Raw genomic sequence first — 54,029 nt, forward strand, 5'->3', positions numbered from 1 at the left:
ACAGATACCGCCAGCACCAGCCCCAAATCCTCAATCGGCATGGGGACATAGACGAAGGGCAACAGGCAGAGCATCACCACGAAATTCGCCAACAGTGGATACAGCAGCAGCACCTCGCGACGTTCCTGACCTCCGATCTTGCGCATCACAACCGATGTCAGCGCGGTGCCAAAGGCTGAGATGAAGGCGGCCAGATGGCCAATGCCCAGATCCGCAGTGCCGGGGCGCAGTACGACCAGCACGCCCAGCATCCCTACGACCACGGCGACCCAACGGTGTGCACGCACGACCTCACCCAGTATCGGGACGGACAGGATCGTGATCAGGATCGGGGCGGCGAACAGGATCGCATAGGTTTCGGCCAAGGGCAGGACGGAAAAGGCGTAAAATGCGCTGAACCCGCCGACAACAACGGCAATTGTGCGCACCAGCGTCAGAAAAGGTGATTTGGGCCGCAAATTCGCGGCGGTCTTGTCACTGATCAGCATCAGCGTCACGACAGGAAAGCTGAGCAGAACGACAAAGAAAACGATTTGCACCGGAGAGTATGTTTCCCCCAGCTGTTTGATCGCGGCATCATGGGTTGCATAGACACCAAAGGCGACCAGCCCCAAAATCATCCCGCGCAAGGTAGAACCAAGGGCGGCAGACGGTTCAGCAATGTTGTTTGTCTGGCTCATGCTGTCTGCCTGATCTTTGGGGTATCGATGCCCCCGACCTGTTTTCGGGGTCGGGGGCAATCAAGGCTTAGAGGCTGGCGTCGAGTGCGGCCAAAATCGCGTCACCCATTTGAGTGGTCGAAATCGGCGTGCCCCCTTCGGGGCCCATCAGATCAGCCGTGCGTGCGCCATCGGCCAGAACTCTTTCAATCGCTTTTTCAAGGCGCGTCGCCTCGTCGCCTTGGTCAAAGGAATAGCGCAGCGCCATGGCAAAGCTGAGGATACAGGCGATCGGGTTTGCCTTGCCTTGGCCCGCAATATCAGGCGCAGAGCCGTGTACGGGTTCGTACATCGCCTTGGGGCGACCGTTGGCATTGGGCGCACCCAAAGACGCGGATGGCAGCATGCCCAGCGAACCGGTCAGCATTGCGGCGCAGTCAGACAAGATATCGCCGAACAGGTTGTCGGTGACGATCACGTCAAACTGCTTGGGCGCGCGGACCAACTGCATTGCGCCGTTGTCAGCGTACATGTGGGTCAGTTCGACATCTGGGTAATCCTCGTCGTGGACTTTTTGCACGACTTCGCGCCACAGGATGCCTGATTCCATCACGTTGGCTTTCTCCATCGAACAGACCTTGTTGCCGCGGCGGCGGGCCAGTTCGAAGGCCGACCGCGCAACGCGGTCGATCTCGGATTCAGTATAGCGTTGGGTGTTGATGCCAACACGTTCGTTGCCTTCTTCGAAAATCCCACGCGGTTCGCCGAAATAGACGCCGGACGTCAGTTCGCGCACGATCATAATGTCTAGACCGGCAACCAGTTCCTTTTTGAGCGACGAGAAATCAGCCAATGCGTCAAAGCATTGTGCGGGGCGCAGGTTGGAAAACAGGTCCATTTCCTTGCGCAACCGCAGCAGACCGCGTTCGGGCTTTACGCTGAAATCCAGCACGTCATATTTGGGGCCACCGACGGCACCCAACAGAACCGCATCCGCTTCCAGCGCCTTGGCCATCGTATCGTCATGCAGGGGCGTGCCGTGCTTGTCATAGGCGGCACCGCCGACCAGATCATGTTCGACGTCGAACGCCATGTCACGCTTGTCACCGTACCAATCAATGATGCGGACAACCTGGTCCATGACCTCGGGGCCGATGCCGTCACCGGCGAGGATAAGCAAACTTGGATTGGTCATGCGAAAACTCCTGAAAAATATGTTGCAAGCGGCGTAGCGCGGGCAGGTGGGGCCGTCAAGAACGGCTAGCGGTCCAGATCGACCCAGATCAGGCTGTGACGGCTGGCTGCTGGGTCTTGCGCGCGGCCTGTTGCCACAACGTGCCAGTCGGTTGAGGGCAGCAGATAATCGACGCGCAGCGGGTCGATATTGTCAAAAACTGCGGTCGTCTGGTCCGGCGTCGGATCTTGAAGGCGCGGGTGGCTGAGTATCGTTTTGATCGCAGATCGCAAGCCATCACCCCGGTTTGGATCCAGATTGGCACCCCCCAAAAGGATAAATCCGTTCTCTGGCGGTATCGCCATCTTGCCAGCAAGGTAGTGGTCCCAAAACATGATCTCATCATGGTTCCGTTTGCCATTGCGATCCTCGGGGCCGTCAAAAACCGGCGGGGTCGCATGAAAGGTCAGCAGCGTTGCGGTGCCCAAATCGGGCACAGCGATGGGCACAACCCAATGGCCATTGGACGACAACCGCTGCACCTGCTGCGCGGCAAGCGACGGAAACGGGCCATCCTTGGTTACCGGTAACGCAGCATCCGGCAGGTCGCGCCACAGCATTGCGGTATAATTCTGAACGCCGTCGGTCAGGACTGGATGGCGCGACAAGATCGCCATGGCACCGGCACCGAAGAAGCGGCCATAGCCTTGGGCATCGCGGGCCTCTCCGGTTTTGCCGTTCCCGTCCAGATCAAGGCTGGTTTGACGGCCCGCGTTGGGTGGCAGGGCAAAGCGGTGCGGGTAATCAGGGCCGGTCTGGTTGATCGCATATGCAAGGGCATGCAGCGCGGCCGCTTGCAGGTCATAGTCAATGCCTTGCAGCACCAGAATGTCAGGGGCGGCCTCTGTAATCAGGGCAATAACCGCATCAATCTGGGCGTCGCCGCCTTTGAGTATATCGCGCAGCAACAGGCCGGGGCCTTTGCGCGATAATTCGGTGTTGAAGGTGGCAATGCGCACAGGATCGGCCAACGCCGCGCCTGTGCAAAGCAAAGCCCACAGGATCAGGCCGGCTGAAACGCCTGCTCGTCGGTGTCGGCGGCATAGGCCCTGCGACGTTTTTCTTCGATCATGTCTGCGATCTTGCCCATGGCAATGCCGCGCATGATGATGCTTGCCGGAAGAAAGGCCCATGCGGCAACTGTCCAAATCTGGGTTTGCGGGTTCTGCAATGTAATCGGGTCTATCAGATCAGCAGCGGCTTTGACCACCGCAGGGATCAGGAAGGGCAGTAAAAACCCAAGGGCGATGTTGATACGCGCGTCGCGCTGCAAACGATAGATCACGTCGCCGCCCGCGGTGGGGTCAAACAATGGCAGGTTGACCCAGACGTTAAAAGCGCCCTTGCGGGCGGGCCAGTTCATTGCGCGCACAAGGATCAGGAAGGCCGCCATCGACACAAGCGAGATCAGATAGGCCATCCCGGCCGAGGTCCGCACCGAAGCGATCAAACCCTGGTCTGAATTCTCGGGCAGCATTAGCACGATCATCCGGACCGGCGAATAAGGGAAATCCATCGCGTTGCCGATGATTGTGCCAATTGATGTCAGCGCGCCCGTCATCGCGGTCGGGTCGGTCTTGCCTTGCAAGATCATCGTCAGCACCAAAACCGTTGCCGCAAGCGAGGTAAAGCGCAGCCGGTTGAAGGGGGCAGCCTCGCGGAATTCGATGATGCTGGGAAAGTTGGAGTTATATTCGATGAAGGTCAGAAAACACGCGAGCAGTGCAACAAGCATCGTGATCTGGCTGGAATCGGTAATGACATCAGGCAACATCAGTGCCGGAGTAGCCACCAACAACGCCACCAAAATGCCGCGCGCAAGCGCGCCGGAGATACGTGCAATCACAAAACTACCCTTCCAAACTGGCCAGCCACGGTTCGATGCCGCGGTCTTGTTCCAACTTGTTGCCTCCGTGTAACGGGGGCCTGCCTCATTGTTGCCCAATTTGTGCCTTCTTTCGTCTTAATTCTCAAGTCTCTTAGTTAATATGACTTAAGGGCTAGGGCATTTTGAGGGCAGCGGTGGTGCGTTCTTGCATCAATCATCGGGCGAAAAAGAGGCAAACCGCAAGATGTTGTGGGCAGGGGCGTGCCGCCCACAACAGAAGCAATATTTAACTTACCAGCGGTTAAATTAAATAACTGCTGGTAGAATCTGTGCTAGACCCAAGGGCGCGCCTGTGATGCCGTCGTTTCGAAGCTGTCGATGGACGCCGCTTTTTCCATGGTCAGGCCGATGTCGTCCAAGCCGTTCATCAGGCAATGCTTTTTAAAGCTGTCGACGTCAAAGCTGATCACGTCGCCATCCGAGCTGGTGATTGTCTGCGCTTCCAGATCAACCTCGATCCGCGCGTTTGACCCTTTTTCAGCGTCTTTCATCAAAACATCGACTTGTTCTTGCGGCAGGGCAATCGGCAGAATGCCGTTCTTGAAGCAGTTGTTGTAAAAGATATCGGCAAAGCTGGGCGCGATCACGCAGCGGATGCCAAAGTCCTTGATCGCCCAAGGCGCATGTTCGCGCGACGATCCGCAGCCAAAGTTTTCGCCTGCGACAAGAATTTCGGCAGCGCGGTACTGTGGTTTGTTCAGCACGAAATCAGGTACTTCGTTGCCATCGCGGTCAAAGCGCATTTCGTCGAACAGGTTCACGCCAAGGCCGGACCGTTTGATGGTTTTCAGAAACTGCTTGGGGATGATCATATCCGTGTCGATGTTCACCATCGGCATGGGGGCGGCAACGCCCGAAAGTTTATCGAATTTATCCATGGTATCCTCGTTCTGTGGTCTGTGGTGCGTCTGGCACCGAATAAGTTGAGGGGCCTATGCCTTGGCTTGCGCCTTACGGAAGGCTTGAACCTTTTCCTGAATGCTGTGCAGGAATGATCCGGGCTGTGGCCCCTTGTTGATATGGCGTTTGCGCAGTTGCGACAGGGCAATATGGGCACCGACGGTATCGTCAGTGAACCAGTTATAGCAGCCCCCCTTGGGATCAAAGAACAGATCTGTCAGGTCCCACGGCACCGCGTCCAGCGTTTCTTTGGGGCGGGCCATGGCGAATTCATCAGTGGCGACAAGCCGCGAGGTCACATAGCTGGGGCCATAAACCTGACGGCTGATTTTCGATGCCCCGATAAAGCGGTCCTTTTGGGGAAGCTCAAGGATCTGCTTGCGCATCCGGTGCCGCATCCAGCTGTAATCAAGGTCTTTCTTGGCGACCTCGTCGACCATCTGGATCAACGCCGGAGATGTCTTGGGCAGGCAGAGGAACGCGTTGGTGATGTGGTCGTAATCTATCTCACCATCGCGGACCATCAGATAGCCATTCCAAAGTTCAAGCGGCTTGGTCGACACCACATCAGTATCCACCCACGTCAGTGCGGTTCTGGCGATCATATTCAAACGGAACAGATCTACAAAAGCGGCGGGTGGCATGTGTTTGCGTTCGTTTTCCGAATAATCGAAAACTTCGCGCATGTGTGTGACCGTGACGCCGTCCAGCTTTGGCATGGCCTCTGGCTGGTCCGAGAACAACGTGACCTCGTGCCCGGTGGCCACAAAGGATTCCAGCATCAAAACCTCAAGCCAAGACAGTTCGCGCCCGATCCAGGCGGTTCCGATCTTGGCCCGTGTTTTTGTGACTGTGTCCATCGTGACCCCCTATGCGCTTATGCGTCGAACGTGCGGATGTCGGTCAGACGCCCGGTGATCGCGGCGGCAGCGGCCATTGCGGGTGACATCAGATGCGTGCGCCCCTTAAAGCCCTGACGGCCTTCAAAGTTGCGGTTCGATGTCGATGCGCAACGTTCGCCCGGTGCCAGTTGGTCGGGGTTCATCGCCAGACACATGGAACAACCCGCAAGACGCCATTCGAAACCGGCCTCCTTAAAGATATCGGCAAGGCCTTCTTCTTCGGCCTGTGCGCGGACAAGCCCCGAGCCGGGTACGATCATGGCGCGCAAGCCGTCTTTGACCTTCTTGCCCTTCAGGATTGCGGCTGCGGCGCGCAAGTCTTCGATGCGGCCGTTGGTGCAGGACCCGATAAAGACGGTGTCGATTTCGATGTCAGTCAGCGCCATGCCTTCGGTAAGGCCCATGTATTCGATGGACCGCGTTACCGCATCAACCTTGCCGCCTTTGTAATCGGACGCCGCAGGCACTTTTGCATCAATCGGCAGAACATCCTCGGGCGAGGTGCCCCATGTTACGACCGGAGCGATGTCTTCACCTTTGATCGTGATCACATGATCCCAATGGGCATCATCGTCAGAGAACAGCGTTTTCCACCATGCAAGCGCTGCTTCCCATTGGGCACCTTTCGGTGCGTGGGGCCGGCCCATGCAATATTCAAAGGTCTTCTCGTCTGGTGCGATCAGACCTGCGCGTGCGCCGCCTTCGATCGCCATGTTGCAGACGGTCATGCGCCCTTCCATGGACAGATCGCGGATCGCTTCGCCGCAATATTCGATGACATAGCCGGTGCCGCCAGCCGTGCCTGTCACGCCAATGACGGACATGGTGATGTCTTTGGCGGTCACACCGGGGGCAAGTTTACCGGTGATTTCGACCTTCATGTTCTTGGATTTCTTCTGGATCAGCGTTTGCGTCGCCAGAACATGTTCAACCTCGGACGTGCCGATGCCGTGGGCAAGCGACCCAAAGGCACCGTGGGTCGCGGTGTGGCTGTCGCCGCAAACGACTGTCATGCCGGGCAATGTCCAACCCTGTTCTGGGCCGACAATGTGCACGATGCCCTGACGCACGTCGGACACGGGGTAATAGTGCAGACCGAATTCCTTGGCGTTGGTGTCCAGCGCTTCGACCTGAATACGGCTGTCTTCGGTCATGGTTTTGGCATTTGCGCGGTCCAGCGTGGTAGGCACGTTGTGATCCGGCACGGCGATGGTTTTTTCAGGTGCGCGCACTTTGCGGCCCGTCATGCGCAGACCTTCAAAGGCCTGCGGGCTGGTCACTTCGTGGACCAGATGGCGGTCGATATACAGCAAGCAGGTGCCGTCATCGGCTTCATGCGCGACATGCGCATCCCAGATTTTATCATAGAGCGTTTTGGGGGACATGAGGTCCTCTCCCGTCTGTTAGGTATGGGGTGTGGTGTTCAGAAACGTCAGCAGTTCGGGGCGCTTATAGCTGCGCCAGCACCGTACGGGTTGCCCCAAAGAAGCGTTCGCGCAAACGCGCGCGGTCACCGATGTTGAACAAGACGTCTGAAACATGTGTCATGCCGTGCTAATTAGACGCTTTGCGCCCTATGTTCAAGGATTCTGACAGGGGCGCATTTGGCCCCTGCCGATCCCGTGGTCGCCGTTGGGATCACGGGCGCGGATTGGTTCTGGCAGATCGCTGCTTGCTCAATCGGTTGTATTGTCCCAACATCGCCGAGCGTATTTTAACTATCTGCGAGAATATTATCATGGATTCTGATCCCTTTTCCGACTTTCTCGCAAGCTTGGAGGCATTGATTGTCGGGGGCGCAAACCTTGCCCAAAGCATGTTGCAACCGGGGTGGCGGCAGTATCAGATCATTATCCTGATCGTCGTGGCGCTGCTGTCTTGGGGTTTGCACCGCATGTCGGGCAACTGGGTGCAGGCGTGGGTCCGCAGCCAAGAGGGTTGGGCCAAATGGCAGCTGCGCATGATCGTCCAGATCAAGCGGCGTCTGGGTCTGATCTGGTTCGTTCTGATTTCGGGGGCGATCTATCTGGTGATGCAAAACATCACCTGGCCGTCGCGGTCCTATCTGATCGGGATATTTTCGACCTTGGCAGCGATTTGGGTCTGTATCGCCTTTGCCACCAGATTGGTGCGTAACCGGCCAATGCGGCGGTTGGTGACTTGGGGTCTTTGGATTTATGCGACGCTGAATTCACTGAACCTTGTGGATGACGTGTCGATCTTTCTGGATTCGCTGGCGCTGACGATCGGTGAATTCAGGCTGTCGGTTCTGACAGTATTGACCGCGATTGTGGCCATCGGCCTGTTGTTCGCCGTGGCCCGCATCGTCAGCCAGACGACAGCCGCGACCATTCGCAAGAACGAGGACATCAGCCCCTCGATGCAGGTGCTGGCGGTCAAGGGGGTCCAGATAACCCTGTACGGCATCGCGTTCTTTGTGGGGGTCAAATCTGTCGGGATTGATCTGACCGGGCTTGCGGTTTTGTCGGGTGCCATTGGCGTGGGTCTTGGTTTTGGTCTGCAAAAAGTGGTGTCCAACCTTGTATCGGGCGTGATCATTTTGCTGGATAAATCGATCAAACCCGGTGACGTCATCAGCCTGGGAGAGACCTTCGGCTGGATTCAGACGTTGGGCGCGCGCTATGCGTCGGTGGTGACGCGGGACGGCAAGGAATATCTGATCCCGAACGAGGACCTGATTACTGGACAAGTGGTCAACTGGTCCCACTCCGATGATTTTGTCCGGCTCGATATCTATTTTGGCACGGCCTATGATGACGATCCGCATCAGGTGCGTAAACTGGCGATCGACGCTTGCCGAAGCGTGAACCGCGTGCTGCAGGACCGCGCGCCAGTGTGCCACATCGTCGGCTTTGGCGACAGCAGTGTGGATTATATCCTGCGCTTCTGGATCAGGGATCCAACCGGCGGTCTGACCAATATCCGTGGCAATGTGTACCTCGCACTTTGGGACATCTTCAAAGAAAACAACATTTCGATTCCTTTCCCGCAACGCGAGGTCAAAATGCTGCCCGACAGCCAGCTTGCGCTGCACCGGACCATGCGCGAGGACAGTTAACTTGCCGAGGCGACCCGTTGTTCTATCTCTCATGACAACTTGTGATCTCGGAGGGGGTTCCCATGACAGACAAGCAGACAGTGGTCCTGATTCTGGGGAGCGGCCCGAATGTACTGGCCAGTCAGGACTGGCCTTCTGAGTGGTTCGACCACATCGTGGTGATGAACAACGCGTGGCAGGTGCGCCCTGACTGGAATGCGCTGGTCTATCCCGAGGATTTTCCGGCAGACCGCATGCCCGGTGCCGTTTCCCGCGACCAAAAGTTGGTGGATGCCAGCGCCTTTGTGCCCACGCAAAACCGCTTTGGTGGCTTTGTCTATGCGGGCGGGACCATGGCCTATACAACTGCCTATTGGGCTTTGTCGGCACTGCGGCCCACGATCATGGCCTTTATGGGGTGTGACATGGTTTACCCCGCATCTGGCAAGACGCATTTCTATGGCACAGGCACCGCAGACCCGTTGCGCGACGACATTACCCTACGCGATCTGGGTGCCAAATCTGCGCGGCTTGCATTGGTGGCCGCGGAACAGGGCTGCGCTTGCGTGAATTTGTCCTCTGACCCCTCTGCGTTGCTGTTTCCACGTGCCAAGCCCGATGCGCTGCGCAAACGCTGCTTTAGTCTTGATCTGGACCGTGCCCGCTATGCTGCCCTGCGCGAGAAAGAAGACGCCTTGGGATATCACACCCCGACGGGGCGTTATTGGGAGGACGTTGAGAAGGTTGACCCCAATGCCGTGGCCGCCCTTGATCAGGGGTGGCGCGACCTGTTTGGCCGCCATGCGGGGGCTGCAAAAGCGGTTTAATGGAACCGGGCAAAGGCCGTTCGCGTTGTGTTCTCAAAGGAGACCCTAAATGCCCGATAAATCTGTACTGAAAGCAAAATCCGCCCTGACCCATGATACGAACCACTATGTGTTCAGCCGCCCTGATGGGATGCAATTCGAACCGGGACAGGCTGCCGAACTTGCGATCCAAAAAGACGGTTGGAAAGACGCAGGCCGTCCCTTTACCTTTGTATCAATGCCGTCTGATCCGGATCTTGAGTTCGTGATCAAATCCTATCCCGACCATGATGGCGTGACCGAACAACTTGCCCTGCTTGAGCCGGGTGCAGAGGTCACGATCGACGGTCCATTCGGCGCAATCGAGGATCAGGGCCAAGAACAGGGGCCGGGGGTATTTCTGGCTGCAGGGGCGGGAATCACGCCCTTCATACCGATTCTCAAGAAACGTGATCTGGACGGAACACTGGACGGCACAACCCTCATCTTTTCCAACAAAACCGCAAAAGACATTATTCTGCGCGGGCAGTGGGAAGCGATGCAGGGGCTGCGCACAGTTTTCGCCGTGAGCGATGAAAAAGCGGATGGTTTGCACTTTGGAAGGGTTGATAAAGCGCTCTTGGCCAAAGAAATCAGCAGTTTTGACCAGAAGTTCTATCTTTGCGGCCCCGAAGGCTTTGTGGATGCAATGCGTGATACGTTGAAAGAGCTGGGGGTTAAGCACGGCGATATCATCACAGAAGACGGCTGGTAGGCGCTTGTGGCCCTTGCTTGTTGTTGAAATTTAACCTAGGCGCGCCTATTCTAAGGTATCCCCAGCGCCGGGGGCCGGTCGGCGCGCCTAAAGGAGGACAATGTCCTGTCAACACTTTCAAACGCAGCTCCCACTGCGCAGTCGCAGGCCGTTTTGATGAACGCCAGTGATGACACCGCCACAAGCGACGCGCTGCTGGCTTCTATTTTGACCCAACTCAACGACGACAAAGCCGAAGATATCGTGCAGATTGATCTGCGCGGGAAAACGGCGATCGGCGATTACATGGTCGTATGTACTGGTCGCTCGACGCGTCAGGTATCTTCGATTGCCGAGAAGTTGGCCCAGATGGTCAAAGATGACTATGGCCGCACTCCAAAGGTCGAAGGCAAGGATACGGGCGATTGGGTCCTGATCGACACCGGCGATGTGATCGTCCATGTCTTCCGTCCCGAAGTGCGCGAATTCTATCAGCTGGAAAAGATGTGGATGACCACAGAAGCCCCAGCCGTGATGCCGCACTAAGCCCTTAGGGATTTCGCGGTGCGCGTTCATATCTGTGCGGTCGGGCGTTTGCGCGCCGGACCCGAAAAAGATCTGATCGACGATTATCTTACCCGGTTTGACCGGACGGGCCGTGCCCTTGGGCTGGGGCCGATCCAGATTGTCGAAGTCGAAGACAAAAAGAACGGTGGTATGCCTGCCGAGGCTGCTCTTTTGCGCCGTGCCATCCCTGATGGCGCGGTTATTTGCGTTTTGGATGAACGTGGTCGGGTCGAAACGTCACCTGATTTTGCCAACCGGCTTGGGGCGTGGCGCGATCAGGGACGGGGCGATGTGGCCTTTGTCATCGGCGGCGCGGACGGGATCGCCAAAGAAATGCGGCAGGATGCCGATCATGCGCTCTCATTTGGAAAGATGGTCTGGCCACATATGCTGGTGCGGGTGATGGTGGCTGAACAGCTTTACCGTGCTGCCTCAATTCTCGCAGGTGGGCCGTACCACCGCGTCTGATGCTTATTTCAGCGGCACGCGCTTCAGCTCGGGGTTCCAGCCACCGACGGTGTCGCGCACTTGGATGCCAACTTCTGTCAAGTCGTCAGGCAAGTCGATGCCGGACAATGATCGTGTCAAAGGCTGTTCATCGACATGCGGGTGGATCAGCTCGCGAATGGCAATCTGCTTGCCGGACTGATCGACAATCCGCCAGGCATCTGAAAAATGTTCCCAGCCTGTGTCCTTGTGACTGATGGTAACTGTAAATGACCACAATCCATCTTTCTGGATTGCACGGACCGAGTTGATCGTTGCGTAATCGGCTACTGCGGCTTGCGCGATCAGGACAAAGAGGGCCGATAGGAACATTTTAAACATTAGGACACCAAAGTTTCAAATAAGAGCGATTACACTACAACGCGTCATTTTCCAATAGGATCCGCCTTGACTGCGAAGTAAATTCGCGCCGCCATACGATGACAACCGTCAAAACCACCGTAAAGCCCAGTAAAATAGGGCCAATCACCCATCCCAAGCTTGCCAGTGCAAAATAAAGTGATCGTAGCCCACGGTTAAAACTGCGCGCAGCCGTGATGTTGATTTCGGCCGCCTTGTTCGCCAGCATAGGCGCACGCGGGTCGTCGGGTTCATTGGGCACCGCCGCCATCAGTACCGAACAATAGCCGAACAAGCGGTTCGACCAGACAAATTTCAGAAACCCGTCAGTCAGAAAGACAAGCGGCAGCAGCATTTTGAATTCCCACGCCACTGTTGGCAGATCGGTCAGCGCCAGATCTGCGACCACTGTCGACAGCCGTTCGGAATTTCCCAGCAGCGCAAGCGTCCCGCCCAGTGCGATGACGCTTGTCGATGCGAAAAAGGCCGTGCTTTGCCGCAATGTGCTGATCATTTGGGCGTCAAATACGCGGGGCTGGCGGGTGATCATTTGCGCCATCCATTCACGGCGGTATTGCGCCATCAGATGAGACACCGACGGGCGTTTAGGATTGGCGTGTTCTATTACCCACGTCAGCCCGAACCACGCCGCAAAAATGCCAGCCAAAGCCACATAATCCAACGGCTCAAAGAGTGAGATACGGTCCATCCAAGTCATACAAAGCTGAATAGGCAGCGTGTTCAGACTTGCCAATGGTATAAATTGGTCATATTATTTTACCAAATTGGAGGTTCGCCATGGAAATGCCTGTTCCCAACCCTGCCATTATGGCCCGCAAGGCGCGGGTTGTTGAGCGTCTGCAAGGGGTCCTGCCCGCAGATGCAGTCATTTTCGATGAACGCGAGACGCGTGCCTATGAGTGCGACGCGCTGACAGCATATCGCTGCCCGCCCATGGTCGCGGTGCTGCCCTCTTCGACCCAAGAGGTGTCAGACGTGCTGCGTATTTGCCATGAGGAAGGTGTGCCGGTGGTGCCGCGCGGGTCTGGCACATCGCTTGCGGGTGGTGCGCTGCCGACAGCCGATTGTGTCATCCTTGGTGTGGCGCGAATGAACGACGTGATCGAGACTGATTATGAAAACCGCATCATTCGCGTGCAGACCGGACGCACCAACCTAAGCGTAACGGGCGCGGTCGAGGAAAACGGGTTTTTCTATGCGCCTGATCCGTCCAGCCAGTTGGCTTGCGCGATTGCAGGTAACATCGCGATGAATTCCGGCGGTGCGCATTGCCTGAAATACGGCGTGACCACGAACAATCTGATGGGCGTGAAAATGGTGCTGATGGACGGTGAAATCATCGACGTCGGCGGCGGGCATCTGGATGCTGGCGGGTTGGATTTGCTGGGCCTGATCTGCGGATCAGAGGGCCAATTGGGGGTCGTGACCGAAGCAACCTTGCGCATCCTGCACAAACCCGAAGGTGCGCGGCCAGTCTTGATCGGCTTTGATGATAACGAGGTTGCTGGGGCCTGCGTATCCGACATTATCAAGGCGGGCGTTCTGCCTGTGGCGATCGAATTCATGGACCGGCCCTGCATCGAGGCGACTGAGGCTTTTGCCAAGGCTGGCTATCCGATGTGCGAAGCCTTGCTGATCGTCGAGGTTGAAGGGTCTGACGCAGAGATTGATCACCAGCTTGAACTGATTTCCAACATCGCCCAGCAGCATAATCCTGTTGAGCTGCGCCAATCCAAATCAGCCGAGGAAAGCGCCAAGATTTGGCTGGGCCGTAAATCGGCCTTTGGGGCGATGGGGCAAATCAACGATTACATGTGTCTGGACGGCACGATCCCGGTGTCTTCCTTGCCGCATGTCTTGAAGCGCATCGGCGAGATGAGTGATCACTACGGGTTGAAGGTGGGCAATGTCTTTCACGCAGGCGACGGCAACATGCACCCGCTGATTCTGTTTGATGCCAACAAGCCCGGCGATCTTGAGCTGTGCGAAGAATTCGGGGCCGAGGTCCTGAAGCTGTGTGTTGAGGTTGGCGGATGTCTTACCGGTGAACACGGCGTCGGGATCGAAAAGCGTGATTTGATGCATGTGCAATACGCCCACGACGATCTTGACGCGCAGATGGCGGTGAAGGATGTGTTTGACCCTTTGTGGCTGCTAAACCCCGCCAAGGTTTTCCCACTGGATGCGTCTGAAAGCCGTCGCGCTGTGAAGCTGGCCGCGGAGTAGGGCAATCGCTGGCCCCTGCGATTTTGGCAGGCGGCCGGATTTGGATATTTAGGAGCCAGAGAAGATATGGACATCACCTCAGAAGATGCGTTGGTTGATGCGGTTAAGGGTGCAAGCGGTCCTTTGGCTGTCCGTGGTGGCGGGACGCGGGGCGTTCCGGTTGTTGGTGATGTCTTGTCGGTGGCAGGTCTGAACGGGATTTCGTTATATGAACCCGGCGCTTTGACCTTGGTTGCAAAACCCGGAACGCCGGTTGCCGATATTGAGGCTGCTTTGGCCAAGGAAAACCAGCGGCTTGCGTTCGAACCGATGGATCATCGCGGGCTGCTGGGGACAACGGGCACACCGACCATTGGCGGGGTAATGGCAGCAAACGTTAGTGGCCCGCGACGCATTTCAGTCGGAGCTGCGCGCGACTTCTTGTTGGGTGTGCGTTTTGTAGACGGGCGTGGGGCTGTGGTCAAAAACGGTGGGCGCGTGATGAAGAATGTCACCGGCTATGATCTGGTCAAGTTGATGGCGGGGTCATTTGGTACCCTTGGCGTGTTGAGCGAAATTTCGATGAAAGTGCTGCCACGACCCGAAACGCAGGCGACGTTGGTATTGCACGGGTTGGACGATCAGGGCGGTGTGTCGGCTTTGGCCCACGCGCTTGGCAGCCCATTCGAAGTGACGGGCGCTGCACATGATCCTGCCGGTAAAAAAACACTGTTGCGGATTGAGGGTTTTGAAACTTCCGTCGCGTATCGGTTGGGTCAGCTTCGGGCGCTGTTGACGACAACTGGGGCGGAAATGGACGTTCTAGACGCGAAGGCTTCGGAAAGCATGTGGATGACGGTCAGAGATGTGGCGATATTTCAGGGGCAAGGTGGCGATGTCTGGCGGGTGTCGTGCAAGCCTTCTGACGGGCCTGAGATTGCGAAGCGATCAGGTGCCGAGGCATGGTTTTACGACTGGGCGGGTGGGTTGATCTGGTTGCTGGCCTCGCCGGGGCATGATCTGCGTGCGCAGATCGGGGCGTTTGACGGTCATGCGACGCTGGTGCGTGCCGACGCGGAGACGGTTGCGCGGCTTGGCATGTTTCAACCTGAAACCGCAGGTGTTGCGCGCTTGACCGCAGGATTGCGGGCGCAATTTGACCCTAAAGGGATCTATAACGCCGGATTGATGGAGCACGCGGCATGACATTGATCGCGATCTTTTTGATCGTTTTTGTGGGCGGGCCGTTGATGTTCCGGGTGCAAACGATGTCTGCACCTTCGCCCATGGGATCGCGGATGTTGGTGTTTTTCGCTCTTGCCTGTGCAGTGGGTGCCATTTGGTTACGCTATGGCACGATGCCGGATTGGGGGGAGGAACCGCTGGTGACGGTGGCGGGCATCGTCCTGATCTGGTGGGGTTGGATCACGGTGCTGGCATTCGGGACCCAAGCCTTGCGGCGCGCTGATCCGGGCCGCTCGATGCGTCGTCTTACGGCGGTTATCGGGACGGCAGGAACAACCATCCCTTGGTTCGGACTGGCATTGGCCAGCTATATGATCGCCTAAACCCTTAAGATGTTCAGGGTCAAAGACCCGAAATCGCCGGAGAATCCATGCAAACGACCTTTACGCCTGAGCAACTGAAAAGCCCTGCCATCCAACGCAGCAACGAAATCTTGCGCGCCTGTGTGCATTGTGGATTTTGCACCGCAACATGCCCGACGTATCAAGTGCTTGGCGATGAATTGGACAGTCCGCGCGGGCGTATTTATCTGATCAAGGACATGTTGGAAAACGACCGTGACCCCGACGCAAAGACGGTCAAGCATATCGACCGCTGCCTGTCCTGTCTTGCGTGCATGACGACCTGCCCGTCGGGCGTGCATTACATGCATCTGGTCGATCACGCGCGCGACTATATCGAACAACGCTACAAGCGGCCTTTCAGCGATCGCGCATTGCGTTGGGTGTTGGCGCGTATCTTGCCTTATCCGATGCGGTTTCGGGTTGCGCTGCTGGGTGCCAAGATCGGGCGGCCTTTTGCACGTTTCATGCCAGATGCGCGGTTGCGCGCAATGCTTGAAATGGCCCCCAAGACGATCCCGCCTGTCAGCCGCAATGATGACCCACAAAGCTTTGCCCCCCAAGGCACCCGTAAAAAACGTGTGGCGCTGATGACTGGCTGTGCGCAGAAGGCGCTGAATACCGACATCAATGATGCTACGATACGCCTGTTGACCCGGATGGGCTGCGAGGTTGTTGTAGCCGAAGGCGCGGGCTGTTGTGGTGCGCTGACCCATCACATGGGCAAAACCACCGAAAGCCACGCGACGGCGGCCAGGAACATCAAGGCATGGTGCGCCGAGATGGATGGGAAGGGGTTGGATGCCATCGTGATTAACACTTCCGGCTGCGGCACCACAGTAAAGGACTACGGCCATATGTTCCGGAACGATCCGTTGGCGGCGGATGCGGCACGGGTTTCCGCGATTGCACGCGATGTGTCCGAGGTGTTGATGGACCTTGGCGATCCGCACGAGGGTGGTGAGGCGCGGCAGCCTGCCAAGGACGATATCGCCGGTATAGATGCGCGTGAACCGTCCAAGCCGGCGCATCACGGGATGGTTGTTGCCTATCATGCAGCCTGTTCGTTGCAGCACGGCCAGCAGATTAAAACCTTTCCCAAGGATCTGCTGAAACGTGCCGGTTTTACGGTGGTAGAGCCGGCGGATTCACACCTGTGTTGCGGCTCTGCGGGGACATATAATTTGATGCAGCCCGAGATTTCCAAGCAGTTGAAAGATCGCAAGATCAAGACCTTGCAAGCCAAGAATCCTGATGTGATTGCGGCGGGGAACATTGGCTGCATGATGCAAATCGGATCAGCAGCGGGCATTCCGGTGGTACATACTGTTGAGCTGCTTGATTGGGCCTCGGGTGGGCCCAAGCCCCCGAGCCTGAACGCTGAAATTGGGTCAAAACCGCCGATTCCCATGTTGCGTTAGGCTTCGCCCCATTTTCGCCTTATAGACGGATTAGTCTTAGTAAAATCGAACTCAAATCTCAGGCGAGGGAACTTTATCCATGCGGCGTTGGGTGGCCCTTTCCATTATGGCGCTGACCGTGGCCACGGCCGGCTTGGCGCAGGACGCGCGTTTGCGGCGTCTTGATTCCGGGATTGAGGCTGGCGCATGGGAAGCGGTGGGCAGGCTAGATATCGCAGGCACCGGCTTTTGCACGGGTGCATTGATCGCGCCGCGTCTGGTGCTGACGGCGGCGCATTGCCTGTATGATCGCACCAGCAAGGAACGCATAGATCACGGCAAGGTTGAATTTCTGGCGGGCTGGCGCAATGGCCGGGCCGGGGCATACCGTATGGTCCGGCGTGCTGTTGTGCATCCCGATTATATCTATGACGGAGAGGTCTCCTCGGAAAGGGTGCGCAATGATCTGGCTTTGCTAGAACTGGATCGCGCCATACAAAACACCACGATCACACCGTTTGAAACGGCCCGTCGCCCGCGGCGAGGCGAGAAATTGGGCGTTGTCAGCTATGCCAAGGACCGATCCGAGGCTCCGTCATTGCAAGAAGTATGCAGTGTGCTTGCCCGTCAGGAAGGTGTGCTGGTCACCACCTGTTCGGTTGATTTTGGCTCTAGTGGTGCACCGATCTTTACCTTTGAAAATGGCGCACCGCAAATCGTGTCGGTGGTGTCAGCCAAGGCGATGGTCGACGGCAAGGCGGTATCGCTTGGTACTGCCCTAGGCGCACCGCTTGCCCTTTTACAGGCTGAGTTGGTCGCCGGAAAAGGTGTTTACCAAGAACCGGGACCCGCCAGCAGACGTATCAATGCGCAGGATCGCAAACGCGAAACCGGCGCGAAATTCGTAAAGCCAAAAGGCTGATCGGTAGGTTTCAAGCGCTGCAAAAATGGCCTCTTGAAACGGCATTTAACCATCCCCACATCATTGTAACCGGAACGCCTAGATAGGGTTTCGGGATTGAAAACAGGGTCTGTCCCGTAGGGAAGGCCCGAAACTTGAAATCGCTCGAATGAGGATGAACACCATGCGTAATTTTGATTTTGCACCGCTTTACCGATCGACTGTCGGCTTTGACCAGATTGCCAATCTGATGGACCGGGTTTTGACAAATGACGTCGCCCAGCCCAGCTATCCACCCTATAACATTGAGAAAATGGGGGATGATGCGTACCGGATTACCATCGCGGTAGCAGGATTTTCCGAGGCTGATCTAAGCGTCGAGGTCCGTGAGAAATCGCTGATCGTGGCCGCGCGTAAAGCGGACGAGGACAGCCAGAAAACCTATCTGCACCGTGGCATTGCCACCCGCGCCTTTGAACGTCGCTTTCATCTGGCGGACCATGTTCAGGTGACCGGGGCGTTCCATGCCGACGGAATGTTGCACATCGATCTTGAACGTCAGGTGCCAGAGGCCCTGAAACCGCGTCAGATCCAGATCGCGAACACCGCGCGTTCGACGAAAAAGGATGTCGTAGACGCCAAAGCCGTAAACTAAACGCTATCACGGTTTAGACCCGAAGGCCCAAGGCATATGCTTTGGGCCTTTTTTGTAATTGCGGCACTAGGTCATATTTGTTGACATAAAATACCGGCCGCGCCAAGGTGCCGCGAATACAACAGAAGGGAATGTCTGATGTCCTTGCAGGAAATCTTTGCCACACGCGCGACGCGCATGAAAGCGTCCGAAATCCGCGAGCTGCTAAAGCTGCTGGATCAGCCCGATATCATCTCTTTCGCGGGGGGCATTCCGGACCCGGCCTTGTTTCCAAAGGCGGCGTTTCAGGATGCCTTTGCCGCAGCTTTGTCAGGTCCGATGGCCGCGCAGGGCCTGCAATATTCCACCAGCGAAGGGCACGCGCCTCTGCGCAAATCGATCGCAGGGCAGATGAAGAAGCTTGGGATTCCCGCAAAACCTGAAAATGTCCTGATCACATCAGGGTCACAGCAGGCGTTGGATTATCTGGGAAAGCTGTTCCTGTCGCCCGGTGACACCGCCTTGGTGGGGTGGCCGACATATTTGGGCGCGTTAGGGGCGTTTAATGCCTATGAGCCGCGCTATGACAAGCTGGACCCGCTGAGCAACCGTTCAGGTGCCGATTACGCAGCAGAGGCCGAGGCCGCCGGTGGCAAAGCCAAGTTTGCCTATCTGTCGGTTGATTTCGCCAACCCCACCGGTGCCACCGTCAGCCGCGCGGCGCGCGAGCGGGTGATTGATCTGGCCGACGAGATGGAGATCGCGGTGATCGAAGACGCCGCCTATCAATCGCTGCGCTTTGACGGCGAGGCGATCCCGCCGATCCTTGCGCTTGAGGCCGCGCGCAAAGGGGGTGACCTTGAGGCGTGTCGCACAATCTATTGTGGCAGCTTTTCCAAGACGCTTTCGCCGGGTCTGCGCGTCGGTTGGGTCTGTGCCGCGATGCCGGTGATCAGCCAGCTTGTGTTGATGAAACAGGCGGCGGATTTACACAGCGCCACGTTGAACCAGATCGCGATTACCCAAGTCGCCGAACATCATTTTGACAGCCATGTTGCCACCATTCGCAGCGCCTATAGTGCGCGGCGTGATGTGATGCTGAAGGCATTGGGAGAGCACATGCCAGAGGCCGTCAGTTGGACCAAACCCGAGGGCGGGATGTTCATTTGGGTGACATTGCCAGAAGCGCTGGATGGGGCTGATCTGTTGGCGGAATCGCTGAAAACTGAACGGGTCGCCTTTGTGCCCGGTCATGCGTTCTTTGCCGATGGGTCGGGGCGCAACACGCTGCGGCTAAGCTATGCGACCTCGGACGAGGCCAAGATCGCCGAAGGGATCAAACGGTTGGGCAATCTAATCACCAAAGCGCTGGAAGCCTAACGAAATCGGGCGGCAGTCGAAACCTCCGCCCGCAAGTGCCTATCAGACCGACATGCAGATGTATTTCATCTCGAGGTAATCCTCGATCCCGTGATGGCTGCCTTCGCGGCCCAGACCGGATTGCTTGACGCCACCGAATGGTGCGACCTCGGTCGAGATGATGCCAGTGTTCACGCCAACGATGCCATATTCCAGCGCCTCTGCGACCTTGTAAACGCGGCTGAGGTCTTTGGCATAGAAGTAGGACGCCAGACCAAAGATCGTGTCGTTGGCCATTGCGATCACATCATCGACAGTGTCGAATTTGAACAGCGGTGCCAGCGGGCCAAAGGTCTCTTCGGTCGCGACCATCATGTCCTGGGTCACGCCGGTCATGATTGTGGGCGGCAGGAAGTTGCCGTTCATATCGCCGCCCTCGCCCAGAATTACTTGGGCACCTTTGGATTTGGCATCTTCGATATGCTCTTTGACCTTTTCGCCAGCGGCCGGGTTGATGAGCGGCCCAAGGGTCACACCATCTTCAAACCCGTCTCCGACCTTTAGTTTCTCGACCGCTGCTTTCAGCTTGTCTGCGAAAGCGTCATAGACGCCGGCCTGCACATAGATGCGGTTGGCGCACACGCAAGTCTGACCGTTGTTGCGGAATTTGCACAGGATCGCGCCTTCGACGGCGGCATCCAGATCGGCGTCATCAAACACGATGAATGGTGCGTTGCCGCCCAGTTCCATCGAACATTTCATAACCTGATCGGCGGCTTGCTTCATCAGGATACGGCCCACTTCGGTCGATCCGGTGAACGTCAGCTTGCGCACGGCGGGGTTCTCGCAGAATTCCTTGCCGATGGCGGAGGAAGACGACGAAGGTACCACGTTGAACACGCCCGCAGGGATGCCAGCGCGTTCGGCCAGCACGCCCATGACAATCGCTGACAATGGCGTTTCCGCAGCAGGGCGCGCAACGAAGGCACAGCCAGCGGCCAGCGCCGGGGCGGCCTTGCGGGTGATCATCGCGTTGGGGAAATTCCACGGCGTGATGGATGCTGCAACACCGATGGGCTGTTTGATCACGGTGATGCGCTTGTCGCGCTGGTGGCCGGGGATTGTTTCGCCGTACACACGCTTGGCCTGTTCGCCCATGAATTCGATGAATGACGCGCCATAGGCGATTTCACCTTTGGCCTCGGCCAAGGGCTTGCCTTGCTCGGCAGTCAGAATGGCACCTAGATCGTCCTGATTCTCCATCATCAGGTCGAACCATTTGCGCATCACGCCTGCGCGTTCTTTGCCGGTCCAGGATGCCCATTCTTTCTGGGCTTTCTCGGCTTGGGCGATTGCGCCAGCCACTTGGGCGCGGCTTAGGTTGGCCACTTTGGCGATGACATCGCCGCGCGCGGGGTTCGTCACGTCAAAGGTGCCATCGTCACCGTCGACCCATTCGCCGCCAACATAGGCGCGGGTTTCCAGCAGGCTGGGGTCTTTGAGCATGGATTTCAGGTCAGTCTTTGCGTCAGTCATTTTGATCTCTCCGCTTTTGTTTGTGGAACCCAAAGCAACATTCGCTATGATTGTCTAGTTCCACTTTGTTATGGAACCCTAAGGGAGACCCAAATGCAATTAGATGACGCCTATGCCAATGCCGCCTATATCGAAGGTTCAGAAGACTATCCGCCCCGCTGGCAAAAGGCCGCTGCTGCGTTTCGCAAAAAACTGGGATTTCGCGCGCAAAAGGGAATTTCCTACGGTCCGTCCGACCGGCAGGTCTATGATTTTTTCGAACCCGAAGGTGTTTCGCGCGGCACGGTCGTCTATGTGCATGGCGGGTATTGGAAGGCATTCGCGCCTTCTGACTGGTCGCATCTGGCCGCAGGTGCCTTGTCGCGCGGCTATGCGGTGGCGATGATCGGCTATGATCTGTGCCCCGATGTCCGGATCAGCCAGATCACGGGGCAGGTTGCCCGCGGGTTGATGGATATCGCCAAACGCACCCAAGGCCCGATTTCACTGGTCGGCCATTCTGCCGGGGGGCAGTTGGTTGCCCGCATGACCGACCCGTTGGTCCTGTCCGGCGATGTGCGCGAACGTATCGCAAATATCGTATCAATCTCGCCGGTGGCTGACCTGACACCGCTTTTGCAGACCTCGATGAACGAGATCTTGCAGCTGGACGAGGCCGAGGCGGTCGCCGAAAGCCCCGTCAATATGACCCCGCCACATGGTGTGAACGTGACGATCTGGGTTGGTGCCGATGAACGGCCTGCGTTTATCGAACAGGCTGAACAGTTTTCCCGTGTTTGGGGTGCCAAGCTGACGGTGGTCGAGGGGCGTCACCACTTTGATATCATCGACCTGCTTGAGGATACCGAAAGCGATATGGTCAAAGCGTTGCTGGGCATCAAGTGACCCCTTGATCGGTGCGCCGAAATAGGCGAAAGGTTGCAAGGGCTGGGACGATGGCGTCGTCCTGAATTTTGGCCCTTGCGTCCTGAACGCCGGGACCTTTCTGAGAGGGAGGGTCTGATATGACCAACACATCCAAAATTATACGTCCCGATATGTACCGCTTTCACAATGGTGAAAAATCCCCGCTGCCGTTCGAGGCCGCGGAATACGAGGCGCGTCTGGAAGAATTGCGCGAACGGATGGACAGCGCTGGCGTGACCGCTGCCGTGTTCACGTCGATGCACAACATCGCGTATTATTCGGGGTTTCTGTATTGCGCTTTTGGCCGGCCCTACGGTCTGGTGGTAACGGAAACCGACTGCGTGACCATTTCGGCAGGCATTGATGCAGGCCAACCGTGGCGGCGCAGTTTTGCCGACAATATCACCTATACCGACTGGCAGCGCGACAACTATTGGCGGGCCGTCGCGTCCGTGACGGGCAAAGGGGTCGTGATCGGCTATGAGGGTGACCACCTGACCCTGATGCAACGCGACAAGCTGGAGGATTTTCTTGAGCCGGTTGTCATGGTCGATCTGTTCGAGACAACGATGCGCCAGCGGATGCACAAGTCAGAGGCCGAAATCGCCCTGATCCGCCAAGCGGCACAGGTTGCTGATGTGGGCGGTTATGCCATTCGCGACGCGGTCAAGGTCGGCGCACGCGAGATTGACATCGCCATGGCGGGCCGTGACGCGATGGAGCTTGAGATTGCCAAACGCTTTCCCGATGCTGAATACCGCGACACGTGGGTCTGGTTCCAGTCTGGCCTGAACACCGACGGCGCGCATAACCCTGTGACCGCGCGCCAGTTGGAACATGGCGATATCCTGTCGCTGAACACATTCCCGATGATCTCGGCCTATTATACCGCGCTTGAACGCACGATGTTTGCAGGCGAAGTGGACGCCGCCAGCCTCAAGATTTGGGAGGCCAACGTCGCCGCCCATGAATACGGGATGAGCCTGCTCAAGCCGGGCTCAAGCTGTGCGGATATCACCCACAAGATCAACGCGTTCTTCGAAGAACGCGACCTGCTGCAATACCGCACCTTTGGCTATGGCCATTCGTTTGGCGTGCTGTCGCATTACTATGGCCGCGAGGCCGGGCTGGAACTGCGCGAAGATATCGACACGGTGCTTGAACCCGGCATGGTCATCTCGATGGAGCCGATGTTGACCGTGGGAGAGGACCAGGCCGGTGCGGGGGGATACCGCGAGCATGATATTCTGGTCATCACAGAAGACGGAAACGATAACATTACCGGTTATCCGTTCGGCCCGGAATTCAACGTCGTCGGGTAATCTGGCGTAATACGACATCTACTCGGGCCGCTGGGACGGCCCGGGTTGGTTCCATTCACATATAATTTTGTTTTACCATACTGCGCGATCCACAGTTTCCGCCTAGTCAACCTTGCTCGGCCTTGCATATTGCTCGTTTTCAAATACTCAATGATACTGATAGACTGCCAGAATTATTTTTTTGCTGCTTATGCATTGGCGATTTTCAATATTACGAGCGAAAGTTGAGATCATTCCATGAAAGCTTCCTTGATCGAACAAGAGGAAATGCGCCTTGCGTTGTTGCGCGGCTATAACATCTTGGACACCGCACCCGAAGACGGCTTTGAAGAGATTACAAAGCTTGCGGCCGAAATCTGTGACGTCCCGATTTCGTTGATTTCCCTCGTTGACGAGGACCGGCAATGGTTCAAAGCCAAAGTCGGAATCGAAATACCGGGCAGCACAATTGAAAACAGCATTTGCGCGCATGCCATATCTGGCGATGACTATCTCGAAATCGGGGATACGTCCAAGGATGCTAGGACTGACACAAATGAATTTGTAACGGGGGACGATTCGATCCGCTTTTACGCGGGGGCGTTGCTGGAGGATGGCAATAACCTGCCCTTGGGCACACTGTGTGTGCTGGACAAGAAACCCCGCGAGCTGAACGATTTCCAACGCCGCGCATTGCAGACCTTGGCCAATCAGGCCATGCGGCAGATAGAACTGCGCAAGGCATTGGCGGATGCTGAAATCCTGCGAAAAGAGGTGGATCACCGCGTCAAGAATTCGCTGCAATCCCTTGAGGCATTGATCCGGCTGCAAGTGCGCAGCGAAAAATCGGCCGAAGCGCGGGCAGCGCTGGATGCTGTGCAGGGCAGACTTGCAACGATTAGCCGCCTTCACGAGGCTTTGTACCTGACAGATACGGGTGCTTCGGTGAATATTTCACCCTTTATCACAAAAGTCGTACAGTCGGCTCAAGAACAAATGCCGCATGGTGTGACTGTGAATTCCAAGCTTGAGAACTGCAACTTGCCGTCGCGGTCTGCCTCTTCGGTCGGTATGATCGTAAACGAGGCCATGGCGAACGCGTCCAAATATGCCTATCAGGACAGGAGACGCGGAACGTTCAGCGTGACCGGAAAGCATGAAGGCGGCTTTTATCACCTGAGCTGCATTGATGATGGCCCCGGTTTGCCGGACGGGTACAGCAATGACACCGGGCTTGGTATGCGCATCCTGATGGCTGCGGCGCAGCAGCTTGGGGGCGAAATGACCAGTCCCGCGCGCGAAATCGGGACGGAAATCAAGGTCGTCTGGCAGGTTGAGCCCTGAAGCCTTTCGGGTGGTCTGGTTGACGTGCATGGTGTCGTGGTAAGCGATTGCCGGGTTTCCTGAATAACAGAGCCACTCAGAGGGACTGAATCCGATGCTTGCACTTGTTGAATTGATCGTTGTCGGCTTTGTTTTCCTGAGCGTTATCTATGTTGGTTTGTCGATGTATTCGCGCAGGGTGCGCCGCGGCAAGCTGCGTCATAAATGGCAGAATGGCCCACGGGTTGTGGACATGGACAGTTTTGTGCGACGAGGGCTTGCGAAATATGACCGCTCAATCCGTCGCAAACTGATTTTGGGTGTCTATATAATACCGGTATGTGTGGTCATATTGATCATCTACCTGACGAATTTCAGCTGAAGGACACCGACGCTATGGGCATTATCAAATGGGTTTTCTGGGGCACGATCTGGGCGCTGGTTGCCGCATTTTTCCATTACACGCTGCCGCAGGTGGATATCGTCCGGATTACCGATACCTATGAAAAGCGCATCGATTTTGGCGAGAATTCGATTTTCTGGTCAAATGCGGACGTGGGTAACAACAATACTTTGGGCAATCGCGATGTGTTTTTCATCCAGACGCGCCGCGCCAAGGGCGATGTGATGGTTTACCGCAACGAAGACACTGGATGGGGCTGGCCGCCCTATTTCAAGTTCGATACGACAAATTTGCAGGCCGAAGCGTCTGACATGCGATCAGCGTCGGAAAACCCGCAGTATGTCGCGTTAAAGCACTATGGCTGGCGCAACGAATTCTTGTCGATTTTCCCCAACGCGATTTCTGTGCGCCCGGTCGCGGGTCCGGATGTGTCCAAGGGCATCCCGTTCCTGAACATTGCTATCCTGACGCTGGTTGCAGCCCTTTTTTATGCCATCTGGGTACGCTGGCGGCGGTTCAGGGCAAAGCGCATTGATCCGACGCTTGAGCGGATTGAAGACGATTTTGCAGAGAAACAGGGGAAGTTGTCCCGTTGGTGGGCGAGCCGGAGCGAGTAATGTTGTCGGAACTCTTGATAGAGTAGAGGGGGCGCTGCCCCCGCCCTGACGGGCCCCCCGGGATATTTAAAAGCCAGAGAAGACGAGATCAGTCCGCACGGGCGATCATGCGCCCCATGTTGCGGCCCCCAAGGATGTGGACATGCAGGTGCGGCACTTCTTGGACGCCATGCGCGCCTGCGTTCGAGATCATGCGGAACCCTTCGCCTTGTGTCAGGGTGACGCCTTCGGCTTTGCAGACTTCTGATATTGCGCGGATGTAGCCGATGATTTCCGCATCGGTGGCATCCGCTGCAAAGTGGTCAAAGCTGACATAGGGGCCTTTGGGGATCACCAACACATGGGTCGGTGCCTGAGGTTGGATGTCGCGGAAGGCCAGCGCATGTTCGGATTCATAGACCGTGTTGTTTGGGATTTCGCCGCGCAGGATTTTGGCAAAGATATTCTGATTGTCATAGTTGTAGGCCATGGGGTGTCCTTAGTCAGAAAACAGGTAATGAGTGCCTGCTATTTCCGCGGCTTTTTCGCTTGGAATTTGCAGGAATGCGGCAAGTGTTTCGGCATTCTCTTCGGTTGTCGCATTTTCGCGCATGCGCCCGTAGTGTTCAAATTGTGAATCGCGGATGCGGTCGGATTCAAACACCATATCATTGCGGATCGTCGGCAAAAGCCGTTCCAGCGTGTCTTCGGATGTTCGTTCCCCTGCGAGGCCCACGCGCATGGCGTGACCCACGAGATATTCATCGGTGAATTGGCATTCGACTTCTAGGATGCGCGTGACAGACCGGTCCGAGGCGAAGTCGTTCAGAAGGTCGATGTTGCCCGGATCCATGCACACGATCAGCCGGTCAGTATCATAGTAATCGAACAGCATTCGCATCAAGGCGCGGCGGTGACGGGTGCGTTTGCCAAGTGTGTTCTGGATGCCGCCCAAGTCGGGCAGGGGGGTGCTTTCTTCGTTGAAGAGGTATTCGATCGAGGGCAGGTTCGTTGTCTGGCGAATGCGTTCAAGCACGCGTTTGGCAACGTGCCATTTCTTGCAGATCACGATAAGCAGTTCGCGTTCGCGCCCTAGCGTGCTTTCGGTTTCCCAAAACCGCGTCGCAAACCGGCGGCCCATGCGCCCGCGCCCGCTGAGAAAGTTGAACAGGCTGCGGCCTTCGTTGCTGATCTGGAATTCGACGCCCTTGGCGGAATACAGCAGGCCAAGCCGGCGTTTGAGGTCCGTTGCCTCGCTGCTGATTTTTCGTGCGAACAGGTAGTCCTGTGCCAGCAGGAGATCATAGTGGTCGTTATAGAACGTTAGCGGCATGCCGTAATCGGTAAACATCAAAAAGGTCAGGGTCCGCGCGCGGATTTCGTCTTCGGCGACCAGATGGCGCACGATGGTCTGGAAAAAGGTTTCGTCCGGGATCCAGGTTGTCTTGAAGAACCGCATCACATCTTTGCGTTTCTTGGTGAATTCCAGCACGATTTCGATGGTCTGGCGGCGCAGGCACCACCATTGACTGCCGATCTGGATTTGAAGATCTTCGGGGATTTCGCGGGTCAGGCCAAGGCGTTTTTGCAGTTCGAACATCCAGTAAAAGCGGCGCTTTTGGGTGCGTTCGTTGAACCAGTGACGGTAGATCAGGCGTTCTTCTTTCCAGCCTGTCTTGATCCAGTCGCTTTCGTAATAATCAAAGCTTTCGATAAAATCGACGTCGTTTTCATCAAGGTAATTATGGGCATATTCCGCCGATTTGATCGCCATGCAATCGCCTGAAAGCATGTAGAAATGCGTGGCACGCGGAAACGCGTCAACTGCGCTTTCGACCGCATTCAGGGTTGCCTGCACCAGCGACCATTCCCCCCAGCCGCATTTGATCCGCTTGCGCGCGAAGGTCACGCTTGGATTATCGGCAAGCGCTTTGGAGATTTGCTGAAAATGTGCTTCGCTCGCCGAGGCGTCAAAGTGGATCGCCATATAGTCACCACAAGAGGTCAGCCGTTCCGCCTGCCGGATAATGGCAACGGGGTCTTTGTGACATAAAAGAATGTAGGCGATTTTTGCCATAGTCAGAAGACGCGCCCTTTGCACTGGATGAGTTTGATAGATAAAGATGATCAGCGATTGAATAAACCGCGAATATTTGCTTTTTTCACGGCGTGGCCATTCTGTTGCCATATATCATGGCATAAATGACATAAAAATTAGGAGGCCGTGCAGAAAATGGGTTTTCCAGGCACTTGGATGACGGAAAGTGAAAGCGTTGTGTACCGTGTGGTGCCCAAATGCGCGTGTTCGACCATTGGTCAGATCATGTTCTATTCCGATCACGGTGAATTCTTTGATGGCGATATCCACGACGCAAAGGCGGGGATGCATAAATGGGCGCTGGATGAATCGCAGGCACCGATCGCCGCGAATGTCCAAAACCACAGTTCTTATGCCTTTACCTGCGTGCGCAATCCCTACACGCGTGTGCTAAGTTCGTTTTTCGACAAGATTTGCGGGATTCAGCGCAACGGCAAGCGCTATCGCGGCAATCTGGTGCCGCTGTTGGTTCAGAAATACGGGATCGAAGTCGGCGGTGCCGATGGCAAGCAAGAGTTTGACCAGATCGCCAGTTTCCGCCGGTTTTTACTGTTTGCGCGTGATACCATCAGGTGGCGCAGGCCGATGGATCCGGACATCCACTGGTCGGCACAGGCGGGTCATGTCAGCACATTTATCGTGAATGGCGGCACCTACGACAAGATCGTTTGGACGGAGCAGTTCAACGATGGCATGCAAGATGTGCTGGATGCGATCAAAACCCCGCATCAGGTCCAACTGGCTGATATCCCACGCTTTAACGAATCCGAAGGGCACGGCCCCAAGCGCGCCCACCCGGTTGAGGATTACTTCGACGATCTGTCGATGCATCTGGTCCGCGAAATCTACAAGCGGGATTTTGATCTGTTCAAGTACGACTTTGATAACCCTGCCAACAAGATGCCCATCGCCGAGATTGATCTGGACGAGGTTCACGCAAAGCTGGGCGACTAGCTCTTCTGTGGCCTTCCGCAAAAAGCGCAGCAGGCTTACGGCTTGCCGCCATTTACGACATGGGCAATCCGTGCCGCTGCCGCCTTGCTGCCCTTGACCGACGGGTGAATCATATCGGCGGCGTGAAACGACCTGTCGCCGCTGGGCACCATGTCGGCGAGCGACACAAAGGTCACGCCTTTGTCGCGCTGCGCCATCACGGCAATCCGTGCCTCAAGCGCATCACCTTCGGCTTTGCAATGTTCGATTGGCGACCACGTGCCGGGGCTGCGCAAATAGCCGACATAGGCGACCTTGGCACCGGTATTGCGGACCTTTGATACCAGTTCGGGGATCTCTCCGCGCGTGCCATCCGGGCTGATCAGCTTGTTCATCCGACGCTTGCAGCGCATGCAGCCACATCCCAGCCACATGTCATTGCCACCGCCATTAATAACGACCCAATCCCACGGTCCGTCCCGATACTGCTTTGAGATTTTCATCCCCAGTGCGCCGGTAATAGGCATCATATAACGATAGCGCGCGCCGGTGACGGCCCTGCTCTTTACACGTGCGCCCAGAACCTTTTGCAGCTGGTTTGGCACGGCTTGCCCGGACAATGTGTGGGTCGTCATGAAAGAATCGCCCAAGACAAGAATGCGTAGCGGGTCTTTGGCCTGAGCTGTTGCCGCTGAAAATATGACGATGGCGGCTGCAACGGTGAATCGAGCAAAAAAGTGGCGCATTTGAGATCCCCTTGGTTAACGTCAATGAAATAAGGGGCAATTCTGGCTTTTTTGTGAAATTAGGTTCTCTGGGGGGAAACAGCGCAGCCTGATTGATGCGCAGACACAAACGATAGGCGGCCCATCTTGCACGCGGGGCCTGCGCGCCTTACATCCTGCGTATGTCACAGGTAAAATCATCTTCGAAGTCCGACCCGAATTATAAGGTCATTGCCGAAAACCGCCGCGCGCGGTTTGATTACGCGATCGAGGATGACGTGGAATGCGGCATCATCCTTGAGGGTTCCGAGGTGAAATCCCTGCGCAATGGCGGTGCGAACATCGCAGAAAGCTATGCTGCGGTAGAAGATGGTGAGCTATGGCTCGTTAACTCTTATGTCGCCCCGTATAGTCAGGCAAAAACCTTTACCCACGAAGAACGCCGCCGCCGCAAACTGCTGGTGTCAAAAAAGCAGCTGTCCAATTTGTGGAACGAAACCCAACGCAAAGGCATGACGCTGGTCCCGTTGGTGATGTATTTTAACCATCGCGGGATGGCCAAGATCAAAATCGGCATCGCCAAGGGTAAAAAGCTGCACGACAAGCGTGAAACCGCAGCCAAGCGTGACTGGTCGCGTCAAAAGCAACGGTTGCTCAAGGATCACGGCTAGACGACTGTCGGGGGCAATTTTGCCCCCAATACAGGTGCCAAACCCTTGCCTGCCCCCGCCTGCGCGGGTAGGCATGTGAAAACCTTTTCTAGAAGGGGCACCCATGGCCGACGACCCAAAAACGCTTGTTTCAACCGACTGGCTGGCGCAACACCTCAAAGATCCTGATCTGCGCTTGCTGGATGCCTCGTGGTATTTGCCTGACGCAGGGCGCGACCCCAAGGCGGAGTATAACGATACCCACATTCCGGGCGCGCGTTTCTTTGATATCGACGAAATTTCAGACGCACGGTCGGACCTGCCACACATGGCACCTCCGGCTGAAAAATTCATGTCGCGCATGCGGGCAATGGGGGTTGGCGACGGTCATCAGGTTGTCGTCTATGACGGTGCGGGTGTGCTGTCGTCCGCCCGTGTGTGGTGGTTGTTCAAGCTGATGGGGCAAGAAAACGTTGCCGTGCTGGATGGTGGTCTGCCCAAATGGGTCGCCGAAGGTCACCCGACCGAAGACATGCCCCCGATCCCGCGCGACCGTCACATGACCGTGCGGATGCAAAATCAACTTGTGCGCGACGTGACGCAGGTCGCCCAAGCGTCCAAGCTGCAAGACCCGCAAATCGTCGATGCCCGCGCCGCAGCCCGCTTTCGCGGAGAGGCACCAGAACCCCGTGAAGGTCTGCGCGCAGGTCACATTCCGGGATCGCGCAACCTGCCCTATGCTGAATTGTTGACCGCCGAGAACACGATGAAATCCGTGGATGACACCAAGGCCGCCTTTGAGGCTGCAGGCATTGACCTGTCGCGCCCTGTGATCACCACCTGCGGTTCGGGTATTACAGCCGCCATTCTGGCGCTGGCGCTGGAACGTATGGGCCATAAGCAGTGGTCACTCTATGATGGATCTTGGGCGGAATGGGGCATGTTCCCCACAGTGCCCGTTGCGACCGGAGACGCATAATGTTCGAAACCCTCAAGGCGCAGCCCGCCGATAACATCCTTGCCTTGATGCAGATGTACAAGGACGATCCTCGCGACACCAAGATCGACCTTGGCGTCGGCGTCTACAAGGACGCCACGGGCCTGACCCCGATCATGCGCGCCGTTAAATCGGCGGAACACCAACTGTGGGAAACCCAAAACAGCAAGTCCTATACCGGCCTTGCAGGCGATCCGGCCTTCGGTGATGCGCTGGTCAATCTGGTGTTGGGCGACGCCGTTCCCCGCGCCAATGTCGCTGCCGCCGCGACCCCCGGTGGTACAGGCGCTGTGCGCCAGGCGTTTGAAATGGTCCAGATGGCCCGGCCCGATGCACGGGTGTTCGTGTCTGATCCAACTTGGCCAAACCACCTGTCGATCCTGAAATACCTTGGCATGACCATCGTGCCCTACCGTTATTTTGACGAAGAAACCCGTGGCGTGGATTTTGACGGCATGGCTGCCGATCTCAAGACCGCACAAAAGGGTGACGTGATCCTATTGCACGGTTGCTGTCACAACCCGACAGGGGCGAATTTGAACGCGACCCAGTGGGACGCTGTGATCAAGATCCTGCAAGACACCGGTGCGACCCCGATGGTAGACATCGCCTACCAAGGTTTTGGCGACGGCCTAGACGCTGACGCCGCGGCCACCCGCAAGATCGCGGCGTCGGTGCCCGAATGCCTGATCGCGGCGAGCTGTTCCAAGAACTTCGGCATCTACCGCGAACGCACCGGCATGCTGATGGCGGTGTCATCAGATGGATCGGCGCAGAAACTGAACCAAGGGACACTGGCCTACCTTAACCGCCAGAACTTTAGCTTTCCGCCGGACCACGGCGCGCGGTTGGTGACGATGATCCTGAACGACGATGCCCTGCGCACCGACTGGATGGCCGAACTCGAAGACATCCGCAACGCCATGCTGGGCTTGCGCAGCCAGCTTGCCAGCGAATTGCAGCGGCTTTCGGGCTCTGACCGTTTCGGCTTTATCGCCGAACACAGGGGCATGTTCTCGCGCCTTGGCACCACCCCTGAAATGGTCGCCAAGCTGCGCGATGATCATGGCATCTATATGGTGGGCGACAGTCGTATGAATATCGCAGGTTTGAACGCTCAGACGGTTCCTATCCTCGCCAAAGCCATCATCGACGTGGGCATCTAACCCCCACCTTCACCCTTTATTAAGTGCTCAAAACCGCATCGCTTCCCCAAGCGCTGCGGTTTTTTCATGTGCCGCGCAAAACCTTCAGGCACAAAAAAAACCCGGGCGCAAACGCCCGGGTCTCAGCCTGTTTAAGAGGCCTGTGTTTTAGCTCTTCGAGAACTCTGGATAGGCTTCCATACCCAGCTCGGATACGTCCAGACCGGCAATCTCTGCCTCTTGGCTGACACGGATACCCACGGTCACCTTGAGGATCGTCCAGACGATCGCCGACACGATAAAGACGAAGGCACCGATGGACGCAAAGCCGATGATCTGTGTCACAAAGGATGTGTCTTCGGTATAGACTGGAACAACCAATGTACCCCAGAAGCCGGCGATCAGGTGAACAGGGATCGCACCCACAACGTCGTCAATCTTGAGTTTGTCGAGGAATGGAACCGCGAACACCACGATCACACCGCCAACAGCACCGATCCAAAGCGCACCGAACAACGTTGGGTCAAGCGGACCCGCAGTGATCGAAACCAGACCCGCCAAAGCGCCGTTCAGCAGCATGGTAAGGTCGATCTTTTTGTACAGGATCTGCGTCAGGATCATCGCGGCAACAGCACCACCGGCAGCTGCCATGTTGGTGTTGGCAAAGATCTGCGCGACAGCATCGGCGTCGATCATCGAGCCCATTGCCAGTTGCGAGCCACCGTTAAAGCCGAACCAACCCAGCCACAGGATAAACGTACCCAGTGTGGCAAGCGGCAAGTTCGAACCCTGCATCGGGATAACACGACCGTCTTTGTATTTGCCGATACGCGGCCCAAGGATCAGGGCACCGGCAAGGGCGGCAAAACCACCAGCAGCATGCACCAGAGTGGAGCCAGCAAAGTCAGAGAAGCCTGCTTCGGACAACCAGCCTGCGCCCCACTGCCAGCTTGCTTCGATCGGATAGATAAAGCCTGTCAGGATGACGGTGAAAATCAGGAACGGCCACAGTTTGACACGCTCGGCCAAGGTGCCCGAAACGATGGACGCAGTGGTCGCACAGAACATCAACTGAAAGAAGAAGTCGGAAGCGTTGGAATAGCCGCCCGCATCAATCGCCGTCTTGATGTCTTTGGTTGCAAAGGTGCCAAACACACCCGAGATGATCCACGCATCGCCCGGATACATGATGTTATAGCCAACCAGCCAGTACATGATGGCGGCCAGCGCGAACAATGCGATGTTCTTGGTCAGCTGTGTTGTGACGTTCTTGGAGCGAACCAAACCGGCTTCAAGCATGGCGAAACCAGCGGCCATCCAGAACACCAAGAAACCACCGATCAAGAACAACAGTGTGTTAAAGATGAATGCCGTCTCTGACGCGCTCGCGAATTCTGCATCTTGTGCCAACGCGAACGTCGGCAGCAGTGCTGCAGCGACGGCGGTTGGAATGATATATTTTTTGTTCATCATTTCGTCCCTAAATTAGATTGCGTCTTCGCCGGTTTCACCAGTGCGCACACGCACCGCCTGTTCGACATCAAGCACAAAGATCTTGCCGTCACCGATCTTGCCGGTGTGTGCTGTGCGTGTGATCGTTTCGACCATCTGGTCTGCCTGCGCATCTGCGACGACCAGCTCAAGTTTGACCTTGGGCACAAAGTTGACGACATATTCTGCGCCGCGATAAATTTCTGTGTGACCGGACTGGGCACCAAAGCCCTTGATCTCTGTCACCATCAGTCCGCGCACGCCCGCTTCGGTCAACGCTTCGCGCACCTCTTCGAGCTTGAATGGCTTGATTGTTGCAATGATGAGTTTCACCTATTATCCCTCTTTTGCCTGCAGGCCTCCCCTGCGTTATGCCTTGCAGGAAAGCGGAAATCTGATCGGTTTAGAAAGACCTGACTGCCCATCGGTTAAGCTTAGTGGGGCTTCGATGCTTAAAAGATGTGCATAAAATGATTTATGATTAAAAATTAGGCGTAAAATTGACGTGACCGCAGAGGGTCTGCGCTAAACAATCCGCAGCAGGCAAGATAGAGTCGTAAAAAAAGAGCGGTCGAGCGAGTAGCAAAATGAGTGATTCACCCAAGCGAAAGCGGCCACTGGTCGCTGACAAGCGTACTTCTGGTAAAGCGTCGGGCGCAGCCAAAAAAGCACCTGCAAAAAAGGCACCTGCCAGACGCAAGCCGGCCCGCAAATCCGCCCCGCGCAGGGGCGGTCCAATCGGCTGGCTTAGTGCATTGGTGCGTTGGGCGATGCGCCTGATCTGGGTCATTACTTGGCGTGTGACGGTTGTCGCGATGCTGATGCTGGCGGTTGCAGTGGGCTATTTCTATACCACGCTTCCACCGCTCGAGGCCTTGCTGGATGGTCGCGCGCGCGGGTCTGTGACCATGCTGGACCGCAATGGCGAAGTCTTTGCGTGGCGCGGTGACCAGTTTGGCGGCGTAGTGACGGCCACCAGCGTGTCCCCGCATCTGAAAAACGCGGTGATCGCGACCGAAGACAAGCGGTTCTACCAACATTTCGGGGTCAGCCCGCGGGGCGTTGCGTCAGCCGTGCGGATCAACCTGTCAGAAGGGCGCGGGCCTTTGTCGGGCCATGGCGGTTCTACGATTACCCAGCAGGTGGCCAAGCTGCTGTGTCTGGGCGAACCCTTTGATGCGACATCAGGGCAGACGGAAAAGGAATACGAGGCGGAGTGTCGTCGGTCATCTCTCAAGCGCAAAGCCAAAGAGGCCGTGTATTCCATGGCGATGGAGGCGAAATACTCCAAGGATGATATCCTGTCGATCTATCTGAACCGCGCCTATATGGGCGGCGGTGCCTTTGGGGCCGAAGCCGCCGCGCAGCGTTTCTTTGGCAAGCCCGCATCCGCATTGAAACCTGCCGAGGGCGCGATGCTGGCCGGATTGCTGACAGCGCCGACGACACTTTCGCCGACCAACAATCTGGACCGTTCGCAAAATCGCGCCGCGACCGTGATCCGTCTGATGCGCGATCAGGGCTATCTGTCTCAGGCCGAAGCGGACACGGCGATCAACAACCCCGCTGAACTGTCCGAGGCAGCCGAGGCCAAGGCGGGCGGCTATTTCGCGGATTGGGTCATGTCGTCGGGGCCCGAATTCTTTACCCGCAACACGACCGAAGACGTGATTATCAAAACCACTTTGGATCAACGTATTCAGCGCGCCGCCGAAGACGGGTTGAACTGGGTGTTCGACAACAAGGTGCGCGCCGGCTCCAAGGCGCAGGCCGCTGTGGTGATCATGTCTGCGGACGGTGCCGTGCGCGGCATGGTGGGTGGGCGCAAGACCAATGTTGCGGGTGCCTTTAACCGCGCATCCCAAGCGATGCGTCAGACGGGGTCGGCGTTCAAGCCGTTCATCTATGCGGCGGCCCTTGATCTGGGGTATTCGCCAAACGACCTGATTGAGGACGCGCCTTATTGCCTTGATATTCCGGGGTCGGGTCAATGGTGCCCCAAGAACTATACCAATAGTTTCAAAGGGAATGTGACCCTGACGACAGCGCTTAAGGATTCTCTGAATATTCCGGCGGTGAAAGTTTCCGAAAGCGTCGGCCGCGAGGTTGTCAGTCAGGTGGCAACGATGTTCGGCATCAAAAGCGATCTGGCCGCAGGTCCGGCACTGGCGCTTGGGGCGTCGGAAAGCACGCTGATCGAAATGACGGGTGCGTATGCAGGCATTCTGAACGGCGGGTCGTCGGTAAAGCCTTACGGGCTAATTAACCTGACCTTGCAGGGCGATACGGAACCCCTGATGGGCACCAGCGGCGGGATCGGTGAACGGGTGATCCAGGAAGATGCAGCACTGCAACTGGTGTATATGATGGAAAAGGTCGTCTCGGAGGGGACGGGCGGGCGTGCAAAGTTTGGCGGCCGCGAACTGGCCGGCAAGACGGGTACGACCCAAGCCAATCGCGATGCGTGGTTCATTGGCTTTTCAGCCGATTACGTCGCCGGTGTCTGGATGGGGTATGATGACAACACACCGTTGACGGGGGTGTCTGGCGGCGGTTTGCCCACTGAAATCTGGCACGAGGTCATGGTCCGTGTGCACGAAGGCATGCCCAACAGGCCGCTGCCCATGATCATACCAGCGCCTGCGGTCGTCGAAGCGCCGCCCGTTCAACAACAAAATGTACCCATCCGCCGGCAGGACCCGGTCAGCCTGATTGATCAGGTCTTGCGGGATATCTTTGGGGGCGGATCATCTCAAGGGAATGGCGGACGCACCGGAGACCGCTAAACCCCACCGTGTGAAACGAAAAAAGGGAGACTGGGTTAAACCAGTCTCCCTTTCGTATCAGGCCGAATGCGGTCCGAGGTAAAAACCCGCCCTTGGCCTTTTACTGTTAGTCTTAGAAGCCAAGGATCAAGGACAGACCCAGCGTGTTGTCGGTGGATTTCAACCCGCCAACCGGATCGGTGTTGTAGTCGGTCCGGTAGCTAACACGTGTCGACAGGTTGTCGGACATCTTGTAGTTCACGCCAGCGTCGTTCGACACAACGGTGTTCACTTTCGAGCTGACAACATCTGTGTCCATGGTGAACGAAATGGTGTCGTTGAACGCATAGTAGTAACGCGACGAAGCGATCGCACCGACTTCGGTTTCAGAAGTGCCGGTCTGATCCTTGAAGTAACGCACACCGGGGCCCGCTTGAACGCGCCATGTGTGGCCTTCTTTGTTGATCGCACGGTAACCGGGACCAAAGCCCAAGAACGCATCGGTTTCCGACCCGTTGATCTGTGCGCCTGTGTTGTCTGTCAGATAGCCATCATACTGATAGCGGGCCAGACCAAACGCATAGAATTCGTCGGTGAAATAGCGGCTGCCTTCGTAGGTACCAAAGAACTTCTCTTCGTTCTTTTGACCATTTGCTTCGCCATATTCTACGGCGAAACCAACCAGGTGGTTCCATGCGCCGACGCCGTATGTCAGGCGGCCAGCACCTGATACTTCGCCGTTGTCAGTGTTGCCGCTTGTGCCGGATGCGGACAAGGCGAACGTACCGCCCCAGCCTTGTGCGACACCGTTGGGGCCGTAACGCTCTGCGTCAGTGCCGCGGGCCAGATCTGTTTGAACGTCATCATTGATGTCGTCGATCTGGTCGTTCAGCGTTTCAAGGCCAAGAGCACGCTGTTGCGCGAAAACCGGGGCGGCAGCCATCAGTGCGATTGCGGAAGCCGCCGAAAATTTAAGAACTGTATTCATTGGGGAATCCTTTCCCTTAGAAGTGATCCGACCCGGGGAGAGGGCCGAAAGCATCTCTGCTGAGGAGGATGTAATATAGGGGCTTACATAAGGAAAATTACAAAAACTTGACCATAAAACGACTATTAATCGTTTGAAATTCAGAAAGCATGACAGGTCGTCACTCTTCGTCGTCCATCAGTTTCTCGATCAGGATATGTTGTTCGTTTTCAGCCGCTTGGGCGATGTCGATCAAAGTGCGGCGGGCAACGGACAAAAGTTCGGGTTCCAAATCCTCGCGCCAAACCACCCATGCGGGGTATGGAAAACGTGGCGCATCCGCAACAACCTGTAGTCTTCCTTGATCTAGATATCGCTGCGCAGACCGGGCCGGAAGATACCCTGCCGCACGTCGGTTCACGATATAGTCGCCAACCAGCCCGCCCAGCGACAAGGCTCTGCCCGCATTGGTCAAATGGGGCAGGGCAGTGGCATGCATATGGGTGAATTCGGGGCCCCAATCGACAAAGACATATTCGGGGCCGAGGTCTTTCAGCTCAACATCAAAGGACGCAACAAGGATCAGTTCTTCGTCAATAACGTGCTCGACCATCAGGCCGGGGCGCAGTTGCGGGGTATAAAGGAGCGCGGCCTGAATGACGCCTTCGATCAAAAACCGCGTCAAGCGGTCAGACATCCCCATTTCGGCGCGCACGCTCAGATCGGGCAGGGCGGTTTGCAAGCTGTCGATCCAGCGAAACCCCAGCCTGTGCCACAGCGAATATTGCGCGCCAAAAGAAAAGCTGCGGCTATAGCCTTCGGGGATGGCGATCTGCTGGCGTGCTTCTTCCCATATTTTCAACAGGCTCAGGGCATAGTGAATGAACTGTTCGCCCTCGGGTGTCAGCACCGCCCCGGCTTTTGACCGTTTAAACAGCGCGTGCCCCAAGCTGTCCTCAAGCCGCTGAACGCGCAAGCTGACTGCCGATTGGGTGACAAACAGCCTTTCGGACGCCGCAACAAAAGAGCCGGAGTTCGCGACTTCGATAAAGGTCTTGATCAGGGTTATGTCCATGAGGCGATCATGGCCTTGGCGCGCACCGATGCCAAGGCGGCGTTTGGGTCAGCCCGCGTTTTTCAAGTCCAGCGTTGCTGCATCCAGATCACCGCCGCGCCGGTCCAGCATCGACCCGATTTCGCTCCGCTCGGTCAGCAGCAGGTTCACGCCCTCAAGGAACATATTGAAAAATTGCAGCTCGCCGGATTTATCGGACACCAGAAAGATCACCTCGATCGGGTTTTCACCCTTGAGATAGGCAGTGGTCTTGATCTCGAAGCCCGGTTTGATCTTGCGCGCGCCCTCAACCTCGATGCGCCCGCCGATGAACTGGCGAAACCGCTTGCCGTATTTCTGGGCGATATAGCTGCCAAAGGTATCGCTGAACGCGGCCTTTTGCGTTGGGCTGGCACTGCGTCCGTCGACCCCTAGCGCGTATTGCGCCATGATCTGCACATCGGCATATTGCCCGAACAATGCTTCGAACTGACGGATCATCGCGGGCTCGGACCCGCCTGAATCTATGACCTGATAGATGTCCTTGATCAGCCGCTGAATAAACGCAGTCGCATCGCCTTGCGTCACCGCCATCGCCGAGCGCGCAAAACCGAGCGAGAAGACGCCCCCGACAAAGAGACGTCTGCTGATATTATTGGGCGTAGGGGTCATCATATACCGCTGCTGCGCCCGTGCGTTGCGACAATTCATACCGGCGCTTTTGCAGATAGATCAGCCGCGCTTGGGCATAGCTGTCTGTGCTGCCATCCAGAACATCGCTGATCACTTCGCTGCGACGGCTGTTCTTGAATACACGGTCGGCAAATCCGGTCACCGGGGCCACATAGCTGTCGGGGCTTTCAAGCTTGTAAGACAGTGGATTGGTGAACACATCCACGATTCTACCGGCCACATCCCGTCGGGTCGAAGGGCCAATAACCGGCAGTTCATAATAGGGGCCTTCACCAACGCCCCAGACATACAGCGTTTCGCCGAAATCAGTATCGTGCTCGGGGACTTTGAATTCGCTGGCAGCATCAATGATACCGCCGATCCCGAGGACCGAATTCACCATGAAACGCGTGCTAGCCAAAGTAAAACCGGTCACGTCGCCCTGCAGGGCTGAATTCACGGCAACCTGCGGCATCGACAGGTTTTCAGAGATGTTGTGGATCACGGTTTGAAATTCGATCGGTACGGCCTTGGCCAACCCGCCGCCGTTGCCCGACCGGGCAAGCTTTTTGTTAAAGTTGTGCACCTTGCGGTTCGACTGTTCATGCGGGTCATTGATGCCCGTCGGCTGAACGCGTGCGGCACCGCTGCAAGCAGCTAGCCCAGCGGCCAGCACAAGGCCGGTCACGCTGCGGAAAATCGTTTTGGAAAAGTTCGACGGCATCATTACAGCGTCCTCATCGAGGGAAAACAGGTTCGGAGCGTTATGGGCGTTGCCAGCAAGATAATCAACTGATGTTTCCTTGCGCGTGCGACGTGAAAACGCGCAGAAAAATCCGGCGGCGATGCCCCCTTTCCGTTTGGGTAACACAGCGTTATCGTTGCGCGCGAACCTACCTGATTTCAAAGGATTCCTGCCATGAGCATCACCGAAAGCCTGAACGCCCTTGGCGTCACGCTCCCCGACGCGCCAGCGCCTGCCGCGAATTATGTGCCATTCGTAAAGACGGGCAACATCGTCTATATTTCGGGCCAAATCTCGAACGGTCCCGACGGGTTGATCGTTGGCAAGCTTGGTGAAAACATGGATGTGGACGCCGGTGCCGCTGCGGCACGGACCTGTGCAATCAGCCTGCTCGCGCAGGTGAAAGCCGCCTGTGATGGCGATATCGAACGGCTTGTGCGTGTGGTCAAACTGACCGGTTTCGTCAATTCGACCGCAGATTTCACCGACCAGCCCAAGGTTATCAACGGCGCGTCCGATTTCCTGGTCGAAGCGTTGGGCGACGCGGGACGGCATGCGCGGTCGGCTGTGTCTGCTGCGTCCTTGCCTCTTGGTGTTGCGGTTGAAATCGAAGGCATCTTCGAGATCAAATGAAGCTGCCTGCCACGTTTCATCATGCGCCATTTGCGCATCGGGGATTTCACGATCTCAGCGCAGGGCGGCCCGAAAACAGCCGGGCCGCCTTTGCCGCTGCAATTGCGCGTGGTTACGGGATCGAACTAGACGTGCAGCTTAGCGCAGATGGTGCTGCAATGGTGTTTCACGACTATGCGTTGGACCGGTTGACGGACGCCCAAGGCGCAATCCGTTTGAGCACGGCATCCGATCTTGAGAAAATCCAGCTGAAAGGCTGCGATGAAACGATCCCGACGCTTTCTGAAATCCTTGACCTGATTGCGGGGCGCGTGCCGCTTTTGGTCGAGATCAAGGATCAGGACGGAAGTATGGGGGACGACCTTGGCCCCTTGGAAGAGGCGACGGCACAGTGCCTGAATTCCTATCACGGCGATGTGGCCATAATGTCGTTCAACCCCAACGCCGTCGCACGTATGGCCGATCTGGTCCCTGCCATTCCGCGCGGCATCGTCACAAGCGCGTACCGCTATCACGACTGGCCCCTGCCAAAGGCCGTGTGTGACCGTCTGCGCGACGTTCCAGATTATGACCGCACGGGGGCGTGTTTCATCTCTCATGAACTTGATGATCTGACCAGCAACCGTGTGACCGACCTGCGCAAAGCGGGGGCGATGGTGTGCTGTTGGACTGTGCGCAGTGCGCATGACGAAACATTCGCGCGGCAATACGCGGATAATATCACCTTCGAAGGCTATGATGCGCTGCTGAATGCTTGAACCTTTGGACTTTGGCCACAGATAAGAACCATGGAAACCGGGGCATTATCATGAGCGCACAGCACGTCGAAATCACGATCGTCCCCCGGATATCCGACATTGGCCAAACCGATTGGGATGCCTGCGCCTGCCCTGAAACCGCATCGGGGGGGCGGCCCCATGATCCTTTTACGACCTATCGGTTTTTGTCCGCCCTCGAAGACAGCGGCAGCGTTGGGACTGGGACCGGCTGGCAACCGCAATACCTGACTGCAGCGATCGAAGGGCAAGTGATTGCCGTGGCCCCGATGTATGCCAAATCCCACAGTCAGGGGGAATATATCTTTGACCACAGTTGGGCCCATGCGTTGGAACGTGCGGGCGGGCGCTATTACCCCAAGCTGCAAATCGCGGTGCCGCACACCCCCGCCACAGGCCGCCGTTTTCTGACCCGTCCGGGGTTTGAAGACGCCGGGATGGCTGCGTTGATCCAAGGTGCCGTGCAACTGACCGACAATAATGGCCTGTCGTCCCTGCACATCACATTCTGCACCGAGGCCGAGGCGATGGCCGCCCAAGACCTTGGCCTGATGGCGCGCAAAAGCCAGCAGTTTCACTGGCAAAACCACGGTTATGCTGATTTCGACGGTTTTCTTGCCACGCTCAGTTCACGCAAGCGCAAGAATATTCGCAAAGAACGGCTGCAAGCGCAGGCATTTGGCGGCACGATTGAAACCTTCACCGGCGATCAGATCGAACCCGAACATTGGGATGCGTTTTGGGAGTTTTACCAAGACACCGGCGCGCGCAAATGGGGCACGCCCTATCTGACGCGACAGTTCTTTGACATTGCCCAAGAAACCCTGCGCGATGACATGGCGCTGGTTCTCGCGCAGCGCGATGGGCGATGGGTCGCCGGCGCGTTGAACTTTATCGGGGCCGATGCGTTATATGGGCGGTACTGGGGTTGCACGGAACATCACCCGTTCTTGCACTTTGAACTGTGTTACTATCGTGCCATCGACATCGCGATCAATCTGGGGCTGGCAACGGTCGAAGCCGGGGCGCAGGGCGAACACAAATTGGCGCGTGGCTATCTGCCGACTGCCACATGGTCTCTGCACTGGATGCGGGACGAAGGGTTTGCACATGCGGTCGAGGATTTTCTGCGTCAGGAACGCGCCGCCGTCGACCACGAGATCGAGATACTAACAGACTACGGCCCCTTCAAACGGTCAAATATTGAGGAACAACAATGAGCGAAAAATTAAGCGAAGAGACCCGGAAAACCGTCCTCGCGCCCTTGTTTGCAACAGGCTGGGAAATGGTCGACGGGCGGGATGCGATCATCAAGACGTTCAAATTCAACGACTTTGCCGATGCGTTCGGCTGGATGACCCGTGCCGCGATCTGGGCCGAGAAGTGGAACCATCACCCTGAATGGGAAAACGTGTATAGCAAGGTGATCGTCACGCTGACGACCCATGATGTGGACGGGCTAAGCGCGCTGGACGCCAAGCTCGCGCGCAAGATGGATGGGTTGATGGGCGAAACCAAATAAACCCACCCGACCCGACAAACAAAAAACGCAGCCCCCGGTATCCGGAGGCTGCGTTTTGCGTTCAGACCCTAAGGCCGATCACATGTTATCGAGCAACGCCTCGCCGCCGGACAGGTCGCACACGCCGGGGTTTTCTTCGGCTTGAAACAGCGTGACCTTGCCGTCATCAACCAGCATCGCATAGCGCTTGGACCGCGCCATCAGGCCAACGGGTTCAGCGGTGAAATCCATGCCGATGGCCTTGGTGAATGCACTGTTGCCATCGGCCAGCATGGTGATTCCCGCAGCAGAAGCACCTGTCGCGTCGCCCCATGCCTGCATCACGAAAGGGTCGTTGACGGACACGCAGATGACTTCGTCCACGCCTTTTGCGTCAAACTGATCTTTGGTGCGGATAAAGCTGGGCACATGCGCGGAATGGCAGGTTGGGGTAAACGCGCCGGGCACGGCAAAGATCACGACTTTGCGACCTTTCAGCTTGTCCGCCATTTGCACTGGCGCAGGGCCATCGGCACCCATCTGCATCAGCGTGGCGTCTGGCAGCGTATCACCTTGGGAAATCGTCATTTGCGTGACCTTTCATGTCATTGCGTTTGTCTCTTGCATGGATATAGTCTTTGGTCGCGGGCAGGAAACCGGTTTTTTCAAAAGGGGTGCAGATGGGGCATATCGTTGTGATAGGGGCAGGTCAGGCGGGGTCGTCTTGCGTCGCCAAGCTGCGCAATTCGGGTTTCGAGGGTAAGGTGACACTGATCGGTGCTGAACCCGTGCCGCCCTATCAACGCCCGCCGTTGTCCAAGGCCTATCTGTTGGGCGACATGACCCTTGAGCGGCTGTTTCTGCGCCCCGAAAGTTTCTATAGCGAGTTGGACATTGATCTGATGCTTGGCACCCATGTCGACAGCATCGACACGGCCAGCCAGACCATTCGCGTGAACGGCGACGATATTGCCTATGACGATCTGGTGCTGACCACCGGATCGGTCCCGCGCCGCTTGCCCGCCAGCATTGGCGGCGCGCTGGGCGGTGTGCATGTGGTGCGTGATCTGGCCGATGTTGACGCGATGGCCCCACGCTTTACCAAGGGCGCGCGGGTGCTGATCGTCGGCGGGGGCTATATCGGGCTTGAGGCCGCTTCGGTCGCGGCCAAGCTGGGGTTGAACGTCACCTTGGTCGAGATGGGCGATCGTATTTTGCAGCGTGTTGCCGCCCCGCAAACCTCGGATTTTTTTCGCGACCTGCATAAATCGCACGGGGTGGATATCCGCGAAGGCATAGGCCTTGAGCATCTGATCGGCGATACCCATGTCACCGCCGCGCGCCTTTCGGACGGGTCAGAGCTGCCTGTTGATTTTGTCATCGTCGGTGTGGGTATCGGCCCTGCCACCGACCTTGCCCAAGCGGCGGGAATAGAGATCGACAATGGCATCAAGACTGACAGCCATGGCCGGACATCAGCGCCGCATGTCTGGGCTGCGGGCGACTGCACGTCGTTCCCATACCGCGACACGCGCATTCGGTTGGAATCAGTGCCAAACGCGATTGATCAGGCCGAATGTGTCGCGGAAAATATCATGGGCGCAAATAAATCATATGCCGCCAAGCCGTGGTTCTGGTCGGATCAGTATGATGTGAAATTGCAGATTGCTGGTTTGAACACCGGCTATGACCGCGTCATCACCCGCCGGACCGATGATACGTCCATCGCCTTTTGGTACTACAAAGGGGCCGAACTGTTGGCCGTAGATGCCATGAATGATCCGCGCGGCTTCATGATCGGGCGGCGCCTGATCGAGGCGGGGAAATCCCCTGCGCCCGAATTGATCGAGAACCCTGAAACGGACCTCAAGGCTTTGCTGAAAGTATGAGGATCATCGCGGGGAAATCACGCGGCACGCATTTGGCCGAGGTTGGCAAAGGCGATGTCGACGCGCATTTGCGCCCGACATCCGACCGCGTGCGCGAAAGCCTGTTTTCGATGCTGGCGTCGCATAACGTCATCAACGGCGCACGTGTTCTGGACCTGTTCGCAGGCACTGGCGCATTGGGCCTTGAGGCGCTGTCGCGCGGTGCGCGTCAGGTGGTGTTTGTCGAAAACGGGCGCGTGGCGCAAAAGCTGATCGACGAAAATATCAAAAAGCTGCGCGCAGAGGCGGAAACCACTCTGATGCGCAGCGATGCCACCACGCTGGGGGATTGGATCGCTGCGCCCTTTGATTTGGTCTTTGTTGACCCGCCCTATGGCAAAGGAATGGGGCAATTGGCGCTGACCAAGGCCCTTGCAGGCGGTTGGCTGACCCCCGACACGATGATCGTTTGGGAGGAAAACGCCGCAATGGACCCGCCTGACGGATTTACCCGAATTGATAAACGCAAATACGGCGATACATGGATCACGCTTTTGCGCGTAACGTGAACGCCTGACGTTGTGGCTTTGCATTCCGCCACGACACGGCCTATGTGCTATAGCAACATTTTAAAGAAAGACGCCCCATGAGCCTGAGCATGACGAGTACCTTTATCAAACCAATGCACCCCGAGGGGCGCAAGTTTGTGGCGATCTTTGCTGCGATCACACTGGTCTTGTTCCTGCTGGCGGATTTTCTGGGCTGGATCGGCGTCGGTGCCACGGTCTGGTGCTATTACTTTTTCCGTGACCCTGAACGGGTCACACCCAAAGGCGACAATCTGGTGATCAGCCCTGCCGACGGCATCGTGTCGCTGATCGAACCTGCCGTTCCTCCGGCTGAACTGGGGATGGCGGATACGCCGCTGACCCGCGTCAGCGTGTTCATGAACGTGTTCAACTGCCATGTGAACCGTGCCCCCGTTGCTGGCGAAATTACGGCGATTGCTTACCGGCCCGGCAAGTTCCTGAATGCATCGTTGGACAAAGCCAGCGTTGACAATGAACGCAACAGCCTGCGCATCCAGATGGACGACGGGCGTGATATTGCCGTGGTGCAGATTGCCGGCCTTGTTGCGCGGCGCATCGTATGTTTCACGCGCGCAGGGGCGATGACCCAAGCTGGCCAGCGCTTTGGCCTGATCCGGTTCGGGTCGCGCGTTGACGTATATCTGCCCGAAGGTGTGACCCCGCGCGTCAGCATCGGCCAGACCATGGTCGCCGGCGAAACCGTTCTGGCAGAGCTGTCGTAAATGGCAGACCAAACCCCAGCACCGGTCGAAAAGACCAAGGTCGAATTTTCGCTGATGCAGTTGATCCCCAACATGCTGACCATTGCGGCGATTTGTGCGGGGATTTCCGCGATCCGCTTTGCTGCCGAAGGAAATTTTGCGCTCGCGGTTTTCTTGATTACGCTGGCCAGTATTCTGGACGGCATGGACGGGCGCGCCGCGCGCTATCTGGGCAGCGACAGCAAGATTGGTGCCGAACTGGATAGCCTTGCTGATTTCGTCAACTTTGGCGTCGCCCCACCGCTGGTGGTCTATTTCTGGGGGTTGCAGGACTTCTACCGCGCGGGCTGGTTGGCCGTGCTGGTATTCGCGATCTGCTGCGTCATGCGTCTGGCCCGGTTCAACGTGGATTCGCGCACCAAGACAACACTGGACGATGGCGGCTATTTTACCGGTGTGCCATCGCCTGCCGGTGCGATGCTGGTGATGCTGCCGATCTATTTGCCCTATGCGTTTGGTGCCAATGTTGCGATGCCTGATTTCTTGGCGTGCCTTTACATCGTGCTGGTCGGCTGGGTTATGGTCAGCCGAATTCCCACGTGGTCGTTCAAATCCGTCAGCTTTTCACGCAGCAACGTGACCTATTTCCTGATCTTCTTCACCGGCTTTGTGGCCTGTCTGGTCAGCTTTCCCTGGGCCACGCTGGTGCTGTGCTGCTTTGCCTATGCAGGCAGCGTGGTCTGGGCGGTGGTTGAACTTAAGATGGCCAAACGCAAAGCCTAGTCCTTGGAATAGGTCGGGTGGAACGTGCCTGCGGGCGAAAGCGTGAAGATTTCAAACCCTGTTTCGGTCACGCCGATGGAATGTTCAAACTGCGCGGATAGCGATTTGTCGCGGGTCACGGCCGTCCAGTCATCTGCAAGCACCTTGGTTTCAGCGCGGCCCAGATTGACCATCGGTTCGATGGTAAAAAACATGCCCGGTTCCAGAACGGCACCTGTGCCGGGACGGCCATAGTGCAGCACATTTGGCGGCGCGTGGAATACGCGGCCCAGCCCGTGACCACAGAAATCGGTGACGACGCTCATCCGGTGACCTTCAACAAAGCTTTGGATCGCGTGGCCGATGTCGCCAAAGGTGTTGCCGGGCTTCACGGCCTCGATCCCCAGCATCAATGCGTCATGAGTGATGTCGATCAGGCGTTCGGCCTTGCGCGGCAATTTTCCAGCGACATACATGCGTGATGTATCGCCAAACCAGCCGTCCACAATCACCGTGACATCGATGTTCAGGATGTCGCCGTCTTTCAGTTTCTTATCGCTGGGGATGCCGTGGCAGACCACATGGTTGATCGAAATACAGCTGGCGTGCTGATAACCTTTGTACCCGATCGTCGCTGATTTGGCACCTGCGTCTTCGACCATCTGGGTAATCAGGCCGTCGATGGCCCCCGTCGTTTGACCGACAAAAACATGTGCGGCGATATCATCAAGGATCTGCGCAGCAAGCTTGCCTGCGGCATGCATGCCGGCAAAATCAGATGGGTCGTAAATGCGAATGCCATCTTTGGTCTGGCGTCCTCGGTGTTCATTCATCACCGGTATCTCCGTCATGGTTTTTTCTCTGTCTAGCGCGGGTTGGTCCTAAGGGCCAGTGCAGCTTGGCCGATTAGTGGCATGCTGTTGGCCAAGGTAACCCCTTGGGGCGTGATATGGGTACCGATGACCAAGGTTTCCAGACCCGCCGCACGCGCATCTGCAAAGGCTGTCGCATAGGTCGGGTCAAGATCGGCTGCCACCGCAAACGCGGTGCAATCGGTGCGCTGCACGAGATACAGCAGGACGGCGCGGTGCCCGTTGCGCGCCATTTGCGCCAGTTCGCCCAGATGTTTGGCCCCGCGTGCGGTGACGCTGTCGGGGAATTCCACCAGACCTGGGCGGCGCGACAGGGTGGCTGATTTCACTTCGACATAGGCATCGGGCAGGCCGGGTTCGGTCAGCAAGAAATCGATCCGCGAGTTTTCACCGTATTTCACTTCGGGCCGCACGGTGCCGTAATCTGTCAGCGCGTGGACCTCGCGGCCTTCAAGTGCGGCTTTGACCGCACGGTTGGGCAGGGCGGTATCGACGCCGGTGAAATGCCCGTTTTCGTGGTCAACCAGCCGCCAGCCATAGTTCAGCTTGCGTTTGGGGTCGTCATTGGGTTCCAGCCAGATCTTCATGCCCGGTTCAGCCAGACCCATCATGGATCCGGGGTTGGCGCAATGGGCTGTCACCTCGCGGCCATCGTCCAGCGTGCAATCCGCCAGAAACCGTTTGTAGCGGCGGATCAGGCGGGCGGGGACAAGTTCAGTTTGAAAGCGCATGGGGTGTGACCTATACCTCAATCAAACTGCCCTCAAGGAGACAGGCCAATGACAAACCCCACAGCCGCAATGATCGTGATCGGCGATGAAATCCTGTCCGGGCGCACGCGCGACAGCAACATGCACCATCTTGCGGGCCAATTGACCAGCGTGGGTATCGACCTGAAAGAAGTCCGCGTGGTCGGCGATGAACACGGCACCATCATCGCCGCGGTTCAGTCGCTTTCCCGGGCATATGACAGCGTCTTTACCAGCGGTGGAATCGGGCCAACCCATGACGATATCACCGCCGATTGCATTGCGGCTGCGTTCAACAAATCTATCGACGTGCGCGACGATGCGCGTGCCATTCTGGCCGCGCATTATGCCAAGTCCAAGACCGAACTGAACGAAGCGCGCCTGCGCATGGCCCGCATCCCCGAAGATGCGGCGCTGATTGATAATCCGGTGTCGGCAGCCCCCGGTTTCAAGCTTGAGAACGTTCACGTCATGGCGGGTGTACCAGCGGTGTTCGAAGCGATGGTCGCCAGCGTTCTGCCCACCCTGACAGGGGGCGCACCGCTGATCAGCGCCACCTTGCGGATTGAACGCGGCGAAGGCGATATCGCAGGCCCGTTGGGGCAGGTGGCCAAGGATCACCCCGCCCTGTCAATCGGATCCTATCCGTTCCAGAAAGACGGGAAATACGGCGCGCATATTGTGATCCGCGGCAATGAGCAGACCGAAATTGATGTCGCGGCCCAGAAGATAGAAAAGGCATTCCAGTGACCCCCGACCTGCCCCGCCTTTACGAAGCAATTGACCAGACATGGCCCGCCGCGCGGCGCTGGACGCAACAGGGGTGGACCTTGCGCGATGGGCAGGGCGGCGGCAAACGTGTCTCGGCAGCGTCGCTCGCGGCACCTGATGCGGATATCGCTGTGGCCGAGGCAGAAATGCGCGCCATGGGGCAGACCCCGCTGTTTATGCTGCGCGACGGTGACGATGCGTTGGATCAAGCGCTGGCGGATCGTGGGTATAGCGTTGTCGATCCGGTGAACTTGTATGTACTGCCTGTCGATCAACTGACCGATGTGCCGATCCCCCCCGTCACGGCATTCGAGATTTGGGAGCCGCTTGCCATAATGCTGGATGTTTGGGCGCAAGGTGGTATCGGTCCTGACCGCATCAAGGTGATGCACCGCGCCGCGCAGAAAACCGCGATCCTGTCACGTTGGAATGAAAAACCCGGCGGTGTGGCGTTTGCGGCGATCCATGACGGTATCTGCATGGTTCATGCGGTCGAAGTGTTGGAGCACCAGCGCGGCATGGGTGTCGGAAAATGGATGATGCGCCGCGCGGCCCTATGGGCGCAGGCCCATGGCGCGACCCATATCGCTGTTCTTTGCACAAAGGCGAACGAGCCTGCGAACCGGCTTTATGAGGGGCTGGGCTTTGCCCATGTCGGCGGCTATCATTACCGCCAATCGCCTGAATAAAAGGACCCTTAAGATGGCCAACGACGCCCCAACTTCCCTTGACCTGCCAATGGTCGACCCGCTGCCCGAAGCGACGCAGAAATATTTTGACGTCTGTCAGGACAAGCTGGGGATGATCCCGAATGTCTTGCAGGCCTATGCGTTCGATATCGACAAGCTGAACGGCTTTACCGCGATGTACAATGATCTGATGCTGGGCGCGTCCAACCTGTCCAAGCTCGAGCGCGAGATGATCGCGGTTGTCGTGTCGTCGATCAACAAATGCTATTATTGCCTGACGGCGCATGGCGCGGCAGTGCGGCAGCTTTCGGGTAATCCGATTTTGGGCGAACAGATGGTGATGAACTGGCGCGTGGCCGATCTGGATGCGCGGCAAACCGCGATGCTGCAATTTTCCGAAAACCTGACAGTTGCCAGCGCCAAAACCACCGAAGCCGACCGTCAGGCATTGCGTGATGTCGGGTTCACGGACCGCGATATTTTCGACATCGCATCGGTTGCGGCGTTCTTTAACATGACCAATCGCGTGGCAAGCGCCACCAACATGAAGCCCAACGACGGCTATCACGCACAAGCCAGATGATCTGGCGCGCGGGGTTCTTCTGGCTGGTCTGCGCCGGGGCCGCCGGGGCGGTTGATCTGTCCTTGCCACCCTCTGCGCGGCAAACGGTTGAACGCAACACCGGCCCCGACAGCTATGCCGCACCTGTCGGGGTGTTTGCCGCTGATACGGTGGAAACCATCCCCATCGAGGGCAGCGTCGATCGTGCGGTGTGGCGGCTGGATGCCCCCGGGGTGACGCCCCTTCAGGTGGTGCGCCCGCTGCGCACCCAGCTTGAGGCGGCGGGATACACCATCGTTTTGGATTGCAATGCGCCAGCCTGTGGCGGCTTTGATTTCCGCTTTGCAACCGAGGTACTGCCGGCCCCGAACATGTATGTGAACATTCGAAACTATCAATTTGTCACAGCGGTGCTGGGACCGGTTGAGGCCCCCGAACATGTGGTAACGATTTTGGCCAGCACGGCGGCGACATCAGCCTATGTGCAGATCATTCAGGCACAATCCTTGGGTCAGGATGCAATGCCGCCCGACGGGGCTGTAGAACCACAGGCTTCTGAACCCGCGCAGACTGACGCATTTGCCGCGACATTGATGAATACCGGCCATGTGGTGCTGTCGTCGCTTGATTTTGAAACAGGTACAGCCGGCTTAGGCACGGCAACCTTTCCCGCGTTGGACAGCCTCGCGGCGTTTCTGGCGCGTGAACCGGATTTGCGCGTTGTTCTTGTGGGGCATACGGATACGGTCGGTGGTTTAGACGATAATATCGCCTTGTCGCGCAACCGCGCAGCATCTGTGCGGCAACGCCTGATCGACGCCTACGGTGTCGACGCGAACCGGCTTGACGCGCAAGGCATGGGCTATCTATCCCCGATTGCCAGCAACCTCACGGCCCAAGGCCGCGAGACCAACCGCCGTGTCGAAGCGGTTCTGCTGCCGGTTCCGGAGTAGCGGTCCAAGCTTGCGTCCTTGGTTGCGGCCCTGCCGCCTTGCCAAAGCCTGATATCTATGGTCTCGCCGCTCAAAAAAAGAAGCCCCCACCACCTGTGCAGGTCGCGGGGGAGATCGAAAGCGTTCGATCCAGTTCACCGAGGGTAGGTGAGGCAGTATTCAGGGGTTACCAGTCGATCGGGCCTTTGTCGGCAAAGGCATGGACCAGGAAATCAATAAAGGCGCGTACTTTTGGCTGCGTAAAGCGGCCTGGAGGGTAAACTGCGTAAATCCCTTGGGTTTCGAGCGGCAGATCGGGGATGGCGTCTTCGACCAAGCCTTTCTCCATTGCGTCGGCATAGAGAAAGCTGGGCAGGTAGGCGATGCCAAGACCCGAGACAGCGGCGTTCAGCAAGGATTGCCCGTCATTGACTGACAGCCAGCCTGCCGTGCGTACCTGACGCTTTTCACCCGAGGGCGACGTCAGTTTCCACATGTTACCGCTGGATTGGTTCGAGTAATGCAGCAGTTTGTGGTCATTCAGATCGTCGATCTTTTCAGGCCGACCGTATTTCTCAAAATATCCGGGGCTGGCGATCATGCGTTTTGTGGTTTCGGTCAGCTTGCGGGCCCGCAGGGTGCTGTCTTCCAACTCTCCAATGCGGACGGCCATATCAAAGCCTTCGCTGATCAGTTCGACATAGCGGTTGTTCAGCACCATATTCACAGTGATGTCGGGGAATTCTTCCAGAAAGCCGGACAAGGCGGGGGACAGATGATTAACCCCGAAATCCGTTGCAACCGAGATGCGCAGCAAACCGGACGGGGCAGATTGCATCGACGTGACCAGTGCGTCGGCTTCACCGGCATCATTCAACACACGGCGGGCGCGGTCATAATAGGCAAGGCCGATTTCTGTCGGGCTGACCCGGCGGGTCGTCCGGTTCAACAGGCGGGCCCCAAGGCGCGCCTCGAGCGACGACACGTGTTTTGATACGGCGGACTTCGAGATGCCCATCTTTTTGGCGGCATCGGTAAAACCACCCTGATCCACGACGGTGGCGAATGCTTCCATTTCTGTTAGGCGGTCCATTGCCATCCCCTTTTCAATCATCTGCTTCGACGATTGGTATGGGGGCCAATTCAGGCAGGATCACGGCAGAGGTGGGACAGTCCCAAGGTCATTGCATGGATCGTTCGCGGCAGAGAAACATTGAAACAGTATCAAGAATCGCAGCCTTTTAGATCCAGCGCACCCATCTGAGCACCGCAAACATCAGCACAGCCAGGGCGGTCATCCCCAGACACAGCAATGCAAAAGCCCAAGGGTGGTCGGTACCCGGCATCCCGCCGACATTCACGCCAAACAATCCGGTGATAAACCCAAGCGGCAGGAAAATTGCCGCCGCGACAGACAGGACATAGCCGTGGCGCGCCTGTCGTTGCGCGACATTGGCGTCATGTTCTTCTTGCACCGACACAAGACGCTCGCGCAGTTCGTCCAGCTCCTCGACCGCGATCAGTGCGCTGTTGGCCTGTTCGTGCAGCTCAAGCTGGCTTTCTGGTGGGATCAGCGGCATATCCAATGCGGCAAGTTTACTAAGGGCGGCGCGTTGCGGATCAAGATAGCGCCGCAGCCGGATCACACTGCGCCGGATTTCGGGCAGTTCATGCGGCATCGGGGTTTCTTTGTCCTCTAGATCAATCTCAAAGAATTCGGCCTGCTCATCAATGCTCGCGACATGTTCCTGCACCCTCAGGGTCAAACGGCTTACCAGATCCTCAAGGAACTCGGCAGGGCTGGGGGGGGCATTTTGCGCTTCGGCCAATTGGCGGATCGCGTCGATTGCAAATACCTTTTTGCGGCGCACGGTGATCAGCAGATCGTTTTCAACAAACATCCGCACCGACACCATTTCATCCGCGTCTTGGCCCACGTTCATATTAATCCCGCGTAGGTTCAGGATCAGCCCGCCTGAAAATTTGTCACAGCGCGGGCGGGTTTGTTTCTGGATCAGCGATCCGGCAGGAATTTCATGCAGGTGTTTACGCACCCATGGTTCCAGCATCTCGTCCGTCAGGTCGAAATGCCACCAACGGTACGCCCCCGGACCCGTCAGATTGATGTCGGTTGGAACCGAGGTCGTCCCATCGGCATAAATATCAAAAACGCAAATCGGCATGAGGGGGATCCGGATCAAGAACTGGCACGTCGCGTATTCTGACAGACTGCCACTGATGCGCAAGCGCTGCGCGAATGGGCGCACAGAATAGCAAGGCCGCTTGAAGACTGTAAAACTGTGCTATCATCAAGTGTCTCTTGAAGGAGGATCACAATGAAACATCTGTTAACAACTGCTGCTCTTTTGACATCCCTTGCTTTGCCGGTTTACGCGGGTGGCCCGACGCCGTCGAACCCTGACGCGGTGCAATATATTATCGCTCCGGCGGACGGGGCGACCGTATCGTCGCCGGTCACCGTGCAATTCGGGCTGCGGGGCATGGGCGTGGCCCCCGCCGGTGTCGAAAAGGACCTGACAGGCCACCACCATCTGGTGATCGACAGCGCGCCCTTCGGATCGGACAACCCCGAAGCGCTGAGCGAGGCGCTCCCCGC

General features: G+C 57.1%; 60 protein-coding genes. 35 read left to right on the top strand and 25 right to left on the bottom strand.

Annotation, left to right across the window (positions count from 1 at the left end):
• The 8 genes from ABYT07_RS00855 to ABYT07_RS00890 all read right to left on the bottom strand — a co-directional run.
• Positions 1–680: DMT family transporter (locus ABYT07_RS00855; RefSeq protein ID WP_372988697.1), on the bottom strand; the 680-nt coding region annotated here is incomplete at its 3' end.
• A 67-nt stretch (positions 681–747) separates the two neighbouring features.
• Positions 748–1,854: a 3-isopropylmalate dehydrogenase gene (gene leuB / locus ABYT07_RS00860; protein WP_372988698.1), complete on the bottom strand. Its 1,107-nt coding sequence runs from the start codon at positions 1,852–1,854 to the stop codon at positions 748–750.
• A gap of 65 nt (positions 1,855–1,919) precedes the next feature.
• Positions 1,920–2,852 (bottom strand): endonuclease/exonuclease/phosphatase family protein, encoded by a 933-nt coding sequence (locus tag ABYT07_RS00865; RefSeq protein ID WP_372988771.1) that lies wholly within the window; start codon positions 2,850–2,852, stop codon positions 1,920–1,922.
• Positions 2,853–2,896: 44 nt separating this feature from the next.
• Positions 2,897–3,739 (bottom strand): hypothetical protein, encoded by an 843-nt coding sequence (locus ABYT07_RS00870; RefSeq protein WP_372988699.1) that lies wholly within the window; start codon positions 3,737–3,739, stop codon positions 2,897–2,899.
• Positions 3,740–4,053: 314 nt separating this feature from the next.
• Positions 4,054–4,659, bottom strand: a complete 606-nt coding sequence (gene leuD, locus ABYT07_RS00875) for a 3-isopropylmalate dehydratase small subunit (RefSeq protein WP_372988701.1) — start codon at positions 4,657–4,659, stop codon at positions 4,054–4,056.
• Between the two features lie 54 nt (positions 4,660–4,713).
• Positions 4,714–5,541 carry a hypothetical protein gene (locus tag ABYT07_RS00880; protein ID WP_372988702.1) on the bottom strand — a complete coding sequence of 276 codons (828 nt, stop codon included), beginning with the start codon at positions 5,539–5,541 and terminating at the stop codon, positions 4,714–4,716.
• A 17-nt stretch (positions 5,542–5,558) separates the two neighbouring features.
• Positions 5,559–6,968 (bottom strand): 3-isopropylmalate dehydratase large subunit, encoded by a 1,410-nt coding sequence (leuC, locus tag ABYT07_RS00885; protein ID WP_372988703.1) that lies wholly within the window; start codon positions 6,966–6,968, stop codon positions 5,559–5,561.
• A 64-nt stretch (positions 6,969–7,032) separates the two neighbouring features.
• Positions 7,033–7,131 carry an isopropylmalate isomerase gene (locus tag ABYT07_RS00890; RefSeq protein WP_372988704.1) on the bottom strand — a complete coding sequence of 33 codons (99 nt, stop codon included), beginning with the start codon at positions 7,129–7,131 and terminating at the stop codon, positions 7,033–7,035.
• Positions 7,132–7,321: 190 nt separating this feature from the next.
• Here ABYT07_RS00890 and ABYT07_RS00895 point away from each other — a divergent pair, with 190 nt between their 5' ends.
• The 5 genes from ABYT07_RS00895 (at position 7,322) to rlmH (ending at position 11,215) form a co-directional block, all read left to right on the top strand.
• Entirely contained in the window at positions 7,322–8,662 is a 1,341-nt protein-coding gene (locus ABYT07_RS00895) for a mechanosensitive ion channel family protein (protein WP_372988705.1), read from the top strand.
• A 62-nt stretch (positions 8,663–8,724) separates the two neighbouring features.
• On the top strand, positions 8,725–9,468 hold the full coding sequence (locus ABYT07_RS00900; RefSeq protein ID WP_372988706.1) for a hypothetical protein: 744 nt from the start codon (positions 8,725–8,727) through the stop codon (positions 9,466–9,468).
• 49 nt (positions 9,469–9,517) lie between these two features.
• On the top strand, positions 9,518–10,201 hold the full coding sequence (locus ABYT07_RS00905; protein ID WP_372988708.1) for an FAD-binding oxidoreductase: 684 nt from the start codon (positions 9,518–9,520) through the stop codon (positions 10,199–10,201).
• 156 nt (positions 10,202–10,357) lie between these two features.
• The gene (gene rsfS / locus ABYT07_RS00910) at positions 10,358–10,726 is read left to right on the top strand and encodes a ribosome silencing factor (RefSeq protein WP_372988709.1); all 369 of its coding nucleotides are present in this window, start codon (positions 10,358–10,360) and stop codon (positions 10,724–10,726) included.
• Between the two features lie 18 nt (positions 10,727–10,744).
• On the top strand, positions 10,745–11,215 hold the full coding sequence (gene rlmH, locus ABYT07_RS00915; RefSeq protein WP_372988710.1) for a 23S rRNA (pseudouridine(1915)-N(3))-methyltransferase RlmH: 471 nt from the start codon (positions 10,745–10,747) through the stop codon (positions 11,213–11,215).
• A 3-nt stretch (positions 11,216–11,218) separates the two neighbouring features.
• On the opposite strand, the gene ABYT07_RS00920 is transcribed toward rlmH, so the two are convergent.
• Positions 11,219–11,575, bottom strand: coding sequence for a hypothetical protein (locus tag ABYT07_RS00920; protein ID WP_372988711.1), 357 nt, complete (start codon positions 11,573–11,575; stop codon positions 11,219–11,221).
• A 34-nt stretch (positions 11,576–11,609) separates the two neighbouring features.
• The gene (locus ABYT07_RS00925; protein ID WP_372988712.1) at positions 11,610–12,311 is read right to left on the bottom strand and encodes a DUF599 domain-containing protein; all 702 of its coding nucleotides are present in this window, start codon (positions 12,309–12,311) and stop codon (positions 11,610–11,612) included.
• An 80-nt stretch (positions 12,312–12,391) separates the two neighbouring features.
• Here ABYT07_RS00925 and ABYT07_RS00930 point away from each other — a divergent pair, with 80 nt between their 5' ends.
• From ABYT07_RS00930 to ABYT07_RS00960, 7 genes are all read left to right on the top strand, one after another.
• Positions 12,392–13,840, top strand: coding sequence for an FAD-linked oxidase C-terminal domain-containing protein (locus tag ABYT07_RS00930; RefSeq protein ID WP_372988713.1), 1,449 nt, complete (start codon positions 12,392–12,394; stop codon positions 13,838–13,840).
• A gap of 66 nt (positions 13,841–13,906) precedes the next feature.
• Positions 13,907–15,025, top strand: a complete 1,119-nt coding sequence (locus ABYT07_RS00935) for an FAD-binding protein (protein WP_372988714.1) — start codon at positions 13,907–13,909, stop codon at positions 15,023–15,025.
• Entirely contained in the window at positions 15,022–15,387 is a 366-nt protein-coding gene (locus ABYT07_RS00940; protein ID WP_372988715.1) for a hypothetical protein, read from the top strand. Before ABYT07_RS00935 ends, ABYT07_RS00940 begins: the two co-directional genes overlap by 4 nt.
• A 47-nt stretch (positions 15,388–15,434) precedes the next feature.
• On the top strand, positions 15,435–16,826 hold the full coding sequence (glcF, locus tag ABYT07_RS00945; protein ID WP_372988717.1) for a glycolate oxidase subunit GlcF: 1,392 nt from the start codon (positions 15,435–15,437) through the stop codon (positions 16,824–16,826).
• A 106-nt stretch (positions 16,827–16,932) separates the two neighbouring features.
• On the top strand, positions 16,933–17,727 hold the full coding sequence (locus ABYT07_RS00950; protein WP_372988773.1) for a serine protease: 795 nt from the start codon (positions 16,933–16,935) through the stop codon (positions 17,725–17,727).
• Between the two features lie 163 nt (positions 17,728–17,890).
• Positions 17,891–18,361, top strand: coding sequence for an Hsp20 family protein (locus ABYT07_RS00955; protein ID WP_372988718.1), 471 nt, complete (start codon positions 17,891–17,893; stop codon positions 18,359–18,361).
• A 138-nt stretch (positions 18,362–18,499) separates the two neighbouring features.
• Positions 18,500–19,720, top strand: coding sequence for a PLP-dependent aminotransferase family protein (locus tag ABYT07_RS00960; RefSeq protein ID WP_372988719.1), 1,221 nt, complete (start codon positions 18,500–18,502; stop codon positions 19,718–19,720).
• Between the two features lie 42 nt (positions 19,721–19,762).
• Here the strand turns inward: ABYT07_RS00960 and ABYT07_RS00965 are convergent, their stop codons facing one another.
• On the bottom strand, positions 19,763–21,235 hold the full coding sequence (locus tag ABYT07_RS00965; protein ID WP_372988720.1) for an NAD-dependent succinate-semialdehyde dehydrogenase: 1,473 nt from the start codon (positions 21,233–21,235) through the stop codon (positions 19,763–19,765).
• Between the two features lie 93 nt (positions 21,236–21,328).
• Between ABYT07_RS00965 and ABYT07_RS00970 the strand changes: the two genes are divergently transcribed.
• The 5 genes from ABYT07_RS00970 (at position 21,329) to ABYT07_RS00990 (ending at position 25,785) form a co-directional block, all read left to right on the top strand.
• Entirely contained in the window at positions 21,329–22,120 is a 792-nt protein-coding gene (locus ABYT07_RS00970; protein ID WP_372988721.1) for an alpha/beta hydrolase, read from the top strand.
• Positions 22,121–22,239: 119 nt separating this feature from the next.
• A complete protein-coding gene (locus ABYT07_RS00975; protein ID WP_372988722.1) occupies positions 22,240–23,463 on the top strand; it encodes a M24 family metallopeptidase in 1,224 nt (407 codons plus the stop codon).
• Positions 23,464–23,700: 237 nt separating this feature from the next.
• On the top strand, positions 23,701–24,786 hold the full coding sequence (locus ABYT07_RS00980) for a sensor histidine kinase (protein WP_372988723.1): 1,086 nt from the start codon (positions 23,701–23,703) through the stop codon (positions 24,784–24,786).
• A 94-nt stretch (positions 24,787–24,880) separates the two neighbouring features.
• The gene (locus tag ABYT07_RS00985; RefSeq protein WP_372988724.1) at positions 24,881–25,147 is read left to right on the top strand and encodes a hypothetical protein; all 267 of its coding nucleotides are present in this window, start codon (positions 24,881–24,883) and stop codon (positions 25,145–25,147) included.
• A 14-nt stretch (positions 25,148–25,161) separates the two neighbouring features.
• Positions 25,162–25,785 carry a DUF1523 family protein gene (locus tag ABYT07_RS00990; RefSeq protein WP_372988726.1) on the top strand — a complete coding sequence of 208 codons (624 nt, stop codon included), beginning with the start codon at positions 25,162–25,164 and terminating at the stop codon, positions 25,783–25,785.
• A gap of 88 nt (positions 25,786–25,873) precedes the next feature.
• On the opposite strand, the gene ABYT07_RS00995 is transcribed toward ABYT07_RS00990, so the two are convergent.
• Both ABYT07_RS00995 and ABYT07_RS01000 read right to left on the bottom strand, forming a co-directional pair.
• The gene (locus ABYT07_RS00995) at positions 25,874–26,254 is read right to left on the bottom strand and encodes a histidine triad nucleotide-binding protein (protein ID WP_372988727.1); all 381 of its coding nucleotides are present in this window, start codon (positions 26,252–26,254) and stop codon (positions 25,874–25,876) included.
• Between the two features lie 9 nt (positions 26,255–26,263).
• Positions 26,264–27,841, bottom strand: a complete 1,578-nt coding sequence (locus ABYT07_RS01000) for a DUF5928 domain-containing protein (protein ID WP_372988729.1) — start codon at positions 27,839–27,841, stop codon at positions 26,264–26,266.
• A 156-nt stretch (positions 27,842–27,997) separates the two neighbouring features.
• On the opposite strand from ABYT07_RS01000, the gene ABYT07_RS01005 reads away from it, so the two are divergent.
• Positions 27,998–28,816, top strand: a complete 819-nt coding sequence (locus tag ABYT07_RS01005) for a sulfotransferase family protein (RefSeq protein ID WP_372988731.1) — start codon at positions 27,998–28,000, stop codon at positions 28,814–28,816.
• Positions 28,817–28,851: 35 nt separating this feature from the next.
• Here ABYT07_RS01005 and ABYT07_RS01010 read toward each other — a convergent pair whose 3' ends face one another.
• Complete coding sequence (locus ABYT07_RS01010; RefSeq protein WP_372988733.1) at positions 28,852–29,541, bottom strand: SGNH/GDSL hydrolase family protein; 690 nt, start codon at positions 29,539–29,541, stop codon at positions 28,852–28,854.
• A 161-nt stretch (positions 29,542–29,702) separates the two neighbouring features.
• Between ABYT07_RS01010 and smpB the strand changes: the two genes are divergently transcribed.
• The 3 genes from smpB to ABYT07_RS01025 all read left to right on the top strand — a co-directional run bounded on the left by smpB (position 29,703) and on the right by ABYT07_RS01025 (position 32,333).
• On the top strand, positions 29,703–30,191 hold the full coding sequence (smpB, locus tag ABYT07_RS01015) for an SsrA-binding protein SmpB (RefSeq protein ID WP_372988735.1): 489 nt from the start codon (positions 29,703–29,705) through the stop codon (positions 30,189–30,191).
• A gap of 103 nt (positions 30,192–30,294) precedes the next feature.
• A complete protein-coding gene (gene sseA / locus ABYT07_RS01020) occupies positions 30,295–31,149 on the top strand; it encodes a 3-mercaptopyruvate sulfurtransferase (RefSeq protein ID WP_372988737.1) in 855 nt (284 codons plus the stop codon).
• Positions 31,149–32,333: an aromatic amino acid transaminase gene (locus ABYT07_RS01025; RefSeq protein WP_372988739.1), complete on the top strand. Its 1,185-nt coding sequence runs from the start codon at positions 31,149–31,151 to the stop codon at positions 32,331–32,333. The genes sseA and ABYT07_RS01025 overlap by 1 nt, the downstream gene beginning before the upstream one ends.
• 147 nt (positions 32,334–32,480) lie before the next feature.
• On the opposite strand, the gene ABYT07_RS01030 is transcribed toward ABYT07_RS01025, so the two are convergent.
• Complete coding sequence (locus ABYT07_RS01030) at positions 32,481–33,782, bottom strand: ammonium transporter (protein ID WP_372988741.1); 1,302 nt, start codon at positions 33,780–33,782, stop codon at positions 32,481–32,483.
• Between the two features lie 15 nt (positions 33,783–33,797).
• On the bottom strand, positions 33,798–34,136 hold the full coding sequence (locus ABYT07_RS01035) for a P-II family nitrogen regulator (RefSeq protein WP_372988743.1): 339 nt from the start codon (positions 34,134–34,136) through the stop codon (positions 33,798–33,800).
• A 254-nt stretch (positions 34,137–34,390) separates the two neighbouring features.
• On the opposite strand from ABYT07_RS01035, the gene ABYT07_RS01040 reads away from it, so the two are divergent.
• The gene (locus ABYT07_RS01040; protein WP_372988745.1) at positions 34,391–36,589 is read left to right on the top strand and encodes a transglycosylase domain-containing protein; all 2,199 of its coding nucleotides are present in this window, start codon (positions 34,391–34,393) and stop codon (positions 36,587–36,589) included.
• 112 nt (positions 36,590–36,701) lie between these two features.
• On the opposite strand, the gene ABYT07_RS01045 is transcribed toward ABYT07_RS01040, so the two are convergent.
• The 4 genes from ABYT07_RS01045 to ABYT07_RS01060 all read right to left on the bottom strand — a co-directional run bounded on the left by ABYT07_RS01045 (position 36,702) and on the right by ABYT07_RS01060 (position 40,132).
• Positions 36,702–37,556, bottom strand: coding sequence for a YdiY family protein (locus ABYT07_RS01045; protein WP_372988746.1), 855 nt, complete (start codon positions 37,554–37,556; stop codon positions 36,702–36,704).
• Between the two features lie 160 nt (positions 37,557–37,716).
• On the bottom strand, positions 37,717–38,610 hold the full coding sequence (locus ABYT07_RS01050) for a LysR family transcriptional regulator (RefSeq protein WP_372988747.1): 894 nt from the start codon (positions 38,608–38,610) through the stop codon (positions 37,717–37,719).
• A 48-nt stretch (positions 38,611–38,658) separates the two neighbouring features.
• Complete coding sequence (locus ABYT07_RS01055; protein WP_372988748.1) at positions 38,659–39,264, bottom strand: phospholipid-binding protein MlaC; 606 nt, start codon at positions 39,262–39,264, stop codon at positions 38,659–38,661.
• On the bottom strand, positions 39,242–40,132 hold the full coding sequence (locus tag ABYT07_RS01060) for a VacJ family lipoprotein (RefSeq protein ID WP_372988750.1): 891 nt from the start codon (positions 40,130–40,132) through the stop codon (positions 39,242–39,244). Before ABYT07_RS01060 ends, ABYT07_RS01055 begins: the two co-directional genes overlap by 23 nt.
• 48 nt (positions 40,133–40,180) lie before the next feature.
• Between ABYT07_RS01060 and ABYT07_RS01065 the strand changes: the two genes are divergently transcribed.
• Genes ABYT07_RS01065 through ABYT07_RS01080 form a run of 4 tightly spaced genes read left to right on the top strand, consistent with a single transcriptional unit; the run spans position 40,181 to position 42,937 of the window.
• Positions 40,181–40,639: a RidA family protein gene (locus ABYT07_RS01065; RefSeq protein ID WP_372988751.1), complete on the top strand. Its 459-nt coding sequence runs from the start codon at positions 40,181–40,183 to the stop codon at positions 40,637–40,639.
• Entirely contained in the window at positions 40,636–41,397 is a 762-nt protein-coding gene (locus ABYT07_RS01070) for a glycerophosphodiester phosphodiesterase family protein (protein ID WP_372988752.1), read from the top strand. Before ABYT07_RS01065 ends, ABYT07_RS01070 begins: the two co-directional genes overlap by 4 nt.
• A gap of 50 nt (positions 41,398–41,447) precedes the next feature.
• Positions 41,448–42,635 carry a GNAT family N-acetyltransferase gene (locus ABYT07_RS01075; RefSeq protein ID WP_372988754.1) on the top strand — a complete coding sequence of 396 codons (1,188 nt, stop codon included), beginning with the start codon at positions 41,448–41,450 and terminating at the stop codon, positions 42,633–42,635.
• Positions 42,632–42,937, top strand: coding sequence for a 4a-hydroxytetrahydrobiopterin dehydratase (locus tag ABYT07_RS01080; protein WP_372988755.1), 306 nt, complete (start codon positions 42,632–42,634; stop codon positions 42,935–42,937). Before ABYT07_RS01075 ends, ABYT07_RS01080 begins: the two co-directional genes overlap by 4 nt.
• 78 nt (positions 42,938–43,015) lie before the next feature.
• On the opposite strand, the gene ABYT07_RS01085 is transcribed toward ABYT07_RS01080, so the two are convergent.
• Positions 43,016–43,504 carry a peroxiredoxin gene (locus tag ABYT07_RS01085; protein ID WP_372988756.1) on the bottom strand — a complete coding sequence of 163 codons (489 nt, stop codon included), beginning with the start codon at positions 43,502–43,504 and terminating at the stop codon, positions 43,016–43,018.
• A gap of 92 nt (positions 43,505–43,596) precedes the next feature.
• On the opposite strand from ABYT07_RS01085, the gene ABYT07_RS01090 reads away from it, so the two are divergent.
• The 4 genes from ABYT07_RS01090 (at position 43,597) to pssA (ending at position 46,858) form a co-directional block, all read left to right on the top strand.
• Complete coding sequence (locus ABYT07_RS01090) at positions 43,597–44,805, top strand: NAD(P)/FAD-dependent oxidoreductase (protein ID WP_372988758.1); 1,209 nt, start codon at positions 43,597–43,599, stop codon at positions 44,803–44,805.
• A complete protein-coding gene (rsmD, locus tag ABYT07_RS01095) occupies positions 44,802–45,353 on the top strand; it encodes a 16S rRNA (guanine(966)-N(2))-methyltransferase RsmD (RefSeq protein WP_372988759.1) in 552 nt (183 codons plus the stop codon). Before ABYT07_RS01090 ends, rsmD begins: the two co-directional genes overlap by 4 nt.
• An 83-nt stretch (positions 45,354–45,436) precedes the next feature.
• Positions 45,437–46,096, top strand: coding sequence for a phosphatidylserine decarboxylase (locus ABYT07_RS01100; protein WP_372988774.1), 660 nt, complete (start codon positions 45,437–45,439; stop codon positions 46,094–46,096).
• Positions 46,097–46,858: a CDP-diacylglycerol--serine O-phosphatidyltransferase gene (gene pssA, locus ABYT07_RS01105; protein ID WP_372988760.1), complete on the top strand. Its 762-nt coding sequence runs from the start codon at positions 46,097–46,099 to the stop codon at positions 46,856–46,858.
• Here the strand turns inward: pssA and map are convergent.
• On the bottom strand, positions 46,855–47,670 hold the full coding sequence (gene map / locus ABYT07_RS01110) for a type I methionyl aminopeptidase (RefSeq protein ID WP_372988775.1): 816 nt from the start codon (positions 47,668–47,670) through the stop codon (positions 46,855–46,857). The two genes, pssA and map, sit on opposite strands and share 4 nt — an antisense overlap.
• Positions 47,671–47,702: 32 nt before the next feature.
• Positions 47,703–48,440 carry a DNA/RNA nuclease SfsA gene (sfsA, locus tag ABYT07_RS01115; protein WP_372988761.1) on the bottom strand — a complete coding sequence of 246 codons (738 nt, stop codon included), beginning with the start codon at positions 48,438–48,440 and terminating at the stop codon, positions 47,703–47,705.
• A 48-nt stretch (positions 48,441–48,488) separates the two neighbouring features.
• On the opposite strand from sfsA, the gene ABYT07_RS01120 reads away from it, so the two are divergent.
• Genes ABYT07_RS01120 through ABYT07_RS01135 form a run of 4 tightly spaced genes read left to right on the top strand, consistent with a single transcriptional unit; the run spans position 48,489 to position 51,433 of the window.
• A complete protein-coding gene (locus tag ABYT07_RS01120; RefSeq protein ID WP_372988762.1) occupies positions 48,489–49,208 on the top strand; it encodes a competence/damage-inducible protein A in 720 nt (239 codons plus the stop codon).
• Positions 49,205–49,918, top strand: a complete 714-nt coding sequence (locus tag ABYT07_RS01125) for a GNAT family N-acetyltransferase (protein WP_372988763.1) — start codon at positions 49,205–49,207, stop codon at positions 49,916–49,918. Before ABYT07_RS01120 ends, ABYT07_RS01125 begins: the two co-directional genes overlap by 4 nt.
• A gap of 13 nt (positions 49,919–49,931) precedes the next feature.
• Positions 49,932–50,501, top strand: coding sequence for a peroxidase-related enzyme (locus ABYT07_RS01130; protein WP_372988764.1), 570 nt, complete (start codon positions 49,932–49,934; stop codon positions 50,499–50,501).
• Positions 50,498–51,433 (top strand): OmpA family protein, encoded by a 936-nt coding sequence (locus tag ABYT07_RS01135; RefSeq protein WP_372988765.1) that lies wholly within the window; start codon positions 50,498–50,500, stop codon positions 51,431–51,433. Before ABYT07_RS01130 ends, ABYT07_RS01135 begins: the two co-directional genes overlap by 4 nt.
• Before the next feature lie 166 nt (positions 51,434–51,599).
• Here ABYT07_RS01135 and ABYT07_RS01140 read toward each other — a convergent pair whose 3' ends face one another.
• Both ABYT07_RS01140 and ABYT07_RS01145 read right to left on the bottom strand, forming a co-directional pair.
• Entirely contained in the window at positions 51,600–52,505 is a 906-nt protein-coding gene (locus ABYT07_RS01140; RefSeq protein ID WP_372988766.1) for a LysR family transcriptional regulator, read from the bottom strand.
• Positions 52,506–52,653: 148 nt separating this feature from the next.
• Entirely contained in the window at positions 52,654–53,595 is a 942-nt protein-coding gene (locus tag ABYT07_RS01145; protein WP_372988767.1) for a zinc transporter ZntB, read from the bottom strand.
• A 153-nt stretch (positions 53,596–53,748) separates the two neighbouring features.
• Between ABYT07_RS01145 and ABYT07_RS01150 the strand changes: the two genes are divergently transcribed.
• The coding region (locus ABYT07_RS01150; protein WP_372988769.1) for a DUF4399 domain-containing protein at positions 53,749–54,029 on the top strand (281 nt) is incomplete at its 3' end.

Source organism: Sulfitobacter sp., from assembly GCF_041552635.1.
In the GTDB taxonomy this organism is placed as follows: Bacteria; Pseudomonadota; Alphaproteobacteria; order Rhodobacterales; family Rhodobacteraceae; genus Sulfitobacter.

Bases quoted from the DNA above. Each gene is read 5' to 3' on its own strand.
- rsfS (WP_372988709.1), top strand. From the start codon at position 10,358: ATGAACGCCAGTGATGACACCGCCACAAGCGACGCGCTGCTGGCTTCT.
- ABYT07_RS01085 (WP_372988756.1), bottom strand. From the start codon at position 43,504: ATGACGATTTCCCAAGGTGATACGCTGCCAGACGCCACGCTGATGCAG.
- ABYT07_RS00990 (WP_372988726.1), top strand. From the start codon at position 25,162: ATGGGCATTATCAAATGGGTTTTCTGGGGCACGATCTGGGCGCTGGTT.
- ABYT07_RS00895 (WP_372988705.1), top strand. From the start codon at position 7,322: ATGGATTCTGATCCCTTTTCCGACTTTCTCGCAAGCTTGGAGGCATTG.
- ABYT07_RS00970 (WP_372988721.1), top strand. From the start codon at position 21,329: ATGCAATTAGATGACGCCTATGCCAATGCCGCCTATATCGAAGGTTCA.
- ABYT07_RS00985 (WP_372988724.1), top strand. From the start codon at position 24,881: ATGCTTGCACTTGTTGAATTGATCGTTGTCGGCTTTGTTTTCCTGAGC.
- ABYT07_RS00905 (WP_372988708.1), top strand. From the start codon at position 9,518: ATGCCCGATAAATCTGTACTGAAAGCAAAATCCGCCCTGACCCATGAT.
- pssA (WP_372988760.1), top strand. From the start codon at position 46,097: ATGGCAGACCAAACCCCAGCACCGGTCGAAAAGACCAAGGTCGAATTT.
- ABYT07_RS00955 (WP_372988718.1), top strand. From the start codon at position 17,891: ATGCGTAATTTTGATTTTGCACCGCTTTACCGATCGACTGTCGGCTTT.
- ABYT07_RS00965 (WP_372988720.1), bottom strand. From the start codon at position 21,235: ATGACTGACGCAAAGACTGACCTGAAATCCATGCTCAAAGACCCCAGC.
- sfsA (WP_372988761.1), bottom strand. From the start codon at position 48,440: ATGCGCTTTCAAACTGAACTTGTCCCCGCCCGCCTGATCCGCCGCTAC.
- ABYT07_RS01080 (WP_372988755.1), top strand. From the start codon at position 42,632: ATGAGCGAAAAATTAAGCGAAGAGACCCGGAAAACCGTCCTCGCGCCC.
- leuC (WP_372988703.1), bottom strand. From the start codon at position 6,968: ATGTCCCCCAAAACGCTCTATGATAAAATCTGGGATGCGCATGTCGCG.
- ABYT07_RS01040 (WP_372988745.1), top strand. From the start codon at position 34,391: ATGAGTGATTCACCCAAGCGAAAGCGGCCACTGGTCGCTGACAAGCGT.
- ABYT07_RS01055 (WP_372988748.1), bottom strand. From the start codon at position 39,264: ATGATGACCCCTACGCCCAATAATATCAGCAGACGTCTCTTTGTCGGG.
- ABYT07_RS01000 (WP_372988729.1), bottom strand. From the start codon at position 27,841: ATGGCAAAAATCGCCTACATTCTTTTATGTCACAAAGACCCCGTTGCC.
- ABYT07_RS01140 (WP_372988766.1), bottom strand. From the start codon at position 52,505: ATGGACCGCCTAACAGAAATGGAAGCATTCGCCACCGTCGTGGATCAG.
- rsmD (WP_372988759.1), top strand. From the start codon at position 44,802: ATGAGGATCATCGCGGGGAAATCACGCGGCACGCATTTGGCCGAGGTT.
- ABYT07_RS00980 (WP_372988723.1), top strand. From the start codon at position 23,701: ATGAAAGCTTCCTTGATCGAACAAGAGGAAATGCGCCTTGCGTTGTTG.
- ABYT07_RS00920 (WP_372988711.1), bottom strand. From the start codon at position 11,575: ATGTTTAAAATGTTCCTATCGGCCCTCTTTGTCCTGATCGCGCAAGCC.
- ABYT07_RS00940 (WP_372988715.1), top strand. From the start codon at position 15,022: ATGACATTGATCGCGATCTTTTTGATCGTTTTTGTGGGCGGGCCGTTG.
- smpB (WP_372988735.1), top strand. From the start codon at position 29,703: ATGTCACAGGTAAAATCATCTTCGAAGTCCGACCCGAATTATAAGGTC.
- ABYT07_RS00925 (WP_372988712.1), bottom strand. From the start codon at position 12,311: ATGACTTGGATGGACCGTATCTCACTCTTTGAGCCGTTGGATTATGTG.
- glcF (WP_372988717.1), top strand. From the start codon at position 15,435: ATGCAAACGACCTTTACGCCTGAGCAACTGAAAAGCCCTGCCATCCAA.
- ABYT07_RS01025 (WP_372988739.1), top strand. From the start codon at position 31,149: ATGTTCGAAACCCTCAAGGCGCAGCCCGCCGATAACATCCTTGCCTTG.
- ABYT07_RS01050 (WP_372988747.1), bottom strand. From the start codon at position 38,610: ATGGACATAACCCTGATCAAGACCTTTATCGAAGTCGCGAACTCCGGC.
- ABYT07_RS00995 (WP_372988727.1), bottom strand. From the start codon at position 26,254: ATGGCCTACAACTATGACAATCAGAATATCTTTGCCAAAATCCTGCGC.
- leuB (WP_372988698.1), bottom strand. From the start codon at position 1,854: ATGACCAATCCAAGTTTGCTTATCCTCGCCGGTGACGGCATCGGCCCC.
- ABYT07_RS00950 (WP_372988773.1), top strand. From the start codon at position 16,933: ATGGCGCTGACCGTGGCCACGGCCGGCTTGGCGCAGGACGCGCGTTTG.
- ABYT07_RS00935 (WP_372988714.1), top strand. From the start codon at position 13,907: ATGGACATCACCTCAGAAGATGCGTTGGTTGATGCGGTTAAGGGTGCA.
- ABYT07_RS01120 (WP_372988762.1), top strand. From the start codon at position 48,489: ATGACAAACCCCACAGCCGCAATGATCGTGATCGGCGATGAAATCCTG.
- ABYT07_RS01090 (WP_372988758.1), top strand. From the start codon at position 43,597: ATGGGGCATATCGTTGTGATAGGGGCAGGTCAGGCGGGGTCGTCTTGC.
- ABYT07_RS01010 (WP_372988733.1), bottom strand. From the start codon at position 29,541: ATGCGCCACTTTTTTGCTCGATTCACCGTTGCAGCCGCCATCGTCATA.
- ABYT07_RS00880 (WP_372988702.1), bottom strand. From the start codon at position 5,541: ATGGACACAGTCACAAAAACACGGGCCAAGATCGGAACCGCCTGGATC.
- sseA (WP_372988737.1), top strand. From the start codon at position 30,295: ATGGCCGACGACCCAAAAACGCTTGTTTCAACCGACTGGCTGGCGCAA.
- ABYT07_RS00900 (WP_372988706.1), top strand. From the start codon at position 8,725: ATGACAGACAAGCAGACAGTGGTCCTGATTCTGGGGAGCGGCCCGAAT.
- ABYT07_RS01075 (WP_372988754.1), top strand. From the start codon at position 41,448: ATGAGCGCACAGCACGTCGAAATCACGATCGTCCCCCGGATATCCGAC.
- ABYT07_RS01135 (WP_372988765.1), top strand. From the start codon at position 50,498: ATGATCTGGCGCGCGGGGTTCTTCTGGCTGGTCTGCGCCGGGGCCGCC.
- ABYT07_RS00960 (WP_372988719.1), top strand. From the start codon at position 18,500: ATGTCCTTGCAGGAAATCTTTGCCACACGCGCGACGCGCATGAAAGCG.
- ABYT07_RS01065 (WP_372988751.1), top strand. From the start codon at position 40,181: ATGAGCATCACCGAAAGCCTGAACGCCCTTGGCGTCACGCTCCCCGAC.
- ABYT07_RS01045 (WP_372988746.1), bottom strand. From the start codon at position 37,556: ATGAATACAGTTCTTAAATTTTCGGCGGCTTCCGCAATCGCACTGATG.
- leuD (WP_372988701.1), bottom strand. From the start codon at position 4,659: ATGGATAAATTCGATAAACTTTCGGGCGTTGCCGCCCCCATGCCGATG.
- map (WP_372988775.1), bottom strand. From the start codon at position 47,670: ATGAATGAACACCGAGGACGCCAGACCAAAGATGGCATTCGCATTTAC.
- ABYT07_RS00890 (WP_372988704.1), bottom strand. From the start codon at position 7,131: ATGACACATGTTTCAGACGTCTTGTTCAACATCGGTGACCGCGCGCGT.
- ABYT07_RS01030 (WP_372988741.1), bottom strand. From the start codon at position 33,782: ATGAACAAAAAATATATCATTCCAACCGCCGTCGCTGCAGCACTGCTG.
- ABYT07_RS01070 (WP_372988752.1), top strand. From the start codon at position 40,636: ATGAAGCTGCCTGCCACGTTTCATCATGCGCCATTTGCGCATCGGGGA.
- ABYT07_RS01005 (WP_372988731.1), top strand. From the start codon at position 27,998: ATGGGTTTTCCAGGCACTTGGATGACGGAAAGTGAAAGCGTTGTGTAC.
- ABYT07_RS00930 (WP_372988713.1), top strand. From the start codon at position 12,392: ATGGAAATGCCTGTTCCCAACCCTGCCATTATGGCCCGCAAGGCGCGG.
- ABYT07_RS01145 (WP_372988767.1), bottom strand. From the start codon at position 53,595: ATGCCGATTTGCGTTTTTGATATTTATGCCGATGGGACGACCTCGGTT.
- ABYT07_RS00975 (WP_372988722.1), top strand. From the start codon at position 22,240: ATGACCAACACATCCAAAATTATACGTCCCGATATGTACCGCTTTCAC.
- ABYT07_RS01130 (WP_372988764.1), top strand. From the start codon at position 49,932: ATGGCCAACGACGCCCCAACTTCCCTTGACCTGCCAATGGTCGACCCG.